At 73.2% G+C, this 56,912-nt stretch carries 49 protein-coding genes (2 of these 49 cut by a window edge); 21 read left to right on the top strand and 28 right to left on the bottom strand.

Annotated features, from left to right (window positions below):
• Both DB32_RS40075 and DB32_RS40070 read right to left on the bottom strand, forming a co-directional pair.
• Window positions 1-1,277, bottom strand: partial view of a DEAD/DEAH box helicase gene (locus DB32_RS40075; RefSeq protein WP_053237934.1) — the 5' portion only. 2,395 nt of this gene lie to the left of the window's left edge; only the first 1,277 of its 3,672 coding nucleotides appear in the window; the start codon lies at window positions 1,275-1,277; the stop codon falls past the left edge of the window.
• A complete protein-coding gene (locus tag DB32_RS40070) occupies window positions 1,274-2,254 on the bottom strand; it encodes a quinone oxidoreductase family protein (protein ID WP_053237933.1) in 981 nt (326 codons plus the stop codon). Before DB32_RS40070 ends, DB32_RS40075 begins: the two co-directional genes overlap by 4 nt.
• 124 nt (window positions 2,255-2,378) lie before the next feature.
• On the opposite strand from DB32_RS40070, the gene DB32_RS40065 reads away from it, so the two are divergent.
• Complete coding sequence (locus tag DB32_RS40065) at window positions 2,379-3,674, top strand: hypothetical protein (protein ID WP_157070166.1); 1,296 nt, start codon at window positions 2,379-2,381, stop codon at window positions 3,672-3,674.
• 549 nt (window positions 3,675-4,223) lie between these two features.
• On the opposite strand, the gene DB32_RS40060 is transcribed toward DB32_RS40065, so the two are convergent.
• Window positions 4,224-5,234: an MBL fold metallo-hydrolase gene (locus DB32_RS40060; RefSeq protein ID WP_053237931.1), complete on the bottom strand. Its 1,011-nt coding sequence runs from the start codon at window positions 5,232-5,234 to the stop codon at window positions 4,224-4,226.
• Window positions 5,231-5,614: a rhodanese-like domain-containing protein gene (locus DB32_RS40055; protein WP_053237930.1), complete on the bottom strand. Its 384-nt coding sequence runs from the start codon at window positions 5,612-5,614 to the stop codon at window positions 5,231-5,233. The genes DB32_RS40060 and DB32_RS40055 overlap by 4 nt, the downstream gene beginning before the upstream one ends.
• Window positions 5,615-5,658: 44 nt before the next feature.
• On the opposite strand from DB32_RS40055, the gene DB32_RS40050 reads away from it, so the two are divergent.
• On the top strand, window positions 5,659-6,345 hold the full coding sequence (locus tag DB32_RS40050) for a hypothetical protein (RefSeq protein WP_053237929.1): 687 nt from the start codon (window positions 5,659-5,661) through the stop codon (window positions 6,343-6,345).
• Here the strand turns inward: DB32_RS40050 and DB32_RS40045 are convergent.
• The 5 genes from DB32_RS40045 to DB32_RS40025 form a co-directional block, all read right to left on the bottom strand.
• Entirely contained in the window at window positions 6,329-7,033 is a 705-nt protein-coding gene (locus DB32_RS40045; RefSeq protein ID WP_053237928.1) for a hypothetical protein, read from the bottom strand. The genes DB32_RS40050 and DB32_RS40045 overlap by 17 nt on opposite strands.
• 99 nt (window positions 7,034-7,132) lie before the next feature.
• Entirely contained in the window at window positions 7,133-8,875 is a 1,743-nt protein-coding gene (locus tag DB32_RS40040) for a hypothetical protein (RefSeq protein ID WP_053237927.1), read from the bottom strand.
• Entirely contained in the window at window positions 8,872-9,828 is a 957-nt protein-coding gene (locus DB32_RS40035; protein WP_053237926.1) for an ABC transporter ATP-binding protein, read from the bottom strand. Before DB32_RS40035 ends, DB32_RS40040 begins: the two co-directional genes overlap by 4 nt.
• A gap of 19 nt (window positions 9,829-9,847) precedes the next feature.
• Entirely contained in the window at window positions 9,848-10,828 is a 981-nt protein-coding gene (locus tag DB32_RS40030) for a hypothetical protein (RefSeq protein WP_053237925.1), read from the bottom strand.
• A 44-nt stretch (window positions 10,829-10,872) separates the two neighbouring features.
• The gene (locus DB32_RS40025; RefSeq protein WP_169791708.1) at window positions 10,873-11,955 is read right to left on the bottom strand and encodes a DegT/DnrJ/EryC1/StrS family aminotransferase; all 1,083 of its coding nucleotides are present in this window, start codon (window positions 11,953-11,955) and stop codon (window positions 10,873-10,875) included.
• A 104-nt stretch (window positions 11,956-12,059) separates the two neighbouring features.
• Between DB32_RS40025 and DB32_RS49270 the strand changes: the two genes are divergently transcribed.
• Entirely contained in the window at window positions 12,060-12,488 is a 429-nt protein-coding gene (locus tag DB32_RS49270) for a hypothetical protein (RefSeq protein WP_053237923.1), read from the top strand.
• 3 nt (window positions 12,489-12,491) lie between these two features.
• Here DB32_RS49270 and DB32_RS40015 read toward each other — a convergent pair whose 3' ends face one another.
• Window positions 12,492-13,796 (bottom strand): hypothetical protein, encoded by a 1,305-nt coding sequence (locus DB32_RS40015; protein WP_053237922.1) that lies wholly within the window; start codon window positions 13,794-13,796, stop codon window positions 12,492-12,494.
• A gap of 71 nt (window positions 13,797-13,867) precedes the next feature.
• On the opposite strand from DB32_RS40015, the gene DB32_RS40010 reads away from it, so the two are divergent.
• Window positions 13,868-15,808 carry a hypothetical protein gene (locus DB32_RS40010; protein WP_053237921.1) on the top strand — a complete coding sequence of 647 codons (1,941 nt, stop codon included), beginning with the start codon at window positions 13,868-13,870 and terminating at the stop codon, window positions 15,806-15,808.
• 19 nt (window positions 15,809-15,827) lie between these two features.
• Here the strand turns inward: DB32_RS40010 and DB32_RS40005 are convergent, their stop codons facing one another.
• The 5 genes from DB32_RS40005 to DB32_RS39985 form a co-directional block, all read right to left on the bottom strand.
• Window positions 15,828-16,910, bottom strand: a complete 1,083-nt coding sequence (locus DB32_RS40005; protein WP_083458363.1) for a hypothetical protein — start codon at window positions 16,908-16,910, stop codon at window positions 15,828-15,830.
• A gap of 11 nt (window positions 16,911-16,921) precedes the next feature.
• Window positions 16,922-17,410 carry a CAP domain-containing protein gene (locus tag DB32_RS40000; protein WP_053237920.1) on the bottom strand — a complete coding sequence of 163 codons (489 nt, stop codon included), beginning with the start codon at window positions 17,408-17,410 and terminating at the stop codon, window positions 16,922-16,924.
• A gap of 52 nt (window positions 17,411-17,462) precedes the next feature.
• The gene (locus DB32_RS39995) at window positions 17,463-17,894 is read right to left on the bottom strand and encodes a GNAT family N-acetyltransferase (protein WP_053237919.1); all 432 of its coding nucleotides are present in this window, start codon (window positions 17,892-17,894) and stop codon (window positions 17,463-17,465) included.
• Complete coding sequence (locus DB32_RS39990; RefSeq protein WP_240481307.1) at window positions 17,891-18,292, bottom strand: PaaI family thioesterase; 402 nt, start codon at window positions 18,290-18,292, stop codon at window positions 17,891-17,893. Before DB32_RS39990 ends, DB32_RS39995 begins: the two co-directional genes overlap by 4 nt.
• A gap of 125 nt (window positions 18,293-18,417) precedes the next feature.
• Window positions 18,418-19,140, bottom strand: coding sequence for a YebC/PmpR family DNA-binding transcriptional regulator (locus DB32_RS39985; protein ID WP_053237917.1), 723 nt, complete (start codon window positions 19,138-19,140; stop codon window positions 18,418-18,420).
• A 60-nt stretch (window positions 19,141-19,200) separates the two neighbouring features.
• Here DB32_RS39985 and DB32_RS39980 point away from each other — a divergent pair, with 60 nt between their 5' ends.
• The 4 genes from DB32_RS39980 (at window position 19,201) to DB32_RS39965 (ending at window position 22,377) form a co-directional block, all read left to right on the top strand.
• On the top strand, window positions 19,201-20,223 hold the full coding sequence (locus tag DB32_RS39980; protein WP_053237916.1) for an aldo/keto reductase: 1,023 nt from the start codon (window positions 19,201-19,203) through the stop codon (window positions 20,221-20,223).
• 58 nt (window positions 20,224-20,281) lie between these two features.
• Entirely contained in the window at window positions 20,282-20,671 is a 390-nt protein-coding gene (locus tag DB32_RS39975; protein ID WP_053237915.1) for a hypothetical protein, read from the top strand.
• A 51-nt stretch (window positions 20,672-20,722) separates the two neighbouring features.
• Entirely contained in the window at window positions 20,723-21,667 is a 945-nt protein-coding gene (locus tag DB32_RS39970) for an AraC family transcriptional regulator (RefSeq protein WP_157070163.1), read from the top strand.
• Between the two features lie 89 nt (window positions 21,668-21,756).
• Window positions 21,757-22,377 carry a glutathione S-transferase family protein gene (locus tag DB32_RS39965; RefSeq protein WP_053237913.1) on the top strand — a complete coding sequence of 207 codons (621 nt, stop codon included), beginning with the start codon at window positions 21,757-21,759 and terminating at the stop codon, window positions 22,375-22,377.
• Between the two features lie 48 nt (window positions 22,378-22,425).
• On the opposite strand, the gene DB32_RS47700 is transcribed toward DB32_RS39965, so the two are convergent.
• The gene (locus DB32_RS47700) at window positions 22,426-22,608 is read right to left on the bottom strand and encodes a hypothetical protein (protein WP_157070160.1); all 183 of its coding nucleotides are present in this window, start codon (window positions 22,606-22,608) and stop codon (window positions 22,426-22,428) included.
• Window positions 22,609-22,750: 142 nt separating this feature from the next.
• Here DB32_RS47700 and DB32_RS39960 point away from each other — a divergent pair, with 142 nt between their 5' ends.
• Window positions 22,751-24,400 carry a serine/threonine-protein kinase gene (locus tag DB32_RS39960; RefSeq protein WP_053237912.1) on the top strand — a complete coding sequence of 550 codons (1,650 nt, stop codon included), beginning with the start codon at window positions 22,751-22,753 and terminating at the stop codon, window positions 24,398-24,400.
• Window positions 24,401-24,471: 71 nt separating this feature from the next.
• Here DB32_RS39960 and DB32_RS39955 read toward each other — a convergent pair whose 3' ends face one another.
• Window positions 24,472-25,785, bottom strand: a complete 1,314-nt coding sequence (locus DB32_RS39955; protein ID WP_053237911.1) for a hypothetical protein — start codon at window positions 25,783-25,785, stop codon at window positions 24,472-24,474.
• A gap of 156 nt (window positions 25,786-25,941) precedes the next feature.
• Between DB32_RS39955 and DB32_RS39950 the strand changes: the two genes are divergently transcribed.
• Window positions 25,942-27,489 carry an N-acetylmuramoyl-L-alanine amidase gene (locus tag DB32_RS39950; RefSeq protein ID WP_157070158.1) on the top strand — a complete coding sequence of 516 codons (1,548 nt, stop codon included), beginning with the start codon at window positions 25,942-25,944 and terminating at the stop codon, window positions 27,487-27,489.
• 7 nt (window positions 27,490-27,496) lie between these two features.
• On the opposite strand, the gene DB32_RS39945 is transcribed toward DB32_RS39950, so the two are convergent.
• Together DB32_RS39945 and DB32_RS39940 are read right to left on the bottom strand one after the other, a co-directional pair.
• Complete coding sequence (locus DB32_RS39945; RefSeq protein WP_053237909.1) at window positions 27,497-30,622, bottom strand: MopE-related protein; 3,126 nt, start codon at window positions 30,620-30,622, stop codon at window positions 27,497-27,499.
• A gap of 65 nt (window positions 30,623-30,687) precedes the next feature.
• On the bottom strand, window positions 30,688-31,572 hold the full coding sequence (locus tag DB32_RS39940) for a LysR family transcriptional regulator (RefSeq protein ID WP_053237908.1): 885 nt from the start codon (window positions 31,570-31,572) through the stop codon (window positions 30,688-30,690).
• 70 nt (window positions 31,573-31,642) lie between these two features.
• Between DB32_RS39940 and DB32_RS39935 the strand changes: the two genes are divergently transcribed.
• Window positions 31,643-32,248 carry an NAD(P)H-dependent oxidoreductase gene (locus DB32_RS39935; RefSeq protein ID WP_053239115.1) on the top strand — a complete coding sequence of 202 codons (606 nt, stop codon included), beginning with the start codon at window positions 31,643-31,645 and terminating at the stop codon, window positions 32,246-32,248.
• A gap of 3 nt (window positions 32,249-32,251) precedes the next feature.
• Here the strand turns inward: DB32_RS39935 and DB32_RS39930 are convergent, their stop codons facing one another.
• The 5 genes from DB32_RS39930 to DB32_RS39910 all read right to left on the bottom strand — a co-directional run bounded on the left by DB32_RS39930 (window position 32,252) and on the right by DB32_RS39910 (window position 39,336).
• Complete coding sequence (locus DB32_RS39930) at window positions 32,252-33,841, bottom strand: serine/threonine-protein kinase (protein ID WP_053237907.1); 1,590 nt, start codon at window positions 33,839-33,841, stop codon at window positions 32,252-32,254.
• Window positions 33,838-34,638, bottom strand: a complete 801-nt coding sequence (locus tag DB32_RS39925) for a tetratricopeptide repeat protein (RefSeq protein WP_053237906.1) — start codon at window positions 34,636-34,638, stop codon at window positions 33,838-33,840. Before DB32_RS39925 ends, DB32_RS39930 begins: the two co-directional genes overlap by 4 nt.
• 107 nt (window positions 34,639-34,745) lie before the next feature.
• Window positions 34,746-36,263 (bottom strand): COG1470 family protein, encoded by a 1,518-nt coding sequence (locus tag DB32_RS39920; protein ID WP_157070155.1) that lies wholly within the window; start codon window positions 36,261-36,263, stop codon window positions 34,746-34,748.
• 264 nt (window positions 36,264-36,527) lie between these two features.
• Window positions 36,528-37,385: a hypothetical protein gene (locus DB32_RS39915; protein WP_053237904.1), complete on the bottom strand. Its 858-nt coding sequence runs from the start codon at window positions 37,383-37,385 to the stop codon at window positions 36,528-36,530.
• Between the two features lie 19 nt (window positions 37,386-37,404).
• Window positions 37,405-39,336: an RCC1 domain-containing protein gene (locus DB32_RS39910; RefSeq protein ID WP_053237903.1), complete on the bottom strand. Its 1,932-nt coding sequence runs from the start codon at window positions 39,334-39,336 to the stop codon at window positions 37,405-37,407.
• Window positions 39,337-39,455: 119 nt separating this feature from the next.
• Here DB32_RS39910 and DB32_RS39905 point away from each other — a divergent pair, with 119 nt between their 5' ends.
• A complete protein-coding gene (locus tag DB32_RS39905; RefSeq protein WP_157070153.1) occupies window positions 39,456-41,405 on the top strand; it encodes an EF-hand domain-containing protein in 1,950 nt (649 codons plus the stop codon).
• A gap of 72 nt (window positions 41,406-41,477) precedes the next feature.
• Here DB32_RS39905 and DB32_RS39900 read toward each other — a convergent pair whose 3' ends face one another.
• On the bottom strand, window positions 41,478-42,164 hold the full coding sequence (locus DB32_RS39900) for an AgmX/PglI C-terminal domain-containing protein (protein WP_157070151.1): 687 nt from the start codon (window positions 42,162-42,164) through the stop codon (window positions 41,478-41,480).
• Between the two features lie 156 nt (window positions 42,165-42,320).
• On the opposite strand from DB32_RS39900, the gene DB32_RS39895 reads away from it, so the two are divergent.
• The 8 genes from DB32_RS39895 (at window position 42,321) to rbbA (ending at window position 54,354) form a co-directional block, all read left to right on the top strand.
• Window positions 42,321-43,781, top strand: a complete 1,461-nt coding sequence (locus DB32_RS39895) for a hypothetical protein (RefSeq protein WP_053237900.1) — start codon at window positions 42,321-42,323, stop codon at window positions 43,779-43,781.
• The gene (locus tag DB32_RS39890) at window positions 43,778-44,464 is read left to right on the top strand and encodes a hypothetical protein (RefSeq protein ID WP_053237899.1); all 687 of its coding nucleotides are present in this window, start codon (window positions 43,778-43,780) and stop codon (window positions 44,462-44,464) included. Before DB32_RS39895 ends, DB32_RS39890 begins: the two co-directional genes overlap by 4 nt.
• Before the next feature lie 11 nt (window positions 44,465-44,475).
• Window positions 44,476-45,807, top strand: coding sequence for a DUF1501 domain-containing protein (locus tag DB32_RS39885; RefSeq protein WP_053237898.1), 1,332 nt, complete (start codon window positions 44,476-44,478; stop codon window positions 45,805-45,807).
• A 16-nt stretch (window positions 45,808-45,823) separates the two neighbouring features.
• Window positions 45,824-47,491, top strand: a complete 1,668-nt coding sequence (locus tag DB32_RS39880) for a hypothetical protein (protein WP_053237897.1) — start codon at window positions 45,824-45,826, stop codon at window positions 47,489-47,491.
• 222 nt (window positions 47,492-47,713) lie between these two features.
• Window positions 47,714-49,270 carry an efflux transporter outer membrane subunit gene (locus DB32_RS39875; RefSeq protein WP_053237896.1) on the top strand — a complete coding sequence of 519 codons (1,557 nt, stop codon included), beginning with the start codon at window positions 47,714-47,716 and terminating at the stop codon, window positions 49,268-49,270.
• 17 nt (window positions 49,271-49,287) lie between these two features.
• On the top strand, window positions 49,288-50,328 hold the full coding sequence (locus DB32_RS39870; protein ID WP_053237895.1) for an HlyD family secretion protein: 1,041 nt from the start codon (window positions 49,288-49,290) through the stop codon (window positions 50,326-50,328).
• Between the two features lie 18 nt (window positions 50,329-50,346).
• Window positions 50,347-51,471 (top strand): ABC transporter permease, encoded by a 1,125-nt coding sequence (locus DB32_RS39865; protein WP_053237894.1) that lies wholly within the window; start codon window positions 50,347-50,349, stop codon window positions 51,469-51,471.
• Window positions 51,472-51,507: 36 nt separating this feature from the next.
• Window positions 51,508-54,354 carry a ribosome-associated ATPase/putative transporter RbbA gene (gene rbbA, locus DB32_RS39860; RefSeq protein ID WP_083458361.1) on the top strand — a complete coding sequence of 949 codons (2,847 nt, stop codon included), beginning with the start codon at window positions 51,508-51,510 and terminating at the stop codon, window positions 54,352-54,354.
• Between the two features lie 30 nt (window positions 54,355-54,384).
• Here rbbA and DB32_RS39855 read toward each other — a convergent pair whose 3' ends face one another.
• The 3 genes from DB32_RS39855 to DB32_RS47690 all read right to left on the bottom strand — a co-directional run bounded on the left by DB32_RS39855 (window position 54,385) and on the right by DB32_RS47690 (window position 56,196).
• Window positions 54,385-54,570: a hypothetical protein gene (locus DB32_RS39855; protein WP_053237893.1), complete on the bottom strand. Its 186-nt coding sequence runs from the start codon at window positions 54,568-54,570 to the stop codon at window positions 54,385-54,387.
• A gap of 34 nt (window positions 54,571-54,604) precedes the next feature.
• Window positions 54,605-54,991 carry a VOC family protein gene (locus DB32_RS47695; RefSeq protein ID WP_053237892.1) on the bottom strand — a complete coding sequence of 129 codons (387 nt, stop codon included), beginning with the start codon at window positions 54,989-54,991 and terminating at the stop codon, window positions 54,605-54,607.
• A gap of 407 nt (window positions 54,992-55,398) precedes the next feature.
• Window positions 55,399-56,196, bottom strand: a complete 798-nt coding sequence (locus DB32_RS47690) for a hypothetical protein (protein ID WP_157070148.1) — start codon at window positions 56,194-56,196, stop codon at window positions 55,399-55,401.
• 45 nt (window positions 56,197-56,241) lie between these two features.
• Here DB32_RS47690 and DB32_RS39840 point away from each other — a divergent pair, with 45 nt between their 5' ends.
• Window positions 56,242-56,912, top strand: partial view of a sigma 54-interacting transcriptional regulator gene (locus tag DB32_RS39840; RefSeq protein WP_053237890.1) — the 5' portion only. 658 nt of this gene lie beyond the right edge of the window; 671 of the gene's 1,329 nt are visible here — the first part of the coding sequence; its start codon is at window positions 56,242-56,244; its stop codon lies beyond the right edge, outside the window.

Here is a 56,912-nt window from a genome sequence, read left to right as displayed (position 1 = left end):
CGCAGCGCGCCTTCGCGCCCGTCGCGCGACACGTGAGGATGCTCGGCGAGCGTCCGCAGCAGCGCGAGGTCCGCGCCCACCAGCTGGGCGCGCATCGTGCGCGTCGCGAGCGTCATCACGTCGAGCACCCGTCGATCGCGATCGGTGCACGCCGCGCTGCGCGTCGCCTCGAGCGGCGAGAGCAGACGCCCCGCGGTCCACCCGCCGTCGGGCTGGGCGCGCTGCGCGACCACCCCGACCAGCACCCGCTCGCCCTCGACGTGCACCCGGAACGCGAGCCGCTCGCTCGCGCTCGACGTGCTCGGGCTCGCGGCGGGCTCCGCGACCGCGTCGAGGAAGCGCCGCCACGACGGCACCGCCACCAGATCGCGCATCGTCGCGTGCAGCCGATCCTGCTCGTCGAGGCACGCATCGAGCAGCCGCGCCGCGAGCGCGCGCACGTGGATGCACCCGCCGCGCGTGCACTGCTCGCACTCGCCCTCGATCGCGCGCTGCTCGTGCCCCGCGAGCCGCAGCTTCACCCCGAACGGCGCCGCCGCGCCCACGATCGATCCCCGCGCGACCCCGCGCTCGTCGTCGACCCGCACCGGGCTCGCCGGCAGGAAGCGCACCGCGTGCAGCGCGACGAGCTCGGTCCCCGCGACGCACCCCCGCAGCCGCTCCGCGAGCGTGCGCAGCGGTCCCTCCGGGAGCACGCGCGCCCACAACGCCGCGCGCGCCGCGAACGCCGCGTGCGCCGCCGCCTCGCGCATCAGGTGCCCGCGCGCCGCGTCCTGCACCCGGTGCGCGGCGAGCAGGCTCTCGCGCTCGCTCTTCACCTGTCCGATCGCGCACGCGAGCAGCGACGCGCGCCGCGGGATCACGTCGTCCTCGTCGACCAGCACCTCGCGCGCCGGTCGGCTCAGCTCCCCGAGCAGCTCGTGCTCGCGCGCCCACACCAGGATGTCGTCGACGTCGCGCGGCAGCGGGCGCACCTGCGCGAGGCGCTCGGGATCGTCGGCGCCTCGCGGTCCCGCGCCGAGCCAGCGGCGGATCTGCGCGCGCAGCAGATCCTCCTCGCGCGACGTCGCGCTCTCCGCGACCCAGCGCTCGAGCCGCGCCTCGTCGAGCAGATCGCGCAGCGAGCTCGCCTCGCCCGACTCGTGGATCGCGCGCAGCAGATCGTGCGCGTCGTCGTCGTCCACCCGCGCGCGCAATCCGTCGAGCGGCGCGTCGAGCAGCGCAGCATCCGCGCACGCGAGGAGCTGCGACGCGAGCTCGGCCAGCGACGAGCTCACGAGACCGTGAGCACCACGCTGCCGGTGGTGGCGCGCGACTCGAGCGCGCGATGCGCCTCCGCCGCGTCCTCGAGCGCGAAGGTCGCGGTCGGCGCGGCGCGGATCACCCCGCGCGCGATGCGATCGAAGAGCGCCTTCGCGCTCGCGAGCAGCTCGGCGCGCGACGCGACGTAGGCGTGCAGCGTGGGCCGCGTCACGTAGAGCGAGCCCTTCGCGCTCAGCACCAGCAGATCGAGCGGGTCGGGCTTGCCCGACGCGTTGCCGAACGTGACGAGCAGCCCGCGCGGCGCGAGGCAGTCGAGCGAGCGCATCAGCGTGGTGCGCCCCACCGAGTCGTAGACCACCGGCACGCCGGCCCCGCCGGTGATCTCGCGGGTGCGCGCGACGAAGTCCTCGCGGGTGTAGACGATCGTGTGGGCGCACCCGTTCGCGCGCGCCTGCTCCGCCTTCTCGTCGCTGCCGACGGTGCCGATCACGATCGCACCGAGATCCGCGAGCCACTGCGACGCGATCGTCCCCACGCCGCCCGCCGCCGCGTGCCACAGCACCGTCTGGCCGCGCTGCACCGCGAACGTGCGCTGCACCAGGTACTCGACGGTCATCCCCTTGAGCATCGAGGCCGCCGCGACTTCGTCGGAGATCGCGTCGGGCAGCGGGATCAGGCGATCCGCGGGCACCAGCCGACGCTCGGCGTACGTGCCCACCGGCCCCGCGGCGAAGCCCACGCGATCGCCCACCCGCACGTCGGTCACGCCGGGCCCGATCGCCTCGACGACGCCCGCCGCCTCGCTCCCGATCGTGGCGGGCAGCGTCAGCGGGTACAGCCCGCTGCGATGATAGGTGTCGATGAAATTGACGCCGATCGCGGTGTGGCGGACGCGCGCCTGACCGGGGCCGGGATCGCCGACGTCGATCGTCTCGAGACGCAGCACCTCGGGCCCGCCGTGGGTGTGGATTCGGATCGTGCGGCTCTGCATCGCGGCGGAATGGTAGAGGATCGCCTCGCTGGCAACCCGCGCTGCGGCGCGCATAGGGATCCGAGTGTCCTTCTCTCGTCACCGCTCTCCCCGCACCGCCTCTCTGCGCACTGCCGCCGTGCTCGTGATCGCGCTCGCTCTCGGGTGCGGCGGGCGCGACGAAGAGGCCGCGGCGCTGCCCACCGCCGATCGCCCGCCCACCGCGTCGACTCCGCCCGAGCGGCGTGATCCCGACGTCGGCCGGGTCGATCCCGAGGCCTCCGAGCCGCTGCTCGACGAGCTCGGCGAGGCGCCGACGCCCGAGGAGGAAGCGGCCGCCGAGGCGATGCCGGGACCGCTCGCGCCGCGCGCCGCGCCGGCACGCGGGTGCGCGCTGCAGTCGCCGGCGCCGATGCGCCTGCTCACGGCCGGCGGGCCGCCCGCGATCGTCGCGCTCGACGACGGAGCGTTCCTCGTCGCGGCGTACGATCAGAGCGCCCTCGTGGTGGTGCGCGCGCGCCCGGGCGCGCTGCCCGAGCCGATCGCGTCGATCCCGATCGACGGCGCGCCTCCGCGCGAGGCCGCGCCCGGCATGGCGCGCACCGCGCCCCAGGAGATCACGCTCGCGTTCGTCGACGGGCACGGGCGCGTGCTCAGCGCGACGCTCGACCCGACGCTGCCCGCGAGCGCGCCGCGCGCGAACGCGCTCGCCGACGCCGGCGCCGACCCCCGCTTCCCGCCCGCGGTGCGCGCGGTGGGCACGCGCCGCGCGGTCGCGTGGACCGACGGATCGAGCACGCCGATGCACCTCAAGCTCGCGCTGCTCGAGGCGGGACGGGTGGTCGCGACCCACGACGTCACGCCGGTGGCGGGCGGCGGCGCGGCGCCGGCGTTCGTCGACGGAGTGGGCGACGTGATGTTGCTCTTCCTCGATCCGCGGGTGGGGATCTCGGTCGCCCACCGCGTGGTGCTGGGGCCCGACGGCGCGCCGAGCCCGACCGAGGTCGCGCGCCCGCTCAACCTCGCGGCCGAGCCGCCCGCGATCGCCGCGGCGCGCTCGAACGTCACGGGGCGCACGTGGCTCGCGTACGCCGCGGTGGGCAACCTCGCGACGCGCGCGGTGGGCCTGGTCGACGCCGCGGGGACCGAGATGCCGTCGCCGCTGGTGCCGGGGGTCGGATACGGCGACCCGCTGACGATCGCCGCGACCTCGAGCGGACGCACGGTGGTGTTCGCGGCCGAGGCCCCGACCGCGGCGGCGCGCGAGGCGCCCCACGAGATCCGGATGCGGGTCGTCGACGATCGCGGCGCCGGGGACCCGATGGTGATCCCGGGCCCCGCGACCGACCCCGCGCTGGCGCGCGGCCAAGACGGCCTGATCGCGGTCGCGTACCGCGGCGGCGGCGCGGTGATGGTGCAGTTCGCGCGATGCGCCGAGTAGGTCCCGCCGAGAGGCGCGAGCGGGTGGGTCCGACGGGCGGAACGCGCGCGGCTCGGGCGCTCGCGGTCGGGCTCTGCTGTCGCATTCGCCCGGATTCGCGAGCGGTCCGGGATGGCGCTCGGGCGACCCGGTGCGGGAGGTGTCGTCGTCGCCGGTGAGCGACCCGCGGGGCGTTCCGGGACCCTGACACGCTCCCTCGAACGCCCACCGGGGGCAGTCCGGATCTCGGTCGAGGCCCCTCGAGCGCTCCGAGGGAGCATTCGTGGTCTCGGACACGGCACCCCGAGCGTTCTCGGGGAGCGTTCGTGGTGCCGGACACGTGTCCCCGAGCGCTCTGGGGGACGTGTCGGGATCCCGGACACGTCCGCCGGAGCGCTCTGGGGGAAGATTCCGGCCTCCGGACAGACCTCCCCGAGCGCTCGGAGGGTCACGGACGTGCTCCGGAATCGCGCGCCAGGACGCTCTGGGGGAAGATTCCGGCTCCCGGCGTATCGATCGTGGGTCACCCAGCGGTCGTGACCGGCTCTCGGACGAGCTCGCCGGCCGCCCTCACCCGCGCTCGTCGCCCCACGGACGCGCCAGCGGGTGCCCGCAGAGCGCCGCCGACGGCACCACCCGGTGCATCGCGGGCGCGTCCTGCCGGCGATCGGCGACCGCGCGCTCGAGCGCCATCGAGATCAGCGCCTCGCCGCGCGACCAGGCGTCGCCGCGCGGGATCGCCTCGACGTCGAGCTCGCGCACCCGCTCCCGCAGCCCGGGCAGCCGCGCGTGGTACGGCGACCAGCAGTCGACCGCGACGCCCTGCGCGCTCCACACGAAGACGCCGCGCGCGTCGTGCACCGCGACGCCGAGCTGGCCCTCGGTGAGCCCCGGCGCGTGCATCACCGCGACGCTGCCGCGGAGCGACACGTCGCGGGTGATCGCCTCGATGCGATCCTCGGCGACCCGCGCGCGCACGTCGCGGACGAGGTGCGCGCGCTCGAGGTCGTCGGGCACCGCGGCGCTCGCGAGCTCGGTCGCGCTCACGATCCAGCGGGCGCGCGGCAGCATGCTCTCGCGCGGTCCCTCGACGCCGTCGCCGTGCGCGGTGCCGATCAGCGCGCGCAGATCCTGGCCGCGCAGGTGGGTGAGGATCGCGACGTCGATGGTGTCGGCCTCGACCCCGATCGACGCGAGCGCGGCGCCGGCGCTGCGGCCCTGCTGGAGCGCGCGACGGGCGCGGCGCGGGTGCGCCTCGGCGAGCCAGGTGCCCCACGGGGTGCGCGACCACGAGCCGGGCTCGACGGGATCGACGACCACGCGCGCGCCGCTCTCGAGCTCGAGGAAGAGCATGCGGCGCTCGAGCTCCATCCACCGCACCGGCGCGCGCAGCGCACCGTCGAGCGCGAGCTCGGCGCGCACCGGCACACGATCGAGCGCGAGCACCTCGACGCGGCGCACCGGCGCGGCGTCGCGCAGCCGCTCGGCGAGCGCTTCTCCCGCGAGGCGCAGCGCGCGCAGGCGTGTGCCCGCGGGCGTGCTCGCGCGCGCCGCGTCGAGCTCGGAGAGCGCCTCGATCATCCGCGCTTCGCCGCGATCTCGCGCCAGCTGCGGCCGGGCTGCGCGGTGGTCTCGCTCGGGAGGCCCGACGCGCCCCAGCCCGCCTCGCTCCCGTTGCCGCCCCAGCCCGCGCGCTGATCGACGACGTTGGTGTAGCCGGCGGCCTCGAGCAGACCGAGCGCGCGGAGCGAGCGCCCACCGGCCTGGCACCCGACGACGATCTTCGCGTCGCGCGCCGGGAAGAGCGACTCGATCGCGCCGACCAGCTCGGGCCCGATCGGCACGTTGTACGCGCCCTCGGGATGGCCCGCGGCGTACTCCTCGGGCGTGCGGACGTCGACGTAGACCCAGCCCTGATCGATCAGGCCCTTGGCTTCCTGCGGGCTCACGCGCTTCGGCATGCGCGCAGTCCTACCACGCCGGCACGCGAGGTACGCTCGCGCGCGTGAACGAGTCCACGCTCGCGATCGCGACGCAGCTCGCGACGGCGCACCCCGAGAGCGCGCTGCCGTGCCCGGCGTGCGGCGCGAGCGTGCACGGGAAGAACCTCGCGCCGCACCTCGCGACGGTGCACCGGGGCCTGGCGATGGTCGGCGGACCGCCGGCGCTCGGCGGCGCCGACGGGCGCGTGGTCGTGGTGGCCGCGATCCCGTTCGCGCTCGCCGCGCTGCTCCTGGGCGCGGCGGTCGTGCTCGCGGACGTGCGCGAGGACGTGGCGGGCGGGACGCTGGCGGGCCTGGTCATCGGGTATCTCGCGGTGGTCGGGCTCGCCTGGCTCGGCGTGCTGCGGGCCCGGCTCGAGCTCGACGGCGACGAGGTCCGGCTGCGCTACGCGCTCGGTCTCCTGGTGCGGCGGGTGAGGCTGCCCGCGACCGTCGAGGTCGGCGCCCGCGTCATGACGCTCGGGGACTCGTCCCCCACGCCCGGCGAGGAAGTGCGGGTGGGCTCGTACCTGCGGCTCGGCGACGCGCTGACCATCGGCGCGCCGAAAGGAACGGGGACGCGGAGCCACTGGACGCGGTGGCGCCAGGGCAGCGCGCGCAGTCGGTGCGACATCACGATCGATCGGCTCGCGACGATCGCGCTCGAGTACCACCTCGCGAGCCGCGGCGCGCTCACGCCGCGCGGGTGAAGGTCCGGGTGATCTCGGCGCAGCGCAGCGCGAAGTCGCGCGGGGTGACGGCGAGCGCACGCAGCAGCGCGCGCTGATCGAACGTGAGCGTCGCGACCCCGGCGCCCACGATCGTGCGGAACGCAGCGTGGATCACGCGCCGCTTGGCGCGGCTGCCCGCGGCGACGCGCTCGAAGTAGAAGCGCTGCATCGCGAGGTGCGCGGTCTCCTCGCGCGCGATCACGCGGCCCAGGTGCGCGACCGCGGGAGCGTGCGGGAAGTGCGACGCGAGCACCTCGTAGAACGCGAGGCCGACGACCTCGGCCGCGGCGAGCGTGAGCATCTTGGTGCGGTGCCCCGCGCTGCGGCGCAGCGCGCGGAAGCCGAGCTCGGAGTGATGCCCGGTGAGCGTGCGCGCGCCGAGCGCGCCGAGGAGCTGCGCGACCTCGCGCGCGTGTCGCCCTTCCTCGGCCACGTAGAGCACGACGGTCTCGCGCAGCGCGGCGTCGAGCGCGGGATCGCGCACCCGGAGGATCTCGACGGCGAGCCGACCTTCACCGGCCTCGCCGAGATGCAAACACTGGAGCGCGCGGACGAGCGCGCGGTGCAGCGCGGGCTCGAGCCCGGTGATCGGCGCGGGGACGGGGAGCGCAGGGCGGTCGCGGTTGTCTCGGAAGTAGCGGAGCCACTCTTCGGTCGACGCGTGCATGCGAGAACGACGCGCCGAGCGTGGACCGTCGTTCCGGCGATCCCGCGAGCGGTCGTGATGGGCGCGCGAGCCGCGTCGATCAGCGATCGAGCGGCGCGCTCACTGGTTCGGACGGAACATCGGCTCGGGGCTCTCGATGCGCGAGGCCGCAGATCGAGCGGCCCGACCGCGGACGCTCTGGCTGGCGGCGAGCGCGCGCAGCGCATCGAGGTGCGCGCGACCGTACTCGCGTGTGGTGCCGAGCGCCTCGATGCAGCGCAGCGCGACCAGGTCGCTGGAGTGACCGCAGCGCGCTGCCCAGATCGGCGCGAGCGCCCGCGCCGCGAGATGGTAGGTGCGATGGAAGGGTGGCAGCGTCTCGGTGCACGCGAGGAACACGGAGGCGAGGCGCACCGCGAGCGCGTCGTCGACGGTGAGCGCGCCGAGCGCGGCGCACGCCGTCGCGCGCAGCGGCGCGCTCGGGGCATCGAGCTCGATCGAGAGCAGCTCGCGAAGCGGCTCGGCCCCGCGCCCCAGCGCCGCGGCGACCTCGAGCACGACGCGGCGATTGGGCTCGGGCAACGACTCGCCCAGGAGCTCCGCGATCGCCGGGACCGCGTCCGCGCCGAGCTGCGCGAGGTGATGACCGAACACGCCGCGTCCGGTGCGCGAGGCGCGCATCAACGCGATGCGCGCCTCGAGCCCGCCGATGCGACCGAGCGCCTGGTACGTGCGATCGTGCGCCCAGCTCTCGGGGTCGTGTGCTGCGTCGATGCGCGCGACGAGCGCCGGCACCGCGGCGCGGGCCCGCGGACCGAGCGCTGCGAGCAGCTCGGTGAGCGCCGGGTCCGCCGCGTGCGCGACGAGCACGGCCACCGCCTCGTCGTCGAGCTCGGGCGCGGCATTCCTCAGTGACTCGATCGCGACGAAGGCTCGGTCGGTCCGCATCTCGCGCGCGGGCACCTCGACGCCGCGACGCGTGGTCCGCGCGGGCGCGATCGTGGTCTCGCGGGCGAACGACCAGAGCCGCGTCCATCGCTCGGGCGCGACGATCCCGAGCGTGGAGATCGCGTCGAGCGACACGTCGCGCGATGGGCTCTCGACGAGCGGCTCGATGCGATCGCGCAGGGCCTCGTCACGACGGCCGAGCCACCGCACGACCTGCAGCGCTTCGCGTTGGGCGAGCTCCGACGCCGCGAGGCTCGGCGCGATGCGACGGATCGCGTCGTCAGCGAGACCGAGGTGCCACGCGGCCCACGCGATGCGCGGCATCACCTCGGGGTCGTCGCGCGTCAGCCCACCGCGAACGGCGTCGCGCAGCGAGTCGTCGTCGTCGCGCTCGGACCAGCGCACGACGGCGAGCCACGCCCAACGACGCACCTCGACCGAGGGATCGTCCAGCACGCTCGCGATCGCGGCGCGGTGCTCCGGCGCATCGCTCTGCCGCTCGAGGATCTCCGCGCACGCGACGATGCGGTCCCAAGCATCGGCGCTGGCGAGGGCTCGCTCGAGCGGGAGCGGCGTCCATCCGCGCGGCGCGCGAATGCCGCTCTCCAGCGTCGCCACGGTCTGCGCGAGGTGGCGGTCGCTCCACTGCTCGGCGCGGCGCTCGGCGGGGTCGCGCTCGAGCAGCGTGAACCGTGCGCCGTTCTCGATGCGCAGCCACTCCGCGACCGGCGTGGGCGAGGTCGCGATCCTGTCGAGTGGAACGGGCGACCGTGCGAGCAGCGGCTCGGCGTTGGTGAGCCGGAGCCGGCGCCACAGGAAGCGGGTGATCGCGTGATGGTCGCCGGTCCGGTCGGCGTCGGCGATGACGCGTTCGAGCTCTGCCAGGTCGCGCTCGATCTCGAGCGGCGAGCTCATCGATCGAGCGGTGCGCCGCCGCTCCGGAGCGCGTCGCGCACGAAGAGGTCCTCGAGCGTCTCGCGCTGCTCCTGCACGCCGACCACGCGCGCGCCGCCCGCGAGCGCGACCTCGAGCACGTCGCGCGCGCCGGTCTCGCCCTCGACGATCGCGACCACGCGCTTCTCGACGACGCTCGTCTTCACGCCCAGCTCGTCGAGGCGCGCGCGGAGCGTCTCGTCGCACCCCTCGAGCTCGATCTCGGTGCGCTGCACCTCGGGCTTGAGCAGCTGCGAGAGCGCGCCGTACGCGGTGACCTTGCCGCGGTGCACGATCGCGACGCGATCACAGAGGCGCTCGACGTCGCTGAGGATGTGGCTCGTGAAGAGGATCGTCTTGCCGCGCTGGCGCTCCTCGACGATCAGGTCGCGCACTTCCTTGCGGCCGATCGGGTCGAGGCCGCTCATCGGCTCGTCGAGGATGAGGAGCTCGGGATCGTGGAGCAGCGCCTGCGCGAGGCCGATGCGCTGCAGCATGCCCTTCGAGAAGCGGCCGATCGGGCGATCGACCGCGTGACCGAGGCCGACGCGCGCGATCATCTCGTCGGCGCGCTCGGCGCGGGTGCGCGCGTCGAGCCCGCAGAGGCGCCCGCAGAGATCGAGGAACTCGTGGGCGCGCAGGTACTGGTAGACGTACGGGCTCTCGGGCAGGTAGCCGAGCCGGCGCAGCGCCTCGGGCGAGGGCGAGAGCGATCCGAACAGCTTGATGGTGCCCGCGGTCGGGAAGATCAGGCGGAGGATCGACTTGATCGACGTCGTCTTGCCCGCGCCGTTGGGGCCGAGGAGCCCGAAGATCTCGCCGCGCCGCACCTCGAAGTCGATGCCGCGCACCGCCTCGACCTTCTTGCGGAAGAACCCGACGCGGAACGTCTTGTGGAGGCCGCGCACCTCGACGACCGGCGCTTCGCTCGCCATCGCGCGCGAAGATACACGATCACTCGATCGCGACGGGCGCGGCGCTCGCGGCCTCCTGCTCGCGGATCTCGAGCGTCGCGTCGATCGGCGACGCGAGCCACTCGAGCTCGCCTTCGAGCGGGAACGTCATGAGCCCGCCGGGCCCGAGCTGCGCCTCGCCCTCGAACTCGGCGCGCGCGCTGCGCGCGAATCCATCGGAGAGCGCGACGACGTAGAACCCGCGGAAGCGCAGCGCGCCGCGCATCGCCTCGGCGGGCAGCTCCGGCTCGCCCGGCATCGCGGGCGCGGGCGGCGCGACGCTCTCGCCCTCGCCCTCGAGCGAGCCCTCGAACGCGATGACGGCGACGCGCTCGTCGCCGCTGCCCTCGAGCCGCTCGAGGCGCTGCACGAGCTGATAGCGCGCTTCGCCCGCGAGCCCGGCATCGACTCCGTCGAGCGGGATGCGGCCCTGCGCGCTCCACGTCGCGCCGGGCGAGATCGCCTCGACCGGGAACTCGAGCGCGCGCACCAGCGGATCCATGACGCGCTCGAAGCCTCCGCCCGGCGTGGCGGGCGCGACGGCGAGCGTCGCGGGCTCGTCGAGGCGCCGCCCGCGATCGCCGAGCACGTAGCGGCGCGGCTCGGCCGGTCCCGCGTGCTCGGGGCCGCTGCGGCTGCGGCCCATCATCGAGAACGCGAAGGTGCTCGCGGTGTCCATCTCCTCGATCGCGAGCGAGCCGTCGGGGCGACGCTCGACGACGCGGCGCACGCCGCGGGTGTCCATGTCGGCGTTGATCGGCTGACCGAGCATCTCGGAGCGCACGGTCACGCGCAGCTGGGTCGCGAACGTCATCGGGCCCGACGGCGCCATGCGGAGCGTCACCTCGGAGCCGCCGGTGTTCGACTGGACGCCGAGCGTGCCCTGCGCCGCGGTCGCGCTCGCCGGCCCTCCCGACCCTCCGCACCCGACGACACAACACGCGAGCGCGCCCGAGAGCGCGAGGAGACGTTCACGACGCATGCTGCTGGACGTAGGGCCGGCGCGCCGTGATCGCCCGCGCGCTCTCAGTCGAGCGCGCGCGCGAGCGTGGCGACGATGCGATCGACGTCGGCCTCGGACATCGCGCCGTGGAGGGGCAGCGCGAGGCCGCGCGCCACGATCGCATCGGCGTGCGGCATCTCGCCCGAACGGCGCGCGGCGTCGAGGCTCGGCAGGCGATGCAGCGCGTACGAGAGACGTCCCGACTCGATGCCCTCGCGCTTCAGCGACTCGATCACACGATCGCGCGCCTCCGCGTCGAAGCGCGGGGGCAGCACCACGCCGAAGGTCTGCTCGTTGCGCGTGGCGCGCGGCGCGAGGCGCTGCGGCGAGACCTCGCGCGGGAGCGTGGCGCGGTAGCGATCGGCGAGCGCGCGGCGGTGGGCGACGATCAGGTCGAGGCGATCGAGCTGCACGCGGCCCATCGCGGCCTGCATCTCGGTGAGCCGCTGGTTGGGGCCCGCGTACGCGAACACGCCGGGCGTGCGCTGGCCGTGGTTGCGCAGCGTGCGCAGCTCGCTCGCGAGCGACGCGTCGTCGGTGAGGCACGCGCCGCCCTCGCCGGTCGTGATGACCTTGCGCGGATGGAACGAGAGGCACGCGACGACGCCGAACGCGCCGCAGGGACGCCCTTCGATCGTGCTCCCGATCGCGCACGCCGCGTCCTCGACGATCGGCGCGTCGCCGGCGGCGCGCGCGATCTCGTCGTGGCGCGCGGGCGCGCCGAACTGATCGATCGCGATCACCGCGCGCGTCGAGCTCGAGCGCGCGCGGGTGATCGCGTCCCCGCGCACGTTCCACTCGTCGGGATCGACGTCGACCAGCACCGGCGTCGCGCCCGCGAGCAGCGTCGCGTGCGCGGGGGAGGGCCAGGTCAGGTCGGGCACGATCACCTCGCCGCCCGCGACACCGAGCGCGCGCAGCGCGAGCTCGAGCGCGGCGGTGCCCGACGAGACCACGACGGCGTGCGCCCGCGCGCAGCGCTCCGCGAGGGCGCGCTCGAACGCCTCGACCTCGCGGCCCTGGACCAGCATCCCGCTCGAGAGCACGCGCGCGATCGCCGCGCTCTCCTCCGCGCCGAGCTCCGGGCTCGCCAGCTTGATCGTCACCGCGCGCAGCATACGCGCGAACGCGCCGCGGGCGACGCGCGGTGTCACTGGCGAGGCGCGGGATGTGGCATGCGTGATGCGTCGCCTCGACGACGGAGGTCACCATGTCTCGTCGTCTGCTGCTGGCAGCCGCGGGCGCGCTCGCGATCGGCACTGCGAGCGCGAGCTGCGTGCCGGCCACCTACGGCTATTACGGCTCGTACGGCTACGGCTATCCGTACGCGCGCTCGGTCTATTACGGCGCCGCGGTGGGCGTCGGGCCGTACTACGGCGGATACCGCTACGGGTATCCGGCTTATCCCGCGGGCTACCACTACGGCGGGCGCTACGGGTACCCGTACTACGGCAACTACGGCTATCGGTCGTACGCGCCGAGCCCGGTCTATCGCGCGCCGGTCGAGGCCTACCGGCCGGGGCAGGTGGCGCCCCCGGTTCACGTCTCGCCGCCGCCCGCGGTGCATGTCGCCCCGGGCGGATACGGCGGTGGCGGCGTGCGCGCGCCGGTGCACGTCACGCCGCCGCGACCGCGCTGAACGTCAGCCGCAGAACCCGAGCCCGAAGCCCGGCAGCGGGAAGGGGAACGGCGTGCCGCCGCCGCTGCACGTCTGCCCGCTCGGGCACGGATGCGACCCGTCGCAGACCTGGGTGCAGCGCCCCGAGCTCCCGGTCTCGATCACGCAGCTGAAGCCGCGCGCGCACTGCGCGTTCGTCGTGCACACCGCGTTGGCGCGACCGGAGCCGACCGCGCTGCACACCATGACCGGGCTCGGCGTCGTGGTGTCGGCCTCGCCGAGGTAGTCGCACTTCGCGCCGGCGGGGCAGCCTGCGTCGGTGAACGCGGTGCACGCGTCGGAGCAGAGGCCCTCCTCGCCCAGGCAGTACGCGCTCGCGACGCACTGCTCGTCGGTGGTGCAGGGCGCGCGGCACACGTCGACGCCCGTGACCTCGTCGCAGGTGAGCCCGACGTCGCAGGTCCCCGCGACGCACGACTCGCCGAGCGCGCCACCGCCGGTCGGCGCGCTGCACTCGCCCGAGGGCTCGAACGTGCACGCGTCGTTGCACGTGAACGGCTGCGTCTCCCCGCCTCCGCACGCGCGCGTGGTCGTCGTGCCGGGCGCGCACTCGCCCGCGCCGGTGCACTCGCCCGACGGGATCCACTCGCAGGTCGCGTTGCAGCGCACCGTCTGCTCGCCGCAGAAGCCGCACGCTTCGGTCTGCGACGTGCCGGGCATGCACCCGCCCTGGCCTTCGCACGGGCCGTACTCCCACTCGCGCGCCGCGGTGCAGAAGCGCTCGCGCGTGCCGCACATCCCGCAGCCGACGGGCTCGGTCGCGCCCGGCGTCTCGCAGGTCTCGACCTCGCACTCCGAGATCGGCTCGAACGTGCACTCGTCGGTGCACCGGAGGTCGCGCTGACCGGCGCTGCATCCGTCGCGGGTGCGCACGATCTCGCCGGGCTCGCACGTGCCCTCGGACTCGCACTCCGACGCCGCCTCCCACACGCACGACGCGGTGCACACCTCGCGGCGCGATCCGCATGCGCCGCACGCGGCGGTGCGCGACGCGCCGGGCTCGCACGCCCCCGACTCGCCCTCGCACGTCGCGTACTCCCAGATGCCGGCCGCGGTGCAGAAGCGCTGGACCGTGCCGCAGAGCCCGCACGCGACGGTCTCGAGCGCGCCCGGCGCGTCGCACGGCTCGTTCATCGGGAGCGCCGCGTCGCGCTGCGCGATGCCGCCGTCGGGGTCGGTGGCGGGACCGTCGTCGTCCCCGCATGCGGTCAGCGGGAGCGAGAGCAGGAGCAGGAGCGCGGCGTCGCGAGCGAGAGCGGTGCGGAGCATGGCAGGGGATTACGGCGCTCCCCGAGGGGAGCTGCCCTGCCACGCGTCGTTCCCTCGTATCCTCGGTCGCGATGGCGTCGCTTCGCACCTTCGTCCTCGCTGCGCTCCTCGTCGCGTGCTCCGACGCGCCGGCGGCCGATCCCGATGCGTCGGTGCCGCTCGATGCGCCGGCTGCGCCGGCCATCACGTGCGTCGCGCCGGCGCACGGCGAGATGGTCCAGGACGCGACGATGGGCTCGGTGCGCTTCGTCGCGGCGGTGCGCGACGTCGCGCCGGGAACGATGGTGCGGGTGAACGACGTCGCGGTGCCGGTCGACGCGTTCGGGCTGGTGACCACCGACGTGCCGCTGCGCTTCGGCGTGATCGACGTGCGCGTCGAGGCGGACGGCGCGACCGAGCTCTGCTCGTTCCTCGCGGCGCCCGAGTACGCGCACGAGCGCGACGATCCCGAGCTCGGCACGACCGCGCTGCTGCAGATCGCGCAGTCGGGCGTGGACGACGGGGACGACGACACGATGCTCGGCAGCGTCGACGACGTGCTCGCGCGCACGTCGCGCTCGGGGTGGCTCGCGGCGGTGCTCGGCGCGGGGCTCGGCTTCTTCGAGTTCGATACGCGGCCCTGCGTCCCGCCGGGCCCGTGCGGGATGGACTCGTACAGCGCGAGCTTCGACGTGCTCGACTTCGACACCAGCATGCTCGGCGGGCCTCAGTCGACCGAGGTCTCGATCATCGACGGCGGTCTGCGCGTGGTCGCGCACGGCGACGACGTGCGCCTCACGACCCACGCGGTCGGCGAGGTGCTCGTGCCGCTGCCCGGCATGTGCACGCCCGAGGGCGGGTGCGTCACGCCCACGCCCGAGTTCGACACGATCGGCACCGTGGAGGTCGACGTCGCGGTGACGCTCACGCTCGACGTGGGCCTCGAGCTCGGCAGGCCGCTCGTGCGGGTGCGCGAGATCGAGGCGGTCGACTTCGACGAGGCCGAGGTGAGCTTCCCCGACCTCGAGGGCGAGAAGCGCTCGGCCGCGGAGCTGGGCCTGCGCGAGCGGCTTCCCGATGCCGAGATCACGCGCACGGTGCGCGGAGACTTCGGCGCGACGTACGGCGACGCGGTCGCGCGCGTGATCGGCGGGCTCGTGTCGGGGATCGGGAGCGGGCTCGGCGCGGCGCCGATCTCGGTGCGCGGGATCGACGGCACGCCGGTCGCGCTGCAGCTCCTGACGACGCCGACGCGCGTCGAGGCGCGCGAGAGCGAGGGGCTCGCGCTCGGGCTCCGCACGTCGTGGGCGCTGATGGGCGCGGCCACCCGCGAGAGCGGACGCGGCGTGCCGATGATGCCGATCGACCTCGACGCGGGCGGGCTCGAGAGCGCGAGCCGCAGCGCGGTCTCCGAGATCGTGATGAACCAGGCGCTGCACGCGCTCTGGCGCGCGGGCGCGCTCGACGGAGTGGTCGCGCCGGACATGGTGGTCGCGCCCGACATGGTGGTCGCGCCCGACATGGTCGTGGCGCCGGACATGGTGGTCGCGCCCGACATGATCCGCGTCGAGGGCGCGATGCCGCCGGTCGCGCAGGCACGCGCCGGCGCGATGGTGGTGAGCGTCGGCGGGATCACCGCGACCGCGTCGGGCACCGGCCCGTGGGCGGGCGGCGTCCGCATGCGCATCTCGGTGGCGGGGCGCGCGAGCACGATCTCGGAGGGCGACGATCCGAGCTACGGCGGGCTCGAGCTCGTCGAGCTCCAGGTCGCGACGGTGCCCGCGCTGAGCGGAGAAGCGCGCGACCAGGTGCGCGCCTATGCCGCGGTGCTCGCGCACCACATCGCGAGCGTGATGATCAACGACGCGATGCCCGCGGTGCCCGCGCCCACGATGCTCGCGCCGAGCGCGCTCGAGGTCGGCGGCGTGGTGCGCGAGACCGGCATCGGCTCCGGCGTCCGCCTCGGGACGTCGCCGCGGTTCACGCTCGCCGAAGGACGGCTCGAGGCGCAGGGCGCGCTGCGCGAGCGCTGACCGATTGCTGACCGGCCGGCTACTGCGTGATCGTCGACTCGCGCACGTCGGGGTCGCCCGAGGCGAGCACGAAGATCCCCGGATATCCGTCGGTCTCGAATCCGTCGCTCGGATTGCGCTCCAGCGTCGAGCGCTCGATCACCAGCGAGCCGCTGCGATCGTTGCTCACGAAGAAGATCGCGCCGCCGCCCTCGTTCGCGTGGTTGTCGCGGATCGCGACGCCGCAGAGGCGCAGCGTGAACGTGTTCCCGTCGTTGTAGATCGCGCCGCCGCTGCCTCCGCCGGGCGTGCCCGGCTGGGCCGGATTGGCACCGTTCCCCAGCGCGCGGTTGTGCGAGAAGAGGCTGTTCACGACGGTGTACGAGACACCGATGCTGCTCAGTCCGCCGCCATTGCTGCACTCGTTGCCGAGCTCTTCGCCGCCACCGAACGTGCTCTCGACGACGTGCACCGGCTGATCCTGGAATTGATCGAGCACGCGAATCGCGCCGCCGCCGACGTCCTGTCCGACCTCGTCGCATCGATTGTGGAAGAAGCGCGAGCGGATCACGCGGAATCGCCCGCCGCGCACGAAGATCGCGCCGCCGCCTTCGTCCATCTCGCCGCTCGCGTCGCCGTCGACGAACGTGAGGTTCTGGACCGTGAGCCGCGGGTGATCCTGATCGTCGCAGTGCGACGTGGTCCATCGCTGCGCGGGATCGCAGGTGTTCATGTAGAGGATGCGGCGTCGTCCGCCGCCGCTCAGCGTCACCAGACCTCCGCCGTCGATCACGATGTCGGGCCCGGTGTCGTTGAACACGCGCGCCGTCTCGTCGAGCACGATGGTGACCGGGTCGGGCCCGCAGTCGAACGTGATGACGCCGCCCTGCGCGACGGCGGCGACGAACGCCTGCGACGTGCAGCTCTCGGGCGTTCCGTCGCCCACGATCTGATCGGGGCTCGATGTGTCGGCGAGCCGACCTTCGTCGGGGATCGCGCAGGTGCCCTCGGGATTTCCCGCCGGTGGACCGTCGCGGAAGTCGGTCGGCGGGTCGACGCCGGGATCGCTGCCGCACGCGAGCGAGAGCGCGAGCACACCACACGTCCAGAGCCGTCGTCGCATCGCCACCTCGATCAGTCGCGGTGCCCGAAGACCTGCACCCAGTGGAAGTCGGACAGGCCGACGCCGATCTCGTTCGAGCCGTCGGAGAGGATGTTCGCGCGGTGTCCGTCCGAGCCCATCCAGCTGTCCATCACCTGCTCGGGCGTGCGCTGTCCCGCGGCGATGTTCTCGCCGGTCGCGAACGCGTCGTAGCCCGCTTGGTCGGCGCGATCCGAGAAGCTGCGACCGTCCTGCGACTCGTGGGAGAAGTAGTCGTTCTCCACCATGTCGACGGCGTGTCGCTGCGCGGCGATCGCGAGCTCCGCGTTCCACTCGTACGCGGGGAGCCCTGCGGACGCGCGCTCCGCGTTCACCAGGCGGAACACCTCGCACACCTCGCTCGCTTCGCCTCCGCCGCACTCGAGCGCGGTGCCTGGCGGCACGTCGTCACCGCCGCACGACGCGAGCCCGAGGAGCGCGATGGACGACACGATCGCGCGCGTGCGAACGAGGTGGAGCATGGCGAGAGCATCGCCGGAACGCGCGCACGAGATCCAGTGGCTCCCGTCTCGCTCACGACGTGATCAGCGACGCGCGCAGCACCTTGCCCGCGCCGTTGCCGCGACGTTCGAGCTGCGCGCCCATGTGCTCGAAGAACCCGAGCGTCCGCTCGTCGGCGGTCACGCGGAGCGCGCTCGCGCCGAGGGCGCGCGCCGCGCCGAGCGCCCACGCGTAGAGCAGGCGCCCGATGCCGCGACCGAGGGACTCCGGTGCGACCACGAGCAGGTCGAGCACCGCTTCTTTGCCTGCGGGCCGCAGCTGCGCGACGCCGAGCGCCTCGCCTCCGCGGTCCACGACGAAGGTGCGATGGGCGGTGACCGCGTCGCGATCGATCGTCGTCTTCGTGCGGTCGCCGTTGCCCGGCGCACAGGCGCGCGCGCACAGCGCGCTCAGCGCGGCGATCTCGTCGAGACGCGCCGGGCGCAGCACGAGACCGACGGTCACGCGCCCTCCTTCCCGTCGACGGAGATCGCCTCGCCCGCGATCGGCACGTCGGGCTCGATCACGAGCAGCCGCACGCGTCCGCTCGCGAGCTCGCGGCCCTCGGCGTCGCGCACCGTCGCTTCCCACACCTGGGTGCGACGACCGCGCACGAGCGGTCGCGCCACGACGCGCAGCACGCCGTCGCGCGCGGCGCGTAGGAACGTCGTGTGGTTCTCGAGACCGACCGCACCGCGCCCGTGCGCGCGCGCGTCGAGCGCGGCGCCGACCGACGTCACCGCCTCGACGATCCCCGCGTACACGCCGCCGTGCACGAGCCCATAGGGCTGGCGGTGCACTTCGCCGATCTCGAGCTCGGCGATCACCTCGTCGCGGCTCGCGCGCACGAAGCGCAGCCCCATCGCGGCGTTCCACCCGGAACGCGTCGCATTCAGCTCGGACGCGAAGTCCTGTGCGGGCGGCCGATCCTCACTCACCCGTCACCCTGTTCCACGACGTGAGTTCCTTCCAGGCGCGTGGCGCAGCGTCATCCGAGGTTGTGGAAGACGCGCTGCACGTCGTCGTCCTGCTCGAGCGCGTCGACGAGCTCGAGCACCTCTTTGGCCTGTGCCTCGTCGAGGTTCGTGAGCGTCTGCGCGACGTACTCGGACTCCGCGGAGATCAGCGGAAGCTTGCGCTCCTCGATCGCCGACTGGAGCCGGCCGAACTCGTGGAATGGCGAGCGCAGCACGTACTGCTTCTCTCCGTCGTCGCCGGTGCTCTCGCCCATCTCCTCGAGGCCGTGATCGATCAGCTCGAGCTCGAGCTCCTCGGGATCGAACGAGCCCGGCGCGATGCGGAACACGCCCATGTGCTGGAAGAGGAACGAGACGCTGCCGGTCTGCCCGAAGCTGCCGCCCCAGTCCTTGAAGATCGAGCGCACGTTCGCGACGGTGCGCTGCGGGTTGTCGGTCGCGGTCTCGATCATCAGCGCGATGCCGTGCGGCGCGTAGCCCTCGTAGATCAGCACCTCGTAGTCGCGCTGATCCTGTCCGCTCGCGCGCTTGATCGCGGCCTCGATCTTCTCGCGCGGCATGTTCGCGCCGCGCGCGTTCGAGAGCGCGCGACGCAGCGCGGGGTTCGTCTCGGGGTGCGGCGTGCCCGACTTGACCGCGATGTGGATGTCGCGCGCGATGCGCGTGAACACCTTCGCCATGCGCGCGTTGCGGGCGAAGATCGTGGTCTTCCGCTTCTCGAAGATCCGTCCCATGAGGACGCCGAGATTAGCGCGTCTTGCGACCCGTCGAGCCCGGCCGCATGCCCGGGGCTCATGAAGACGCCTCTGCCCACGAGACCGCTCGGCACCACGGACATGGCGATCACGCGCGTCGGCTTCGGCGCGTGGGCGATCGGAGGCGCCGGCTGGGCGTACGGGTGGGGCGCGCAGGACGACGCGGACTCGATCGCCGCGATCCATCGCGCGCTCGATCGCGGCATCAACTGGATCGACACCGCGGCGATCTACGGGCTCGGCCACTCCGAGGAGCTCGTCGCGCGCGCGCTGCGCGATCGCCCGGCGAGCGAGCGACCGTACGTCTTCACGAAGTGCGGGCTCACCTGGGATCCGCGCGATCCCGGCGCGCAGCCGATGCACGTGGGCGATCCCGCCAGCCTGCGGCGCGACCTCGAGGGCTCGCTCCGGCGGCTCGGCGTGGAGCGCATCGACCTCTACCAGATGCACTGGCCGCCCGAGGACGGGACGCCGATCGAGGCGTACTGGGCCGAGCTCGCGCGCATGAAACGAGAAGGCAAGGTGCGCGCGATCGGTCTGTCGAACCACGATCGCGACGCGCTCGAGCGCGCGGAGCGCGTCGCGCACGTCGACACGCTGCAGCCGCCGTTCTCCGCGATCCGTCGCGAGGTCGCGCGCGAGGAGCTGCCGTGGTGCGCGCAGCACGGCACCGGCGCGATCGTGTACAGCCCGATGCAGGCGGGCCTGCTCACCGGCGCGTTCACCGCGGAGCGCGCGACGAAGCTGCCGCCCGACGACTGGCGCTCGCGCTCGCCGGATCACACCGGCCAGGGGCTGCGCAAGAACCTCGCGCTCGCCGACGCGATGCGCCCGATCGCGGAGCGACATCGCACGACGGTCGCGAGCGTCGCGGTGGCGTGGACGCTCGCGTGGCCGGGCGTGACCGGCGCGATCGTCGGCGCGCGCACCGCCGAGCAGATCGACGGATGGATCGACGCGGCGCGGCTCACGCTCGACGACTCGGATCTCGACGCGATCGCGCGCGCGATCGCGTCGACGGGCGCCGGCGAGGGACCGGCGCGACCGCGGCCGGCTGCGTAGCGCGGGGCGAGGCGCCTCGTCGCGAGGCTGGATCGTGCGCTGCAGAGGAGCCTCCGCGATGAAGCTCCTCTCGCCCTTCGTCCACGCCGTGATCGACTACGTGCTCGTCGCGCTCTTCGCGCTCGCGCCGACGCTCTTCGGCTTCGCGGGCACCGCGGCGACGCTCTGCGCCACGATCGCGATCGTGTACCTCGCGACGTCGCTGCTCACCGCGTACCCGCTCGGTGTGGCGAAGCTCGTCCCGTTCCCGGTGCACGGCTACCTCGAGCTCGCGCTCGTGCCGCTGGTCGCGGCGTCGCCGTGGCTCTTCGGGTTCGACACGATCGAAGCCGCGCGCAACGCGGTCCTCGCGCTCGCGATCGCCGTCGCGTTGCTGTGGCTCACCACCGACTATCGCGTGATCGAGCGCCATCCCGAGCAGCGCTTCGCGCATCCGCGCACGACGTGATCGCCCGCGATCGCGCGCGCGTCGGTGGTCGTGATCGTACGATGCGCGCCGATGGCGAGCCGACGTGCGACCGACGAGACCGAGAGCGTGCTCGACGACGTGCTGTCGCGCGTCCGACTGCGCGCCTCGATCTCGGCGTCGTTGCGGCTCGCGGGCGCGTGGTCGTTCGATCTCGGCCGCGACGCGCGTGCGCACTTCTACGTCGTGACCGAGGGATCGGCGCGCATCGTCGCGAGCGGGCGGAAGCCGACGCGGCTCGACGCGCACGACGTGGCGCTCGTCGCGGCGGGCACCGACCACGCGCTGCGCGACGGATGGAGCGGCGCGAGCACCGCGGCGCGCGAGGTGCGGTGGCCCGCGAAGGGCGTCGTCGAGCTCGACGGCGGAGGACCGGTCGCGCGGCTGCTCACCGGCTGTCTGCACGTCGACGAGCGCCACGCCGCGCCGCTGTGGTCCGCGCTGCCCGACGTGCTGGTCGTCCGCGCTCGCCGCGCCCGCGCGATCCCCGCGCTCGACGCGGTGCTGCGCCTGCTCGACGGCGACGCGGTGACGCGCGGGCCCGGCGGTCACGCGCTCGCGGCGCGGCTCGCCGACGTGCTGGTGATCGAGATGGTGCGCGAGCACCTGCGGACCTCGACGCGCGAGCTCCACGGCTGGCTCTCCGCGAGCCGAGATCCGCGTCTCGCGCGATCGATCGCGGCGATGCACCGCGCGCCGGGCGAGGCGTGGTCGGTCGACCGTCTCGCGCGCATCGCGGGCATGTCGCGCACGACGTTCGCGACCCAGTTCTCGGCGCAGGTCGGGCGCGCGCCGCTCGAGTACCTGCGCGCGCTCCGGCTGCAGCACGCCGCGATGCTGCTGCGCGACGACGAGCACGCGTCGATCGCGGAGGTCGCGGCGCAGGTCGGCTACGGCTCCGAGCCCGCGTTCCGTCGCGCGTTCAAGCGCTGGGCGAGCACCGCGCCCGCGCGCTTCCGCCGGCTCGCGAGCGAGTGATCGACGCCGAACGCGCGGCGCGGATCTCCGAACGCGCGGTGCGTCTCGCCGTCGCGTGCGCGCCGTAGGTGCTCGGGCGGAGGTCGAGAATGACGAAGCCGTCGATCACGCTCTACACGCACTCGGGCCCGAACCCGCTCAAGGTCGCCATCCTGCTCGAAGAGCTCGAGATCCCGTATCGCCGCGAGATCGTCGACGTGTGGAGCGGAGAAGGGCAGCGCCCCGAATTCCTCGCGCTCAACCCGAACGGGAAGATCCCCGTGCTCCACGATCACGAGACCGACCAGACGATCTTCGAGTCCAACGCGATCCTGCTGCACCTCGCCGAGCGCACGCAGCGTCTCTTCCCGCGCGATGGCGCCGAGCGCTCGCGAGGCATCCAGCTGCTCTTCTTCCAGGCCGCGTCGATCGGTCCGATGTTCGGACAGCGCGTCTGGTTCGACCGCTACGCGCCGGAGCCGATCGCGTACGCGATCGATCGCTACCACCGCGAAGGCGCGCGGCTCGAGCGCGTGACGGAGACGCTGCTCGGCGATCGCGCGCACTTCCTCGACGCGTACTCGATCGTCGACATCGCGTTCTTCGGATGGATCCACTCCGCCGTGAGCCTCGGCTACGCGCTCGACGCGCATCCGCGGCTCGCGGACTGGCACGCTCGCGTACGGGAGCGTCCCGCCGTCGCGCGCGCGCTCGCGGAGCACCGCCGCTGACGCTCGCCGACCGAGGTGCGGCGCTGCGCGGCACCTCGGCGCGCCGGCTCAGAAGGGCAGCGCAGGATCGTCGGGCGGCGCGAGGCCACGATCTTCGGGCTCGATGACGTACATCTCCCCGCCCTCGCTCTCGTCGGGCTTCGCGCTCGGCTCGTCGCCGAGCGCCTCGTCGGTGCCTCCGCAGCCGAAGAGGCACCCCGCAGCGACGGCTGCGATCAACCACGTTCTCATGGACGACGCTCCCTTCACGGGATCGCGTCTAGGCCCACGCTGAACGCGTCCAACGAGGGCGAAACGTCGCGCGGCGTCGAGCCTCGCGCGCGAGTTCGATCACCGCTCGCGCTTGCGCGCCCTGGTACCCTGCTCGGCTCGCATGGGGACGGACAGCGAGCAGGAGACACGCTCGGAGCTGATCGAGCCGGCGCGCTCGTCGCTCGACGTCGATCTCGGCGCGTCCTCCGCGCGCTGGCAGCACACCGCGGACGTCTCGCGTGCGCGCGTCGGGTTCCAGCTCGCGCTCGCGTGCACCGTGATGTTCTCGGTCTGCGACATCGGGCACGTCATCGTGCTCGGCGGCGACCTCGTCGGGATCTGGTCGCTGCGCGCGATGCTGATCGCGTGGCTCGCGAGCGCGATGGTGCGCATGCGTCGCAAGCCACCGGTCTCCGAGCGCGAGCTCGAGTTCTGGGTGATGGGATCGATCTACGCGATCGTCGGGACCATCTCCGCGATGATGCTCTTCACCGGAGGGCTCGACAGCTACTACGGCACCGCGAACCTGATCCTGCTCGGCGGCGCGGGGTACGTGCCGCGTCCGTGGCGTCGCACCGCGCCCGCGGTGTTGCTCGCCGTGCTGCTCTTCCCCGCGATCGTGCTCGGCGGCGTCGCGTTGGTGCCCGAGCTGCGGCCGCAGCTCTCGGACGACGCGCGGCTCTATCGCTTCTTCGTCCTCACGCTGCTCTTCGCGGCGTCGGGCGTGTTCGGCATCGGCGGGGCGCACCTCGTGTACGTGCTGCGTCGCGAGCTCGGTCAGTACCGCAGCATCGGGCGCTATCGACTGCGTCGCCGGCTCGGTCGCGGCGGCATGGGCGAGGTCTGGGCCGCGTGGCACAAGGGGCTCGGCCGCGAGGTCGCGGTGAAGATGCTCCGCTACGGCCACGAGGTGGACCCGATCGCGGTGGAGCGCTTCCGCCGCGAGGTGCGCGCCACCTCGGAGCTCTCGCACCCGAACACGGTGCGCGTCTTCGACTACGGCGCGACCGAGGACGGGATCCTCTACTACGCGATGGAGATCCTCGAGGGCGAGAACCTGCGCACGCTGGTGCGGCGCGAAGGGCCGCTCCCTCCGGCGCGCGCGGTGCACCTGATCTCGCAAGCGGCGCGCGCGCTCGCGGAGGCGCATCGCAAGGGCATCGTGCACCGCGACGTGAAGCCCGAGAACGTGTTCGTGGTCGACGCGGGCGGCGAGCGCGACTTCGTGAAGATCCTCGACTTCGGGATCGCGAAGGTGCTCGGCGCGACGCCCGGCGAGGACGGCCTCACGCGCACCGGCGTGGTGACGGGGACGCCCGCGACGATGAGCCCGGAGGCGATCACCGCGAGCGAGATCGGGCCGCCCGCGGACGTGTACGCGCTCGGCGCGGTGCTCTACTTCGCGCTCGCGGGGCGCTTCCCGTTCGAGGGCGAGCCCGCGAGCCAGCTCGTCGCGCACCTGCACGAGCGCGTGGTCCCGCCGAGCGTGAAGGCGGGCGCCGACGTGCCGCACGACGTCGAAGCGGTCGTGCTGCGCGCGCTCGAGAAGGACCCCGCGCACCGGTATCGCTGCGCGGACGCGCTCGCGAAGGCGCTCGCCGCGACGAGCGTCGCGGGCCGATGGACCCCGCCGAAGTCGGTGCCGCCGCCGCGCAGCTCGGAGCCGCGCATCAGCGTGGTGAGCCAGGAGATGACGGTCGACGAGAGACTGGCTCGGACGGGGTCCGGGTCGGGACTCGGGGCCGATGCGGGGCCGGAGCTGGACGGATAGCGGGAACGGCTGTCGGGCGCGCGGAACGTAGCCGAATCGGCTGCAGAGTCGCGGCTTCTTGGTCGAAGCGGCTACTCGCGGCGCACCAGCGCGAACGCCGTGCGCGTGTCGCCGAGCAGCGTCGCGAAGCCCGGGCCGAAGCGGCCCACGAGGCGCGTTCCGTCGCTCGTCGTGCCGGCGGCCACACCGCGCACGCAGTCGGCGTCGGGCTCGGTGAACCGCACCTCGACCGGCGCGTCGCCCACGGTGCCGGACCACGTGCCGTCGAGGTCGCAGCGCGGGTGCTCCTCGAGCGCGAACCGCACCTGCCAACCCTCGTCCGCGACGACCATCACGCGCTCGTCGAGATCGAAGCGCAGCATCGGATCGCCGTCGGGCCCGGTCGGATTCACGTCGTCCACGCGGACCGGCAGGCCGTCTCGCAGGATCGCGCGCGCGAAGCCGTAGGTGCCATCGCCGTAGATCACCGCGGCGCCGCAGGTCACGCGCACGCGATGATCGAGATCGCCGCCGGCGCCCGGCCGCACGATCACCTCGCAGCGCTCGACGTCGGCGCCGATCGGCGGCTCGCCCCGACGCTCGGTGACGCGCGCCGCCAGGTGCAGCCGCGTGCTCTCCGCCACGACGCGCGTCGGGCCTAGCGCGTCCCCGACCCGCTCGGCGCTGCGATCGTCGATCCCCAGCTGCAGCTCGAAGGCCTCGAGCCCTTCGCGCCAGAGCCGCGCGACGCCCCGCTCGGTGTCGAGCACGATCTGCGGTCGAGGTCCGCTGCGCTGTCCGGACTCGCTCCACGTGACGCGATGCACGAAGTGACCGGGCGCGACCTGCTCTTCGCGCGCCTCTGCCGAGGTCGTCGTCACCCCGACGCCCCCATCCATGCCGCGCTGGTACACGAGCACGTCGCCGCAGCGCACGACGACGTCGTCGACGACGCCGCGGCCCGCGAGCATCGCATCGACGATGCAACCCTCGCCGACTGGCACGTCGGCGCGCCCCGTCGACGCGATCACGATCGCGCCGAAGCGTGCGACGCCCCGCGACGCCGGAGCCCGAGGAACCGCCGCCGGCGCTGCCGCGACGGGCATCGGCGCGGTGTGCCGCGCGCGCCGAACGACGATCGTGAAGACGCTCAGCCCGACCGGGACCAGCAGCGCCGCGACGGCCGCCAGCGCGACGGGCCTCCGCGGGCGGCGCCGCGGCGCGTGCTCGCGTGCATCCGCGCTGCGCGTCAGCGCCTCGACCTCGGCGCGCAGCCGCGCGAGCTCACGCGCGTCCTGCGCGTCCTTGTGCTCGTGCGCCTCGAGCGCTCGCTTCGCCTCTCCGAGCTCGCGCTCGAGCTGCTCCCGATGCGCGCGCTCCGCCTCGCGTTCGTCGCGGTACCCCACGCGCGGAAGGTCCCGTCGCGCGCCCGATCGCGCAAGGGCCGACGGACGAAGCCGCTGCGCATCGCGCGCGCAGTGGACGAATCGTCCCCTGCATCGCCGGGACGTAGACGAATCGGCTGAGTGCTCGCCGTGGCGAGAGCATGCGATGATCGCCGCGTGACTCGCCTGCCGTGCTCGAGGGTCGTGGTCGTGCTCGCGCTGCTCGTCGCGTGCGAGACGCCACGCGCGACGCTGCCACCGACCGACGTCGACGCGATCCCCGAGGCGCGCGCGACCGGGCTCGAGATCGCGCGCGACTGGCGTGTCGAAGACGGCTTCCACGTCGACGCGCTCGACGCGCCGACCGGTGCGACGCGCGTCGGCGCCCTCGTGGTGCTCGACGGGCCCGGAGCAGCGCCGCGCATCGAGGCGCGCGGCGCCGGCGGCGCGTGGGCGCCGCTCGAGACGACGTTCGAGGAGCCCGATCAGCGCGTCGCGCGCGTCGATCTGACGTTCGTCGCGCACCGTGCGGAGCTGCGCATCGCAGCGTCCGACGTCGATCGGATCGCGATGATCACGTGGTCCGCGGTGGTGCCGGTGCCGGTCGCCGACGAAGCGCGCGACGTCGGCGTGGTGAGCGCGCCGCTGCGCAGCGAATTCGCGGCGCTCGGGGTGCGCGATCGCGCGAGCTGGGGCGCGCGCGCGACGCGCTGCACCGACGCCGATCCCGACAAGACGCGCATCGCGATCCACCACACCGCGACGCCGTCGGGCGGCGACATCGGCGCGCGCCTGCGCGGGATCCAGGCGTACCACATGGACACCAACGGCTGGTGCGACATCGGGTACCACTTCCTCGTGTCGCTCGACGGCACGGTGTGGGAAGGGCGCGATCACGATCTGCTCGGCACCCACACCGCGGCGAACAACACGGGCAACGTCGGCATCTGCTTCATCGGGTGCTTCCACTCGAGCAGCTGCAACGACTGGACGCCGTTCATGCCGCCCGACGTGATGATCCAGAGCGCGGGGCGCGTCGCGCGCGAGGTCGCGCGCATCCACGAGATCACGATCACGACCGACACGCTGAAGGGCCATCGCGACCATCCGGATCAGAGCACCGCGTGCCCCGGCGATCACCTGCACGCGCGGCTCGACGAGATCCGCGCGCTCGCGGGCGCGGTGACGACGCCGCGCTTCGGCGCGGAGTGGGTCTCGCAGACCTTCCCGGCCGAGGTCACGCGAGGCGCGATCGCCGACGGCGTGATCGAGATGCGGAACGTCGGCACCGAGACGTGGACGCCGGGCGCGACGTTCCTCGGCACGACGCAGCCGCGCGACGTCGAGAGCGCGCTCGCGACGCCCACGTGGATCGCGCCGAACCGTCCGGCGACGGTCGATCGCGAGGTCGCGCCGGGCGAGGTCGGACGCTTCGTGTTCTCGGTGCGCGCGCCCGTTTCGCTCGGCGAGCACGCGCAGTTCTTCACGCTCGTGCAGGAAGACGTCGCGTGGTTCTCGGATCCCGGCATGGGCGGGCCCGCGGACGACGTGGTGCATGTGCGCGTGACCTCGATCGCGCCGAGCGAGGTCGATGCGGGCATCGATGCCGGCACGTCGGGCTCGATCGAAGGCGGCTGCACGATCGACCACGCGCGTCGCTCGCCCGCGGCAGCGCTCGCGCTCCTCCTCGCGCTCGCGCTGCTGCTCCGTCGTCGCACGACCTGATTCGTCGTCAGGGCACGTTCGCGACCACCGACGTCGGGATGGCCACCCGCCGCGCGCTCGTGGTCCCGTCTCCGTAGATCATCGCGGGCTGGCCCCAGCACGTCACCGCGCCGTTCGTCAGCAGCGCGCACACGAACGAGCGACCCGTCGTCATCTGCGCGACCTCGTCGCTGCGCAGGTGACCGCGCGGTGCGTCCGCCGGCGCGCTGATCACGTCGACCGGCGTCGCGGTGTTCGCCATCGAGTCGTTGCCGAGCTGACCGCTGCCGTTGAGCCCCGAGCACGCGACGCGCGGACCGAACGACTCGTTCGTGTAGCGCACGCAGAGGAAGTCCTGGCCGATCGAGACGCCCTGCGTCTGCGCGAAGAGCAGCGGCTGGAACGGGCGCGGCGCGTTGATCGCGCCGCCGGGCCCGAGCGCCTCGTACGTGTTGAGCCCCCAGCACAGCGGCGCGCCGACCGCGCGCGTGGCGCACATGAAGCCGTCGTAGGAGCCGGCGCCGGCCTCGATCCCGTTGAGCACCGTGCCCGTCGGGATGATCGCGTCGTCGGCGATCGGATAGATGCCGGCCGCGAGCGTCCCGCGACCGAGCTGCCCCGCCGCGCCGCCGCCGCTCCCGTTGCGCCCCGCGCACGAGACGCGCTGACCGCCCGCGTGCAGCACGCACGTGAGCTCGTTCGCGGCCGCGATCGCGATCGCGTCGGGGATCGGGCGCTGCATCCCGCCTTCGTTCTCGACGGCGACGACGCCCGCGCCGCTGCGCACCGGCGTCGTGCTGCCGCTGACGAGCTGACCGCCGGAGTTCGAGCCCCAGCACCGCACCTCGCCGCTGCCGACGATCGCGCACGCGTGCCGCGAGCCCACGGTGACGTGGGTCGCGCCGCCGACGTTGGGGATCGGCACCGCGCGCGACGCGTAGCTCGCGGGTGCGTCGTCGCCGATCTGCAGCTCGTGGTTCTGGCCCCAGCACACGACCTGACCGGTCGCGCGCACCGCGCACGTGAAGTTCGCGTCGGGATGGCTGTCGATGTCGACCACGTCGCCGAGCACCGCGCCGGTGTAGAGCTGCACGAGCTGCGACGCGTCGGTCGGCGGAGCGCCCGAGCTGCCCGTCGTGCCGCGCCCGAGCTGCGCGTAGAGGTTCGAGCCCCAACACGCGACGCGTCCGGTGTCGAGCAGCGCGCACACGTGCGAGTCGCCCGCGGTGATCGACGTGACGCGCGCGCACTCGCCCTCGCGGCAGCGCTCGCCGGGATCACACGCCACGCCGCACGCGCCGCAGCTCGTCGCGTCGGTGCGCAGCGACGTCTCGCATCCGTCGGCGCTGCTCGTGTTGCAGTCGCCGAGGCCCGGCGCGCACATGCCGATCGTGCACGCGCCCGCGCTGCACACCGCGCTCGCGCCCATGATCGTGCAGCTCGCGCTCGCCGCGGGATCTTCGTCGGTCGCGCCGTCGCAGTCCTCGTCGCCGCCGCCGCAGCGCTCGGTGGCCATCGGGTAGATCGCCGCGTCGCCGTCGGCGCAGTCGCCGCCGCGCGTGACGCGGTTCGAGAGCGTCGCGCACGAGAGCTCGGAGCGCAGCGGATCGCCCCAGGTGTCTCCGTCGGCGTCGACGAAGAACACGCGCGCCGCGCCGATCGAGCGGTTCGTGTCGTCGCAGTCGCTCGCGTCGTCGACACGATCGCTCGGGGCCACGCACGCGAGCAGCGCGGTGCCCGCGCCGAGGCCGTCGCCGTCGGCATCGACGTAGTACGCGCCGCGCTCCGAGCCCTCGTCGACGAGCTCGTCGCAGTCGTCGTCCGAGCCGTCGCACACCTCGCGCGCGCCGGGGCGGCGATCGGCGCTCGAGTCGTCGCAGTCGCCGCCGCGCGGGATGCGCCCGCGCACGAACGCGCACGACATCACGGGCGCGGTGTCGTCGTCGCCGTACGTGTCGCCGTCGCGATCGATCCACCACGAGCCCATCGCCGCGCCGTCGTCGATCGCGCCGTTGCAGTCGTTGTCGCGGCCGTCGCAGATCTCCGCGGACTCCGGCGCGCTCGTGGGATCGCGATCGTCGCAGTCGTCGCCGCCGGGGCATGCGAGGTCGGCGTGACCGTCTCCGTCGTCGTCCTCGGTGTCGCGCGCGCCGAGGATGAAGTCGGGGCGGCCGTTGCAGTCGTTGTCGAGCCCGTCGCAGCGCTCGGGCGTCGCCGGGCTCATGCCGGCGCGGGCGTCGTCGCAGTCGGTCGCGCGGAGCGAGTAGCCGGGCAGCGGCGTGCAGCTGATGCGCGCGAGCGTCGGGTCCGAGCTGCCGAACCCGTCGCCGTCGGCGTCCGCGTACCAGGTGACCGCCGCGGGCGCTTCGTCCTGCAGCGCGTCGCAGTCGTTGTCCTTCCCGTCGCAGATCTCGACCTGCGCGGGATGCACCGCGGGATCGTCGTCGTCGCAGTCGTCGCCGACGGTCGCATAGCCGAACGCGCCCGCGCAGCGCATCTCCGCGGTCGCGCCCGAGTCGCCGTGGAGGTCGAAGTCGAGGTCCGGCCACACCGCGACGGTCACGCGCTCGTCGACGAGATCGTCGCAGTCGTTGTCGAGCCCGTCGCACACCTCGCTCGCGTCGGGCGAGGTGCCGCGGCGGAGATCGTCGCAGTCGCGACCGCAGGTCTCTCCGTTGCAGCAGATCGCGTCGGTCTCGCCGTCTCCGTCGACGTCGCGCTCGCCGTAGGTCGTCGGGTCGCAGTCCTCGTCGTGGCCGAGCAGATCGCAGACCTCGGTCGCCTCGGGGAAGCGCGTCGCGTCGGCGTCGTCGCAGTCGTCGCCGCCGCACTCCGTCGCGCGGGCCCCGTCGCCGTCGGCGTCCTCGGTCACGCTGCACTCGGTCGTGCACGAGCGTGCGCTCTCGTCGCAGACCTGTCCGGTCACGCACGGCGCAACCGTCGCGGGCGCGCACCCGCGCGCATCGGCGGAGGGCGATGCGGGCGCGCAGTCCTCGGCGCCGTTGCAGAAGCGATCGTCGTCGCAGTCCTCGTCCTGCGTGCACACGACGGCCGCGTCGGTGCCGCCGCCGTCGACCGCGGGATCGTCTGGATCGTCGCCGCAGCCGGCGAGCCAGAGGACGAGCAGGACGAAGATCGGGCGCAGCGAACGCATGCGCCGGAGGGTATCAGCGCACGGGCTCGTTGTTCCGCGAGACGCCTGTCCCCGGTCGGGAGCGCTCAGCGATCGATCGTCGCGAGGTGCTGCACGAGCGCGTCGATCACCGCCACGATGCGCGGCAGCGTGCGGATCGCGCGGCGCGTCACGACGTGCAGCTCGAGCGTCGGGCCGGCGGGCAGTCCCTCGATCGTCGTGAGCTCGGGGTACGCGTGGCGCAGCGCGAGCGGCGCGAGGCCCACGCCGAGCCCGGCGCGGATCGCCGCGACCTGCACCTCGTAGCTCGAGCAGCGCAGCACCGGCGGCGTGCGCACGTGCTGCGCGAGCCATGCCGCCTCGGGCGTCGCGACACCGTCGATCTCGGTGGCGATCCACGCGAGCGACGAAGGATCGCGACGGCGTGCGCGCTTGGCGAGCGCCTTGGTCGCGAGCACGCCGGTGCGCAGCCGCGCGACCTTGCGGCCGACGAGATCGCCGCGCGTCGTGCGGAAGAAGCGGAGCGCGACGTCGGCCTCGCGCGCCGCGAGATCGACCGCGCGATCGCTGGTGATCAGCTCGAGCTCGAGCTCCGGGTACGCCTCGCGCAGCGCGGGCAGGACGCGCGGCACCACGAAGTGCAGCGCGACGCCCTCGGTGGTCGCGATGCGGACGCGGCCGCGCACCTCGCGCTCGTGCCCGAGCGCCGCGTCGGCGAAGCGATGCACCTCGGCCTCGATGCGCTCCGCGTCCTCGCGCAGCCGCGCGCCGAGCTCGGTGGGGACGGGACCGCGCGGGGTGCGCTCGAACAGCGGCCCACCGAGCTCGTCCTCGAGCGCGGCGATGCGACGGCTGACGGTCGACTGATCGGTCCCGAGCGTGCGCGCCGCGAGCGTGAAGCTGCCCTCGCGCGCGACCGAGAGGAACACGCGCACGTCGTCCCATCGCGAGAGATCGCTGCTGGGCGTCATGCACCCATGCATACCACCGATGCATCGATGCGGCTGCCGATGCATCGCTGCATGGCGCATCGTGGCGCTCATGACCGACGTCCTCGTGCTCCTGGGCCATGCCGAACCGAACAGCTTCAACGGCGCGCTCGCCGATGCGTACCTGCGCGGCGCCGAGCGCGCGGGAGCGCGCACCGAGCGCATCGACCTCGCCTCGCTCGAGCTCGACCTCGTGCTGCGCGCGGGACACCGCGAGGAACAACCGCTCGAGCCCGACCTCGTGCGCCTGCAGCGCGCGATCGAGCGGGCGCGCCACGTCGTGTGGGTGTTCCCGACGTACTGGGCGTCGCCGCCGGCGGTGGTACGCGGGGTGATCGATCGGCTGTTCCTGCCGGGCTGGGCGTTCCGCTACGAGGGCAGCGCGCTGCCGAAGGGGCTGCTCGCGGGGCGCTCGTCGCGCGTGATCACGACGATGGACAGCCCGTCGTGGTGGTACGCGCTCGCGCACCATCGCGCGCTGCACGCGACGATGGGCACCGCGACGCTGACGTTCTGCGGCTTCGCGCCGGTGCGCTTCACGACGCTGTACGCGGTGCGCGAGATGGACGCGGCGCGACGCGCGGCGTGGATCGCGCGGGTGGACGCGATCGGCGCGCGCGACGCGTCGGCGATCGCGCGGCCGATGCTCGCGGCGTGACGATCACTCGAGCGCGATCGACGCCGTCGCATCGCCGCCCGCCGGCACGCGAAGCGCGACGCGACGCCGAGGGGCGCGACCGAAGGGCGCGAGCTCGAGCGTCTGGCGCCCGGCGGGCAGCTCGACGCGCGTGGGAGTGCGCCCGAGGTAGCGGCCGCGATGGTAGATGTCGGCCCAGCCGCCGCGCACCGAGACGTTCGCGAACCCGCGGCCGCGCTCGCGGCGGACGGGATCGGGCTCGACGGCGGGCGCGGTCTCGGCGGCGGGCTCGGGCTCGGGCTCGGGCGGAGCGACGAGGTCGGGCTCGGGCTCGACAGCAGGGATCGGCGTGGGCTCGAGCGCGTCGACGGGGATCGGCGTCGACGGCTCGGCGACCGATGCGAGCGGTGCGGGCGACGAGGCGCGCGCCGCGAGCCATCCGCCGGTCGCGGCGACCACGATCGTGACGACCACGGACAGCGCGTACACCAGCGGACGCGGGCCCCGATGCGCCGCGGGCGCGGTGATCGGCGGCGGCACGGAGAGGTGATCCGGGAGCGCGGGAGGCGGCGCCGGCGGCGAGACGCGCTCGTCCGACGCGATCACGGGCGCTGCGGGCACCGGGACGGCGGCGGGCGCGGTGACGCGCTCGAGCTCGATCGGCGCCGAGGTGCTCGCGCCGACGATCGCGCGCCGCGCTTCGCCGTGTGCGGGGAACGTCTGCGCCATCCACGCGGCGATCTCGCTCGCGTGCGCGAGACCTCCGAACGCACGCGCCGCGTCGTGCAGCGCGAGGCCGAGCGCGCGCGCCGTCGGCGTGCGCTTCTCGCGATCACGGGTGAGCGCGGCGAGGATCGGCGCGTCGACCGCGCGCGGCACGCCCGGTCGCGCCATCGAGGGCGGGCGGACCACGCCCGCGGAGAGCGCGCGCAGCGTGTCCACCTCGCGATCGCGCGCGAACAAGCGCTCTCCCGTGAGCAGCTCCCACGCGAGCACCGCGATCGACCACACGTCGGCGCGCCGATCGATCTCGCGACCCTCGACGTGCTCGGGCGACATCGTCGCGAAGGTGCCCTTCACCACGCCGGTCGCGGTGCGGTGCGTCTTCTCCCGCGCGCGCGCGACGCCGAAGTCGAGCACGCGCGCGCACCCGTCGTCGCCGACGAAGAGGTTCCGCGCCGACACGTCGCGGTGCACAACGCCGAGCTCGTGCGCGGCGTGCAGCCCCTCGCACGCGTCGACCGCGACGCGCAGCACGCGCCGCGCGTGGGCGATCGGATCGTCGGGATACGCGCGCGCGATCGCACCGACGATCGCCTCGACCGTCTCGCCGCGCACCAGCTCCATCACGAGGTAGGGCGCGCCGCCTTCCTCGCCGTAGTCGAGCACCGGGCACACGTTCGGGTGCTGCACGCGCGCCGCGATGCGCGCCTCGTCGAGGAACATCTCGACGAACGCCTTCTCGCGCGCGAGGTGCGGGTGGATGCGCTTGATCGCGACCACACGATCGAGCGGAGGACCGCCGTGCGCGACGTGCACCGTCGCCATGCCGCCCGACGCGATCGAGGGCCCGAGCACGTAGGGCCCGAGCCGCTTGCCCGAGCTCGACGTCACGGCATCTCGACCGGGCGCGGCGGCGACAGGCGCGTGTCGTCGCCCGGCTGGGCGGTGGTCACGAGCACGATCGCGATCACGATCCCCGCGGCCGCGATCACGCCGCTGCCCGCGAGGATCCAGGGCCAGGGATCGCTCGGCTCGCTCGGCGTCACGCCGGGCGCGATCTCGACGTGGCTCGTGACGAGCGCGGGCAGCGGGGCGTCCTCGGCGCCGTGCTCCACGATCAGCGCGCCGCCGATCCCGATGACGCGCGCGTAGTAGTCGACGCGCTCCCCGTCGCGCGCCTCGAGCGAGAGCGCGCCCTCGGTCGACGCGCTCCACGGCCCGTCTCCCGCGCGCGCGAACAGCGTCGCGTCGCGCACCAGGCCGCCGGGATCGTTCACCAGCGCGAGCTCGAGCCGCACCCGATCGCCGTCGCGCCGCACCTGCACCCGCGCCCGGAGGCGATCGGCGCCGCGCTCGCGCAGCACGCGGAACCGATGCGCGATCTCGGGCGGCACGCGCGCCGAGAACGTGTGCTGCGGGCGCAGCGCGGCGAGCCTGAGCAGATCGACCTCGACCTCGTCCTCGCGCCCCAACGCGCGCAGCGCGAGCGCGCGGCCCTCGAGCACGCGCGCCACGTCGGAGACGTCGAGATCGTCGCCCTGCGCCGCGCGATCGAAGAGGGTCAGCGCCGCGCCGAAGCGCGCCTCGTCGAGCTGTCGCTCCGCGTCGTCGACGAGCGGATGCGCGTGCGCACGCGAGGCGAGCGCGAGGACGACGAGCGCAGGGAGCCACGACGCGATCCGAGCCATCCGGAGCGGCGCGATCCTAGCCGATCACGCGCGCCGCCGGGTCGATCTCGAACGCGCGCGGCGCGCCCCCGTGACGAGGAGCGCGCCGCGCGCGTGAACACGGCCGATCAGCGCCAGAGCCGCGCGACGTGCCCGCGCTCTCCGTCGGACGTGCCGACGAGCACGCGTCGATCGCTCGTCATCGCCACCGCGACCGACGCTCGCAGACCGGTCAGCGCCGCGGGCGGTACGAACGTGGGATCGAGCGCGCCGCCGCCCGTGATGTCGGCGATCAGGAGCGCGTTCTCGTCGCGCTCGCCGACCGCGATCGCCTCGCCGGTCGCGCGGTCCACCTCGAGCGCGCGGAACGTGCCCGGGATCGCGTCGTAGCGCATGCGCCCCGCCGCGTCGCCGAACGCCTCGACGAGCTCGCCGGCGTCGTCGAGCCGCGCCGCGAACGGATGAAGGCTCCCGGGCGCGCTCTCGCGACCGACGACCAGGACCGATCCGTCGTGCATCAGCCCGCCCGCCGCGAGCAGCACCGCGCCGTCCGACGTGATCACGCGACGCCCCGCGGCGAACGACTGGTCGATCGATCCGTCGGGGCTCACGCGCACCACGACGCCGCCGTGGAGCACGAGGTCGGACCCGATCACGACGAAGCGTCCCGATGCGTCGATCAGCACGTCGCTCGCCGTCGTCGACGGCAGCTCGCGCGTGAACAGCGGCTCGCCCGCGACGTCCTCGTAGACCTGCAGCACGCCCGTCGAGCCGGCCTCGCCGGTCGTCGAGAGGAGCGCGGCGATCCGATCACCGGCCTGATCGAGGCCCGTCACGCCGTACGCGCCGAGCTCGCGCGTCCCGCCCTCGAGGCGCGCCTCGTCGGGCGCGCCCGAGGCGTCGAGCGCGACGAAGAACGCGTGCGGCGTGCCGCCCATCGACGCGCCGATCAGCAGCGTCACGCGCCCGTCGTCGCCGACGATCATGCCGCCGAGCGAGAGGCCGCTCGCGGCCGGGAGCGGCACGCGCGACGGGGCGCCGCCGTTCCACGTCGCGTCGGGCTGGCCGCGCCGATCGAGGCGCCGCACGAACACCGCGGCCGCATCGCCCTCGGCCGCGCCGTAGATCGCGTAGGTGCGACCGAGCGCGTCGCTCGCGACGCCGACCACCGAGTACGAGGCCTCCTCGTTCACCGCGATGCCGCCCTCGCCGAAGCTCGTGTCGATCGCGCCCGCATCGCCGGGGACCACGACGTAGAGCTCGAGCGCGACCACGTCGTCGCCGTCCGCGACGCGCACCGTGATCGGCGCGTCGCCCGGCTCGGCGCTCGCCTCGGCCGAGAACGTGATCGTCGCGCTCTCGCCCGACACGCCCGCGGGCGCGCTCGCCAGGACGCGCTCGGGCAGCCCGTCGATCGTGATCGCGAGCGTCGTGTCGTGGCCCTCGTCGCGATCGATCGCGAGCTCGAGCGTGGCCGTCTCGTTGCGACGCACGACGACCGCGTGGCTCGCCGCGCTCACGCGGAACGGGACGGCGGGCGAGGGCGCTTCGCCCGCGTCGCCGAGATCGACGGCGCCGCCGTCGGTCTCCACGCCGGCATCGCCCGTCGTGGCGGGCGGAACCGCGCCGGCACGGCATCCTGCCACGGCGAGACACCCTGCGATGGCGAGACAGAGTGCGAGCCACGAAACGATCGACGCGCGATGGATCACGAGAACCTCCTCGGCCTCGCCCCTCATCACGTCCCGCGCCAGCGCGCGGAGCCGAGAAATCCTCGCGATCCACGCGCGCGACGACCGTGCGCGCACGTGCGCCGCGCGTGCGGACGAATCGTCCGTCGCAGGCACGCTGGACGGACGATTCGGCTTCCAAGAAGCGCGAGCGCAGCCGATTCGTCCGTCCGCGCGCGCTCAGCGCGTCAGCCACGCGAGCAGCACGAGCACGCCCACCACCACCGCGACCGCGCCGGTGAGCACGCGGCCGGGATCGGTCGCAGGCCGCTCGGGCACGACCGGGGGCGCGCGCCGCGACGGATGCCGCGCGATCGGCTCGCCCGCGCCCGTCGCGCCGACGCCGCGCACCTCGAGCGTCCCGCCCGAGGGCGCGCGCAGCGCGAGGCAGCTCGCGCGCTCTCGGTACCCGCCCGGGCCGGTGCCCGGCGGCGCGGCCTCGAGCGCGCACTCGCCCTCGATCTCCACCTCGTCGCGCTCCTCGAGCACGACCTCCCACTGCTCGATCACGAGCCGCAGCGTCGACGCGCCGGGCCCGCTCTCCGCGGTCTCGGCGTGCGCGCGGATCCACGCGTCCTGGCCCTGCAGCGAGCCTCCGACGTGCACGCGTCCTCGCGCGTGCGCGCGCATCGCGCAGAGCAGCGTCGCGAGCTCCGCGAGGCGTCGCCGCTCCGCGTGGAGCGCCTTCGCCGTCCCGCCCTCGCCGCGGCGGATCGCGTCCTTCACCGCGCGCTGTCGCCGCGACACGTCGTCGATGTCGCGCGCGACCTGGCCGAGCACCTCCTCGCGTCGCTGCGCGCGCGCCTCCACGCGCATCGACGCCGCGCGGATCAGCACGCGCCCGCTCGCGTCCTCGAGCCAGAAGTCGACCGCGCCGTGCGCGTGGGGCGCGCTCGCGAGCCCCTGTCGCACGTCCCAGTAGACGCACGCGCGCTGCCCGAGCGACGACGTGATCACCTCGTGCGCACGCCGCACGCGCCCGCGCACCCGCGCGACCGAGCCCTCGCGGAGCGACGCGATCGGGACGATCTCCGTCATCGCGACGAGGGTACTCGCGTCACAGACAGACGCGGCCGGGCTCGACCGCGGCGCTCATCGGCGCGCGCCCGCACTCGCCCGTCGTGTTGTCGCCCCAGCAGACGATCTCGCCGCCCATCCCGACCACGCACGTGTGATCGCCGCCCGCGGCGACCGACTTCCAGGTCCGCCCGACGAGCACCGGCATCGGCAGCGACGTGTCCGCGCCCGCCGCGGCGCCGATCTGACCACGCGAGTCGTCACCGAAGCACGAGAGGCGCCCCATCGTGTCGAGCACGCACGTGTGCGCGCTGCCGAGCGCCATCGGGTACGCGCCGTTGGGGAACTCCGCGAGCGGCACCGGACGGTTGCGATCTCCACGATCTCCGAGCCCGAGCTGCCCCGCGTCGTTGCGCCCCCAGCACTCGACGCGCTCGCGCACCGGCGTGCCGGTGAGCCGGCGCGCGCAGGTGTGATCGCCGCCCGCGGCGACCGCGGCGAACGTGCCGGTGATGCGCGTCGGCACCGCGACCGTCGCGTCGGTCGAGCCGGTGCCGACCTGTCCGTGATCGTTGGAGCCCCAACAGAAGAGCGCGCCGTCGCTCGCGAGCACGCACCCGTGCGCGCGCCCGACCGCGACCGCCATGAGATCGGGATCGCCCATCACCGGCACGATCGTCGGGCTGCCGCGATCCGAGGTCGCCATCACGCCGAGGCGGCCCTCGGCGATCGAGCCCCAGCAGAACAAGCGCCCTTCGGTCGGGGTCACCGCCATGTCGCGTCCGATCGCGCACGTGAACGCGTCGCCCGCCGCGACGTCGACCGCCCACAGCATGCTGTCCATCACGCCGAACGGACCGCCCGCGAGCCCCGGGATCGGCGTGCCCGACACCACGCCGCGCCCGAGCTGCAGGTGCTCGTTGCCGCCCCAGCACGCGACGCGATCGCGCCCGCTGCTCGCGCGGATCGCGCACGCGTGCGAGGTGCCGAGCGAGAGGTCGCGCCAGTCCTCGCAGCTCGTCGATCCGTTCGTGCACCGCACGATCGCGGGCGTCTCCTCGATCGTCGTCGCGTCGGTGCCGAGGCGTCCGGCGCGCCCGTCGCCCCAGCACTGCGCGCGCCCCGAGCTCTCGAGCGCGCACGTGTAGTCGGGCCCCGCGGCGATCTCGATCGCGTTGCCGCGCTCGATGCACGCGCCCGCCTCGCAGCCGTCGAGCGAAGGGCACCCGCACGCGACGCACTCGCCGCCCGGCACGCCGCAGAGCCCCGGTGACGTGCCCGGCGCGCACGCGTCGTCGAGCGCGCATCCGTTGCAGCACGCGCCGCGCACGCAGCGACCCGGACCGGCCGCGGTCGTGCACGCGGCCTCGTCCGAGACCGCGATGCAGCGACCGTCGACGCAGCGCTCGCACTCGCCGCATCCGCCCTCTTCGCACGCGCACGCGCTCGTGCCCTGGCAGTCGGCGTCGCCGCAGTCGGTGGTGCGATCGCAGTCGTCGTCGCGGCCGTCGCTGCAGCTCGCGCCCGCCTCGCGCGTCGCGTCGCAGGTCGCGAAGGGGAGAGGATCGTCGTCCTCGGGGCACACGCCCGCGTCGCACATCCCGCAGGCGCTGCCGTCGGCGGGTAGCAGCTCGAGGCGCACGACCTGATCGGGCGCGCGTGGCAGATCGATCGCGCGACACGCCGCAGCGACCGGTCGACAGGTCTCGTCGAGCGCGATCACCACGAGGCCGTAGCTGCCGGGCGGGAGGATCGGAGGCGCGCTGGCGCTCTCGTCGCTGCGCCAGCGCGCGCGCCATCGCACCGTCGCGTCGTCGCAGCCTTCGTCGAGCACGCGCGCTTCGTACGCGACCGCGAGCGCGGCGCGATCGGCGTCGCGGACGACGTACTCCCACTCGAGCGCGCGCTCCGCGGGCGCGCACGCGAGCATCGCCGCGCCGACGAGCGTGCACAGTGGTGCTGCGCGGAACATCCGCCCGCACGATAGCAGGCGCCACCTGGCGACAGTCGTGCGCGATGTTCACCGCGGAGCACGAGTCGACGTATCCTCGTCGATCTGGCGTGCTCCAGACGCGCGCCGCGGAGGGCTGCATGGGACTTCGCTTGCTCCCGCTCGAGGGTCGTGGTGTTCCCTTCGTCGCGCTCGCTGCGCTGTGCCTCGCGACCGCGTGCGACGACCCCACGCCATCGCGTCCGACGCGCGACAGCGGCCCCGGCGTCGTCGACGCGGGCGGCGGCACCGATGCCGGCACCGGTGACGACGCCGGCGCTCCCACCGGCCCGTGCGCCGGCCCCGACGCCGACGGCGACGGCATCCCCGACGCGTTCGAGGGCAGCGCCGACAGCGACGGAGACACGACGCCGAACGCGATGGACGACGACTCCGACGGCGACGGCGCGCCCGACTCCGAGGAGCGCCGCGACGCGTGCCCGCCGCGCGACACCGATCGCGACACGGTGCCCGACTTCCTCGACGCCGACAGCGACAACGACGGCCTCACCGACGCCGAGGAGCGCGAGCTCGGCACCGACGCGACGCGGGTCGACAGCGACGGCGACGGCGTGAGCGATCTCGGCGAAGTGCGCGGCTCGGGCACGAGCCCGACCGACGCGACGAGCACGATCCCCGAGGGCGACTTCTTCGTGGTCCTCCCCTACGAGGGCGATCACGAGATGCGGCCGCTGCGCTTCGGGACCGCGATCGCGCGCGCCGACGTGTACTTCCTGATCGACACCACGGGCTCGATGCAGACCGCGATCGACGACGTGAACTCGTCGCTCATGCGCATCGCGACCGAGGTCGCGCGCCTGGTGCCCGACGCGCAGTTCGGCGTGGGCCACTACGACGACTTCCCGGTCGAGCCCTACGGCAACACCTCGGAAGCGGAGCCGATCTACTACGTCGACTCGTTCGGCGATCCGATCGCGTGCGCGTCGAACGGGACCTGCCGCGCGCTCGCGAGCGGGACGAGCGTCTGCGACACGCGCATCAACCGCTGCGTCGAGCCCTGCACCTCGAGCGCGTTCTGCGGCGCGCTCTCGACCGGCTCGACGTGCCCGGGCACCGCGCCGCGTTACTGCTCGGTCGCGCTGCCGCGCGACGACGCGCCGTACACCCACGACGTCGACATCACCGGCGACCTCGCGCGCGTGAACGCGGCGCTCGCGCTGCGCGTGAACGGCGGCTTCGACATCCCGGAGAGCGGCACCGAGGCGATCTATCTCACCGCGACGGGCATGGGCCTGAGCTATCCGAACGACCGCACCGGCACGAGCACGATCGCCGCCAAGACGTGCGCGCCGGTCGCGGGCGAGACCGACGCGCGGCGCGGCTATCCGTGCTTCCGACCGGGCGCGCTGCCGATCGTCGTGACCGTGACCGATGCGCCGTTCCACAACGGCACCACGACGAGCACGAGCTGGAGCGTGCCGTACGCGGGCCCGGTCGCGAGCGCCGCGCACACCTTCGCGCAAGCGGTCACCGCGCTCAACGATCTCGGGGCGCGCGCGATCGGCGTGAACGTCGGCACCGGCACGGGCGGCACGGCGGCGGGCGCGGATCTGCGCGCGCTCGCGATGCAGACCGGCACCGTGAGCTCGGCGGGCGCGCCGCTCGTCTACACCGGCGCGGCGTCGACGACCGCGAACCAGATCATCGAGGGCATCCGCAGCGTGGTCTCGGGCACGCCGCAGGACGTCTCGACGCGCACCACGAACGTCGCGGGCAACCCCGACGAGTTCGACGCGACGACGTTCATCGAGTCGATCGTGCCGCTCGAGGGATACGGCCCCGGTGGCGTCTCGGGCGCGATGCCCGGCGTCACGTACTCGAGCCGCGACACCACGACGTTCTACGGCGTGATCCCGGGCACCGAGGTCGAGTTCACCGTCGACTTCTGGAACGACGTGCGCCCGCCCGCGGAGACCGCGCAGATCTTCCGCGCGCGGATCATCGTCGTGGGCAACGGCGTCGCGGATCTCGACGAGCGCGAGGTCTACATCGTCGTGCCGCCCGAGGGCGGCGACATCGTGCTCGAGTGATGCTCGAGCGCGCGAAGGGCCGGGCCGAGCGCCCGGCCCTCGCGCCGTCCGCGGCGGGGCGTCGCCGGCCCGTCAGTCGTCGTCCTCGGGGCTCAGCGCGAACGGGTAGTGCACCTCCACCCGTCCGCCCGCCTCCGGCGCCGGGAGCTCGATCGTCCGCAGCGTCTCGACGAAGCACTCCTCGAGCACCGCGTCGCGCAGCGTGCTCGCCTCCATCACCTCGGCTTCTTCGATCACGCCGCCGACGCCGGGCTCGCCACCGATCACGAATCGCGTGACCAGACGTCCCTCGGGATCGTCCTCGCCTTCACGCTGCGCGGCATCGCGCGCGAGCTCGTAACACTCGCCGAGGAGCGGCAGCACCTCACGGACCGCGCTCCGGACGTACTCGGGATCGAGGCGGCCCACCGCGTCGTCCTCGTCGCGCGGCGGCGCGCTCGTGCGCGCGAGCTCGTCGATCCGTGCGCGGCGTGCTTCTTCGATCGCGCGTCGCACCACCTCGACCTCCCGACGTTCGCGCGCTCGCTCCGCCTCGCGCTGCGTCGTCGTCGGCGGCGTCGTCGTCGTCATCGGCGTCGTCGTCGGCGGCGAGGCGGGCTCGGCGACCGACGCCGCTTCGGGGGGCGACGACGCGGGCGCGCTCGCGGCGCTCGTCGACGTCGCGCGCGCTGCGACCGGGAGCCCCTCGCGCACGACCACGCCGAGCGCGCCGACGATCAGCACGATCGCGATCACGACGAGCGCCCCGCGTCGCCTCATGCGCCGAGCATACGACGCCGTCGCCTGCGACCGCTCGGTCGCACCCCTCGCCTGCTGCTCCCGATCGCCTGCGACCACCACGTCGCGCATCGCTTCGGATTGGCTCGAATTCCGCGTATTCCTGCCTGGATCGCGCCTTGCGATGTCGCGCCCCGCATGCGGCACGCGATCGCCCTCGCGCTCCTCACCACCGGCTGCGTCGGTCAGCTCGGCGGTGATCTCCGCGACGATCCACGTCCGATCGATCCCGACCCCGAGCCGATCCGCGTCTCGCTCGCCGCCGCGCCCGCGCTCGAGCCCGACGGCGCGTGCGTCGCGCTGCGCGAGGGCGAGACGCTGCTCGACACGAGCCCCGAGGGCGACGCGTGGCTCGCGAGCGACGAAGCCCTGCGCGTCGTCGCGCGGGACGGCACCGAGTGGGCGCTGCCCTACGCGCCCGCCGCGCGCCCCACGTACCTCGTCGCGCACGACGCGCGCGCCGCGACCTGGATCGCGAGCGGCCTGATCGAGCGCGCCGTGCCCGGCGGTCTGCGCCGCGTGCACGTGCCCGCGGAGACCGGCACGCCGCGCTGGCTGTGCGGCGACCCCGAGGTGCCCGGTCCGTTCTTCGTCGCGACCGAGCACGGCCTGCACGCGCGCGAGGGCGGTCAGTTCTGGCGCTATGCGGTCGAGGGCGACGCGCTCGCGCCGCAGTTCCCGTTCGCGCTCGCGAGCGGCGCGTGCACCACCGCGACCCACGAGCTGTGGTTCGCCGACGATGCGGGCGCGTGGCGCCTCGACCTGAGCGACGCGGCGCCCGCGCTGCGCGCGCTCGAGGCGATCCCGCCGGGCCTCGCGATGGTGCGCGAGGGCGCGCTCGCGGCCGCGGTGAGCGACGAGTCGCTCTTCCTGATCGAAGGCAGCGCGTCGAGCGAGATCGTGTTCGACGAGGGCGCGCCCGCGTCCGTGACGATCGGCGGCGGTCGCGTCTGGGCGCGCCTGCCGACGATGATCGCGCGTCGCGATCGTGACGGCGAGTGGTCGCGCATCGAGCTCGCGAGCGACGATCTCCACGCCGACGCGACCGGCGCCGCATGGTCGATCGCCGCCACCGAGCTGTGCCGCGTCGAGACCGACGCCACGCTCTCGATCAGCGGTCTCGTCCCCGACGACCGCGTGAGCGGCGCGCGCGCGCTCGTGATCACGACCAGCGCGATGGCCGAGTCCACGCGCGTGACGATCGACGGGAGCGTCGTGTTCGAGGCCGACGAGGCGTCGACCACGTTCGACGCGGGCGAGCTCCCGATGGGCGCCGCGGGCTGGCACGAGCTCGTCGCGAGCGCGGAGATCGACGGCGCAGAGGTCACGCGCACGATCGCGTACGAGGTGATCGACACGGCGCCGCTCTCGTTCGAGCGCGACGTCGCGCCCTTCGTCGCGACCCACTGCGTCTCCTGTCACGCCGAGGACGCGCCGAGCCGCGTGCGCCTCGACACCTACGACTCGTTCCGCGCGCGCGCGCCCTCGGCGCTCGCGCGGATGGTGCGCGGCGAGATGCCGCCGAGCCCGATGGATCCCGCGCCCGCCGAGATGGTCCGCACCGTCGAGCGCTGGATCGAGGGAGGGATGATGCCATGAGCAGAACGCATACCTCGGCGCCGACCCATGCGTGGCGCGCATACCTCCTGATCGCGCTCCTGAGCGCGTGTGGCGCGCCGGGGACCGATCCCGGCGACGACGGGCCCGACGATCCCGGCCCCGATCCCGGCGACGTCATCGATCGCGATCCGACCGGCCCCGCCGAGCTCCCGCCGGCGCGCGCGCCCGAGCGGCTCTCGGCGCAGCAGATCCACGCGTCGCTGCAGGTCGCGACGGGGCAGACCTGGGCGGGCTTCGAGGACGCGGCCGCGACGCTCGGGCGTCCCGACTACACCCAGACGACCGAAGAGGGCCGGCAGATGTCGGTCGCGTTCGAGACGCTGGTGGGCGATGCCGCGCGCGCGACGTGCCGCGCCGCGATCACCGCGGATCGCGCGCTCGAGGTGGACGACGAGGCCCGCGCGATCCTGCGCGGCATCGACGTCGACGCGCCCGACGCCGACGCGCGCCGCGCGAACCTGCGCCGCCTGATCCTGCGCTTCCACGGGCACGAGGTGATCGCCGACGACGATCCGCGCGTGACCCCGTGGCTCGAGCTGCTCGACGCGCCGATCGAGCCGACCGACGTGAGCCGCACCGCGACCGCCGCCGACGTCGAGGCGGTGCGCTGGGAAGCGCTCTGCGTCGGCCTCGCGACCCACCCCGACTTCCTCACGTACTGACGGAGACGACGATGCATCTCGGACGACGACATCTCCTCCGCGGCGCGATCGGCATGGGCGCGGTCGCGACGTTCGGTGCGGCGCTCGGCCCGATCGGGCGCCTCGTCGCGCAGCCACGCCCGCTCGGGCGCCGGCTCGTCGCGTGTTACTTCGAGGGCGGCTGGGACGTGCTGCTCGGGCCCGACGCGCGCGATCCCGCGCGCACGTATCCCGGCATCCAGCTCGGCACCGATCTGCTCGACGCCGAGATGCGCGAGCCGGTCGAGGTGAACCTCGGCGGCGCGCGCGTGCTGTGGGGCGCGCCGATGGCGCCTATGCGCGCGCACGCCGACGTCACGACCGTGTTCCGCGGCATCAACATGAACACCGTCGCGCACCCGACCGGGCGCGCGTACGTGAACACGTTCATGTCGCCCGCGGGCAGCGCGCCGCGCGGCAGCTCGCTGGGCACCGTGTTCGCGACCGGCGGCGAGCTCGGGCCCGAGGGGCCGATCCTCCCGTTCGTCTCGGTCGGTCTGCCCGCGTTCAACCACCGCTACGCGCAGGAGGCGAACGCGCTGCAGCTCGATCGCCCGCGCGAGGTGATGCCGATGCTCTCGGGACCCGCGCGTCGTATGCCGACCGCGATCGAGGCGCTGCTCGCGGCGGCGCGCGAGGACTCGCGCGCGTGCATCGGCGCGGCGTACGAAGGGCGCGATCCCGCCGAGGAGCAGCGCCTCTCGATCGCGCGCATGGAGCGGCTCGAGTCCGAGGGCCTCGCGTCGCGCTTCGACTTCGCGGGCGACTCCGCGGAGATGCAGCAGGTGCGCACGCGCTACGGCTTCGCGGCGAACGCGACCGACGGCGCGGGCCTGCAGGCGGCGGTCGCGGCGCAGCTCGTGAAGACGGGCCTGTCGCGCAGCGTGATGGTGCGCCTCTCGCGCGGGCACGACACGCACAACGCGAACTGGGCGACCGATCAGCCCACGCGCCTGTCCGAGGGCTTCACCGCGATGTCCGCGCTGATCGAGGATCTGCGCCAGGACGATCCCGATCTCGCGCGCACGACGGTCATCGCGTTCAGCGAGTTCTCGCGCACCCCGCGCCTCAACGGCACCCGCGGTCGCGATCACTGGTTCGCGGCGTCGATGGTGGTGTGCGGCGGGCTCCGCCCCGGCGTGTTCGGCGCGACGAACCCCGACGATCTCGGCCTGATCCGCGTCGATCCCGAGCGCGGCACCCAGGCCGACGACGGCATGCAGCTGATGCCCGAGCACGTCGCCGCGACGATCGTCGCCGCCGCGGGCCTCGACGCGACCGACTACCGCGTCGATCCGATCACGAGCCTCTTCCCCGCCGCTTGATCGAGAGGGCACGACCATGCGCACCACGATCGTTCTCTCCGTGCTCTTCACCCTCGCGCTCTCGCTCGTGACCGCGGCGCTCGCGCGCGCGCAGTCGCCCGTCGAGTGCGCGCCCACCGAGCGCACCGATCGCCTGCGGCTCTTGCGCCAGCTCTCGCTCGATCTGCGCGGTCGCATCCCGACCGAGGCCGAGTACGAGGCCGTCCGCGCCCACGACGACGTGCCCGACGACGTGCTCGCCGCGATGCTCACCAGCGACGACTTCTTCGCGACGATGCGCGAGTACCACCGCGGCATCCTCTGGTCGTCGCTGATCGAGATCGACGATCTCGTCGACAACCGCCGCGACCTGCGCGCGCAGCGCGTCGGCGCGAACAACGTCTACTACTCGGGCAACGCCGCCGCGACGTTCCGCGGCACCGGCCAGGTGAGCTGCGTCGACGTCGAGCACACGCGCTTCGACACCGCGGGCCACGCGCTGCCGCTCGTCGAGGGTTATCGCAGCGGCACCGTCTCCGGCGCGCCCGCGCCCCGCAACGCCGCGCGCTGCGAAGCCGCGACGAGCGGATGCCGCATCGACGGCTGGGTGCGCGTGCGTCCGTACTGGGCGCCCGACACCGAGATCCGCGTGTGCGCGTTCGACGCCCAGACCGCAGCGACCGGGCTCACGACGACCTCGGGCGCGCCGACCTCGTGCCGCGCCGGCATCGTCCGCGACGCGGGCTGCGGGTGCGGTCCCAACCTCCGCCAGTGCGTGAGCGGTGGCACCGGCGGGAGCGAGCAGACGATCGCGCGCGCGCTCGAGCAGGAGCCGTTGCGGATCTTCGAGCGCGTGATGCGTGACCCCGAAGCGTCGTACTTCGACGCGTTCACCACGACGACGTCGGAGGTGAACGGCCCGATCGCGCACTACTTCCGCTACGCGTCGGCGGGCGTCGTCGAGGACGGCTCGATGGCGACCACGATGCCCGCGGTCGAGTTCGGCGACACCGAGTGGCGCGCGGTCGAGCGCAGCCCCGAGCACGCGGGCGTGCTCACGACGTTCTCGTATCTGCTGCGCTTCGCGAGCCATCGCGCGCGCGCGAACCGCTTCACCACCGCGTTCCTGTGCGAGCCGTTCCAGGCGCCGAGCGGAGGCCTCCCGCCCGCGACCGATCCGTGCTCGAGCGATCCGAACCTCTCGACGCGCTGCGGCTGCGAGTCGTGCCACGAGCGGCTCGAGCCGATGGCCGCGCACTGGGGCCGCTGGCGCTTCAACGGCGACTACGGCTTCGTCAACGTCGCGCAGCTCCCGCGCTGGAGCGAGACCTGCGCGAATTGCCGCGAGGGCGCGTGCTCGGCGTTCTGCGACGAGTTCTACGTCACGCGCGACACCAGCTCGCACCCGATGGAGCGCGAGATGTGGCTCGGCACGCTGCAGGTCGTCGCGTGGCGCAGCGAGACCGAGGCGAACGCGATCGACGTCGGGCCGCGCGCGCTGATCGAGCAGGAGGGCACGATCGAGCGCATGGCGACGTGCAGCGCGCGCACCCTCGCCGAGCACCTCTTGCACCGCGAGCTCACGAGCGACGAGCAGCTCGAGTGGGTGCCCGAGCTCGCGCAGGCGTTCGCGGAGAGCGGGTATCGGTTCCCCGAGCTCGTCAGCGCGATCGTCACCGACACGCGCTATCGCGCGATCCGCTGACCCTCGCGTTCGTCTCGATCACGCGGCACCTGCGGGCGCCCGACCACGAGGTGGTCGCGGCGCCCGCGCCACATCCGCGGATCGGCGCTTCGGTTCGCTGACCTACTCGGCCTCCCTTCACGGTTTAAGTACCGAGGAGAAGCACGCCACGATGCGCGCGAACGACTGACCGTCCACCACACCGGGGCGACTCCACCCGTGCGCGATCATGGGACCAGACCAGTGGCTCCTCCGACGGCGAAGCACGCGGACCGCGACGCGAAACGCGCCGTCCTCGTGGTGTGGATGCTCGTCAGCGGGTGCATGGTCGGGCCCGAGTACGCGCGGCCCGAGGTCCCGCTCGCATCGAGCTGGACCGAGTCGGGCGATCCGAGGCTCTCGACGAACGCGACCGTCGACGTCGCGTGGTGGACGAGCTTCGAGGATCCGGCGCTCGATCGGCTGATCGACCTCGCCTATCGACAGGATCTCTCGCTCCAGATCGCACGCCTGCGCATCGAGGAGTCGCGGGCCCAGGTCGGCGTCGCGATCGCGGAGATGTTCCCCCGCAACCCGAGCCCGGTCGCGAGCGGCTCCGTCGCGGGGATCACGAGGTCCGGAGGGACCAACATCTACGGCCAGTACCTCTTCGGGTTCGACGCGACCTGGGAGCTCGATCTCTGGGGTCGGCAGCGACGCGGCGTGCGCGCGGCGCGCGCCGACTTCCTCGCGCAGGTCGCCGACTACCAAGACGCGATCGTCTCGCTGAACGCGGAGATCGCTCGCTCCTACGTGCTCGTGCGCACGTTCGAGCGGCTGATCGAGCAAGCCGAGGCGAACGCCACGCTGCAGCAACAAGCGCAGGAGATCGCGAGCGCTCGCTTCCGACACGGCGCGACGTCCGAGCTCGACGTCGCCCAGGCGACCACGCTGCTGGAGACTACGCGCGCGACCATCCCGGGGCTACGCGTCGGACACCAGCAGGCTCTGAATGCGCTCAGCACGCTGCTCGGACGCCCGCGTGGATATGTCGAGCCACTCCTCGCAGAGTCCCGCGGCATCCCGAGCGCGCCGCAGAGCGTGGCAGTCGGAGTCCCGGCCGAATTGCTCCGTCGTCGCCCCGACATCCGCGCTGCCGAGCTGCGCGCGATCGCGCAGTGCAATCGGGTCGGAGAGGCGACTGCCGATCTCTATCCGAGCTTCTCGCTCACGGGCTTCCTCGGGACGTCGGCGGTCGTCGGCGCGGGCGCGGAGCCCGCGCTCGGTCGCGTCTTCGGCCCCGGCACGCTGCTCTATTCGTTCGGCGGGAGCCTCTTGTGGCCACTCCTCAACTACCCGCAGATCCTCGAGAACATCGAGGTGCAGGACGCGCGATATGCGCAATCGCTGCTCGAGTACGCGCGCACCGTGCTCGTCGCGGCGCAGGAGGTCGAGGACGGCATCGTGGGATTCCTGCTCTCGGGAGAAGCGGTTCAATTCTCGACGAGCGCCGTCACCGCAGCCGAGCTCGCGGTGAACCTGGCGCTCATCCAATATCGCGAGGGCGCGACGGACTTCATGCGTGTCGTCGACACGACGCGAGTCCTCCTCGAAGCGCAGAATCGACTCACGGAGTCGCTCTCGACGAATACGACGAACGCGATCGCGCTCTACAAAGCGCTGGGCGGAGGGTGGGAGATCGCGCGCGAGGAGGGTGCCACTCCGGAGAGGCCGGCGCGCGACACGGAGCGGGCGCCGGACGCGCGCCCGACCGAACGGCCCGCGCGGAGCCGCGCCGGCGGAGGCGCGGACTGGCCATGACATCCAGGCTCCAGACGATGAAGGCGAAGCTCCGAGAGAAGAAGGCTCGGAGGTGGGCGCTCGCGGTCCTCGCGGTCGTGCTCGTGGGCGGGTTCTTCGCCGTTCGATACTGGCGCTCGCGCGCGGACGCGCTCCCCGAGGGCATCGCGTCGGGCAACGGCCGGATCGAGAGCCGCGAGGTCGACGTCGCGACGCGATTGCCGCTCCGGGTCCGCACGGTCCTCGTCGAAGAGGGCGAGCTCGTGCGGCGCGGTCAGGTGCTCGCGCTGATGGACACCGTCACGCTCGAGCAGGAGCTGGCCGAGGCGCGCGAGAGCCTCGCGGCGGCGCACGAGCAGCAGGCGGTCGCGAGCGCGGAGATCGCAAGGCGGAACAGCGAGATCGAGCTCGCGCGCATCGAGGTCGAGCGCTCCCAGAACCTCGTCGCGGAGCGCGCGGGATCGCAGCGCGAGCTCGACGTCCGCACGACGGCGCTGAGGGTGGCCCGCGCGGGGCTCGCCGAGGCGCACGCGAACCTGCGGGTCGCCGAGCAGCAGGTCCAGGTCGCCGACGCGAACGTCGCAGTCATCCAATCACGCATCGACGACGCGACGCTCACCTCGCCGGTGCTGGGCCGCGTGCTCTACCGCCTCGCGGAGCCCGGCGAGGTGCTCGGCGCAGGCGGCGCGGTGCTGACGCTGGTCAACCTCGAGGACGTCTACATGGAGATCTTCCTGCCGGCGAACCAGGCCGCCGAGGTCCAGATCGGCGCCGAGGCGCGGGTGAGGCTCGACTACGCACCCGACCGCGTCGCGCCCGGCTACGTGAGCTTCGTGTCGCCGGAGGCGCAGTTCACTCCGCGCGAGGTCGAGACCGCGTCGGAGCGAGAGCAGCTGATGTTCCGCGTGAAGATCCAGGTGCCCCGCGAGCTCGTCGTCGACTACACGGAGCAGATCAAGACCGGCGTGCGCGGCGTCGGCTACGTGCGGCTGCGCGACGATGCGGTGTGGCCCGAATTCCTGCAGCGGAATCTGCTGGCCCCGCGCGAGTCGGACACCCGCCCCGCGACCGCGAAATGAGCGACGAACGGGAGATCGTTGCGCTCGCTGCAGAACATCGCCTGGCTCGGGATCAAGGAGCTGCGCAGCCTGCTCGGCGACGCGGTGCTCGTGCTCTTCGTCGTGTACGCGTTCACGTGGACCGTCTATTCGCAGGCGACTGGCACCTCGAACGAGGTCAACAACGCGTCGATCGCGTTCGTCGACGAGGACGACTCCGCGCTGTCGAACGAGCTGCTCAATGCGTTCTATCCGCCCCGGTTCCAGCGTCCCGTCGAGATCCGCGCCGACGAGGTCACCGACGCGATGGACGAAGGGCGGTTCATGTTCGTCGTCACGATCCCGCCGCGCTTCGAGCGGGACCTCCGGGCAGGACGACATCCGGAGATCCAGCTCAACATCGACGCGACGGCGATGCAGCAGGCGGGGATCGGCTCCGGCTACATCCGCAACATCATCGATGATCGCATTTCCAGCTTCATGCTGCGCAGCGAGGGAAGCGCGGAAGAGCCGGTCGAGCTCATCGTTCGGAAGCTCTTCAATCCGAACAGCGAGTCTGCGTGGTTCACGAGCGTCGTCGCGATCATCAATCAATTGACGCTGCTGACGATCGTCCTGACGGGGGCGGCCGTGATCCGCGAGCGAGAGCACGGCACGCTCGAGCACCTGCTCGTCATGCCGCTGAGCGCGTTCGAGATCGCGATGGGAAAGGTGTGGGCCAACGCGCTCGTCATCCTGATCGCGACGGCGATGTCGCTCTTCGTCGTCGTCGAGGCCGTGCTCGACGTGCCGTTCGCGGGGTCGCACCTGCTGTGGTTCGTCGGCGTCGCGCTGTATCTGTTCTTCGCGACGGCGCTCGGCCTCTTCCTCGGCACCATCTCGCGCTCGATGGCGCAATTCGCGCTGCTGATCGTCCTCGTCGTCGTCGTGCTGCAGCTGCTCTCGGGAGGCTCGACTCCGGTGGAGAGCCAGCCGGACTGGCTGCAGGCGATGACCTATCTCCTGCCGACGAGGCACTTCGTCAGCTTCTCGCAGGTGATCGTCTATCGCGGTGGCGGGCTCGGCGCGGTGTGGCCGAACTTCGCAGTCGTCGCGGGCGTCGGGCTCGCGTTCTTCGTGTACAGCGTGCGGCGATTCCGGAAGTCGATCGCCGTCACGAAATAGGCGCTCTTCTCGCCGGCTCACGTTCCTATCTGCTCGATGGAGCCTCGTGGCCAACGGACGAGCGGACGTGTGAGCACGAGCATCGAGACCGCAGGGGCGACCGCCGTCGGGCCAGTCGTGATCGTCGAGGACGTCACGCACCGATACGGCGGAGTCGTCGCGCTCGATCACATCTCGATGGAGATCCCGAGCGGCCTGATGGTCGGCGTCGTGGGGCCGGACGGAGTCGGCAAGTCCACGCTGCTCGCGCTGATCGCCGGCTCCAAGCGCCTCCAGGAGGGCAAGGTGACGGTGCTCGGCGGCGACATCGCCTCGGCCGCCCATCGACGCTCCGCCGGTCCGCGCATCGCGTACATGCCGCAGGGCCTGGGGAAGAACCTCTATCTGGAGCTGAGCGTCTACGACAACGTCGACTTCATGGCGCAGCTGTTCGGGCTCGCCGCCGACGAGCGGAAGGGGCGCATCGCGGAGCTGCTCGAGGCCACGGGGCTCGCGCCGTTCCGTGATCGGCCCGCAGGAAAGCTCTCCGGGGGCATGAAGCAGAAGGTCGGTCTCTGCGGCGCGCTGGTCCACGATCCCGATCTCCTGATCCTCGACGAGCCCACGACGGGCGTCGATCCTCTCTCGAGGCGCCAGTTCTGGACGCTGATCGACGACATCCGCGCCGGCCGACCGCAGATGAGCGTCGTCATCTCGACGGCGTACATGGACGAGGCGCAGAGGTGGGACTGGATCTTCGCGATCGACGCGGGGCGCGTGCTCGCCGCGGGCAGTCCCGGCGAGCTGATGCAGCGGACGGGCACGACCGATCTCGAGCAGTGCTTCATCGCGCTCCTGCCCGAGTCGAAGCGCATGGGGCACACGAAGCTCGTGATCCCGCCGCGCCCCGCCGGCGCGCGAGAGGTCGCGATCGAGGCGAACGGGCTCACGTGCCGCTTCGGGAGCTTCACCGCCGTCGATCACGTCACGCTGACGATCGAGCGCGGCGAGATCTTCGGCTTCCTCGGGTCGAACGGCTGCGGCAAGTCGACGACGATGAAGATGTTGACTGGCCTCCTTCCGCCGACCGAGGGGACTGCGACGGTGTTCGGCAGCTCCGTGGAAGCCGGGAGCATGGAGGTCCGGCACAACCTCGGTTACATGACGCAGGCGTTCTCGCTCTACGAAGAGCTGACCGTCCGGCAGAATCTGATCCTCGACGCGCGCCTCTATCACCTGCCCGACGACGCGGCGAAGGCGCGAATCGACGATCTCGTCGAGCGATTCGGCCTCGCGCCGCACCTCGATGCGCTGACGCGCAATCTCCCGATGGGGCTGCGACAGCGGCTGTCGCTCGCCGTCGCGGTGCTGCACGAGCCGAAGCTGCTGATCCTCGACGAGCCGACGTCCGGCGTCGATCCCGTCGCGCGCGACAGCTTCTGGGAGCTCTTGGTCGAGCTGTCGCGCAAGGACGGAGTCACGATCTTCGTGACGACGCACTTCATGAACGAAGGGATGCACTGCGATCGCATCTCGCTCATGCACGCAGGGCGCGTCCTCGCGTGTGACGCGCCGGAGAAGCTGATCGAGGAGCGCGGCGCGACCGGCCTCGAGGACGCGTTCATCGGGTACATGGAGGACGCGATCGCGGTCACGGCCGACCGCAGCGCGCCGGAAGCGCCCGCAGGGACCGCGGAATCACGCTCCGCGCCGGCCACAGCGCAGTCGGAATCAGCACCGCAGTCGCAATCAGCGCCGGCGCGCAAGTCGTGGGTCCCGCTCCCGGTCCGTCGGATGCTCGCCTACTCTCGCAACGAGACGATCCAGATCCGCCGCGACCCCGTGCGACTGGCATTCGCGTTCGTCGGCTCGGCGCTGCTGATGCTCGTGTTCGGATTCGGCATCACCACCGACGTCGAGGACATTCGTTATTCGACGCTCGATCGCGACCAGACACCCGAGAGCCGCGCGTATCTCGAGGAGCTCGCCGGTGCGAGCGAGTACTTCACGACGACGCCGCCCGTCTCCTCCGAGGACGTCGGCCTCGACCGGCTCGAGTCCGGCGACGTCTCGTTCGTGGTGGAGATCCCTCCGGGGTTCGGCCGAGACGTGCGGCGCGGCGCCGAGCCCGAGGTCCTCGTCCGAGTCGACGGCGCGATGCCCTACCGCGCCGAGACGATCGCCCAGTACGTGCGCGGCGTGCACCGGACGATGTTGCAGCACCAGGCGGGCGTGATGCGCGCTCCTCCGCCGCGGTTCACCGCGTCGATCGAGGGCCGCTACATGTACAACCCGACGTTCGAGAGCATCTACTCGATCGTGCCCAGCGTGCCGGCGCTGCTGCTGATCCTGATCCCGGCGATCCTGATGACCGTCAGCATCGTGCGCGAGAAGGAGCTCGGCTCGATCATCAACTTCTACGTCACGCCGACGAGACGAATCGAGTACCTGCTGGGGAAACAGATTCCCTACGTCGCGATCGGGATGATCAACTACTTCATCCTCGTGGGGCTCGCGGCGATCGTGTTCGGCGTCTCGATCAAAGGCAGCTTCCTCGTCCTCACGCTCTGCACGTTCCTCTACGTCGTGGTGACGACCGGCGTCGGAATGGTCACGTCGACGTTCACGAAGACCCAGGTCGCCGCGGTGTTCATCACCGCGATCCTCACGATCCAGCCCACGATCCAATTCGCCGGCCTGCTCCAGCCGGTCTCGACGCTCGAGGGCGGCGCGCGGCTGATCGGGACGATCTGGCCGACGACGTACTACATGCACTCGAGCGTCGGCGCGTACACGAAGGGGCTCGATCCGCGCCTGATGACGCACGACCTCTTCGTGCTCGCGTGCACCATCCCGATCCTGCTCGCGATCAGCGCGTTCGGGCTGAAGAAGCAGGACCGGTGAAGCGCGCCACGCGCCGAGCGCGCGTGCCCGTCACGGCCACATCCACCACCCGAACGACAGGAACAGCTCGCCGAGGAGGCTCGCGACGCGGACGCGGCGCGCGTCGCGGGCGTCCTCGATGTGGTGCTCGGCGCGGAGGCGGGCGAGCAAGACGGCGATCTCGTCGCGGGGATCCGCCGGCGTCGCGGGCGGGCTCGATGTTCCGTCGGCGCTCATGCGCGTCCTTACGCGCGCTGGGCGCCGCGCTATTTCACGCGCTCGCGAACGTGAGCACCGACCAGACGTGACCGTCGGGATCCGCGAACCCCGCGACGTAGCCCCAGGGCTGCGCGCCGGGCTTGCCGAGCACGCGACCGCCCGCCTTCTCGACGCGCGCGACGAGCTCGTCGACGCCGCCGCGGGTCTCGGTCGAGATGCTCTGGATGATCTCCTGCGCGCGCTTCGCGTCGCAGAGCTCGCCGGGGATCATCGACGCGAAGACCTCGCGCCGGAAGAGACACACCATGCCGCCCGCGGCGTGCACGCTGATGCCCGGCGCGCCGCCCGGCATGTCGCGCACCTCGAAGCCGATGCCGGTGTAGAAGGCGCGCGAGCGCTCCAGGTCCTCGACCGCGAGCGTGTTCCAGAACGTGTTCATCGTCGTCTCTCCTTCGCAGGAACGACGAACGAGGTTGGCGCGTCCCGACACGACGCGCGCAGAATCTTCGGCGACGCCGTGCGCCGCGCGAGCGAGCGGGCGCCGCGACCGCAGAAGGCGTTCGCCGGGCGTGCGAACGGGATCTCCGGCGGGAGAGAGCGTTCGCCGGGCGCGCGAAGGGATCGTGCGCCGGGAGAAGGCGTTCGCCGGGCGTGCGAACGGGATCCCCGGCGGAGAGCAGGCGTTCGCCGAGCGTTCCAGCGGCTTCTCCACGCGGAAGGGGCTGTCGCCGGGCGAGCGAACGGCACTCCCCGCCGCAGAGCCCGTTCGCCGAGCGAGAGAAGGGCTCTTCGCGGTGCGATGTCCCAATCGACGGTCCCTCCATTGGGACTCTCGGCGAAAAAAACTCAATGGAGGGACACCTCGACGGGGACATCGGCCGTGACACCGTCGTCCGGGGGCGCCGGGAGCGATCGCGCCAGCGCGATCATCGCGACCAGGCGGTCGTGGACGAGATCGAGCACCACGCGCGGCTCGGCGCCCATCCCGATCGCGAACGCGACCGTCGACGCCGGCGTCCAGACGTAGAACGCCCAAGGATTGCCGCTGATACACACCCCGCTGCGATCGACGCCGCGCATCCGTGGGTCGTCCCACAGTCCCAGCCACCGCAGCGCGAGCCACACCGCCGCGCGCCCCAGCTCGTCGCGCGAAGGACGGCGCGACGAGCCCTCGGGCCACGTCTCGGGCAGACGCTCGACCGCCGCATGCGAGCGCGGGTCGTCCGCGACCTCGCCCAGCGCGTCGAGCACCGTGACGAAGCCGGCGTCGTCGTGGATCGGATCGAGGGCCTCGAGCCGGCGCCCCAGCGCGACGAGAGTCTCGTCGTGCGCATGGGCGAGCCCGAGCGCGAGCACGCTCGCGACGAGGTCGATCTGCGCGGTGACGAGCGCGATGCGCGGCGCACCGCTCGCGACGTCGGTGCCGCTCGGGTCGAGCGAGGCGATGCGCGGGTCGCGCACGTTCGCCGCGACCCACTCGCTCGCGAGGTCCACGACGAGCTCGTCCTCGCCGCGCGCGAGCTCGACCCATCGCTCGATCAGCGTCGACGCGGGGCCGCCGCGCGCCGGCACCGCGGCGGTCGGCGGAGGCGCGGATGCGCACCCCGCCGCGATCACCAGACACACCACGATCGCGCGCTGCATCGACGCTCCCATCGTAGCGCGCGGCGCTGATACCCTGAGCGCGCAGTGACTCAGATCGTCGAACGGCTCGCGGCGAAGCTCGAGCTCCCCGGCCTGCGCCTCTCGGTGGTGAGCGGCGCCGACCTCGGCAAGGAAGCGGTCGCCGAGAGCGGCGTGCTGCGGGTCGGCGCGGCGCGCGACAACGATCTCGTGCTGAGCGACCCCTCGGTGTCGCGCCGCCACTTCCAGGTGACGCTGCGCCAGCACGAGGTGCGCGTCGACGACCTCGGATCGACCAACGGCACGTTCGTGCAGGGGGTGCGCATCCTCTCCGCGATCCTCGCGCCGGGCTCGCTCGTGCAGGTCGGCAACACCGCGATCCGCGCGATCCCGATCGAGCAGCCGGTGCACATCGCGCTCTCGGAGAAGACGCGCTTCGGCGCGCTGCTCGGCACCAGCGTCGAGATGCGGCGCGTGTTCGCGCTGCTCGAGCGCGTCTCGCCGAGCGACGCGACGGTGCTGATCCAGGGCGAGACCGGCACCGGCAAGGAGCTCGTGGCCGAGGCGATCCACGCGGCGTCGCCGCGCGCGGATCAGCCGTTCGTCACGTTCGACTGCGGCTCGGTCGCGCCGAGCCTCGTCGAGAGCGAGCTCTTCGGGCACGTGCGCGGCGCGTTCTCGGGCGCGGTGCGCGATCGCCTCGGCGTGTTCGAGGCTGCGCACGGAGGGACGCTCTT

It is taken from the genome of Sandaracinus amylolyticus (assembly GCF_000737325.1).
In the GTDB taxonomy this organism is placed as follows: domain Bacteria; phylum Myxococcota_A; class Polyangia; order Polyangiales; family Sandaracinaceae; genus Sandaracinus; species Sandaracinus amylolyticus.
Note: the sequence above shows the minus strand (reverse complement) of the source record. Positions and strands in the feature narration are given on the sequence as shown.

Coding starts and splice junctions, on each gene's coding strand:
- DB32_RS40070 (WP_053237933.1), bottom strand. CDS start 2,254: ATGCAGAGCCGCACGATCCGAATCCACACCCACGGCGGGCCCGAGGTG.
- DB32_RS40035 (WP_053237926.1), bottom strand. CDS start 9,828: ATGGCGAGCGAAGCGCCGGTCGTCGAGGTGCGCGGCCTCCACAAGACG.
- DB32_RS40005 (WP_083458363.1), bottom strand. CDS start 16,910: ATGCGACGACGGCTCTGGACGTGTGGTGTGCTCGCGCTCTCGCTCGCG.
- DB32_RS39960 (WP_053237912.1), top strand. CDS start 22,751: ATGGGGACGGACAGCGAGCAGGAGACACGCTCGGAGCTGATCGAGCCG.
- DB32_RS39980 (WP_053237916.1), top strand. CDS start 19,201: ATGAAGACGCCTCTGCCCACGAGACCGCTCGGCACCACGGACATGGCG.
- DB32_RS47695 (WP_053237892.1), bottom strand. CDS start 54,991: ATGAACACGTTCTGGAACACGCTCGCGGTCGAGGACCTGGAGCGCTCG.
- DB32_RS39910 (WP_053237903.1), bottom strand. CDS start 39,336: ATGTTCCGCGCAGCACCACTGTGCACGCTCGTCGGCGCGGCGATGCTC.
- DB32_RS40055 (WP_053237930.1), bottom strand. CDS start 5,614: ATGCCGAAGCGCGTGAGCCCGCAGGAAGCCAAGGGCCTGATCGATCAG.
- DB32_RS39990 (WP_240481307.1), bottom strand. CDS start 18,292: ATGGGGCTGCGCTTCGTGCGCGCGAGCCGCGACGAGGTGATCGCCGAG.
- DB32_RS39970 (WP_157070163.1), top strand. CDS start 20,723: ATGGCGAGCCGACGTGCGACCGACGAGACCGAGAGCGTGCTCGACGAC.
- DB32_RS39975 (WP_053237915.1), top strand. CDS start 20,282: ATGAAGCTCCTCTCGCCCTTCGTCCACGCCGTGATCGACTACGTGCTC.
- DB32_RS39895 (WP_053237900.1), top strand. CDS start 42,321: ATGCGGCACGCGATCGCCCTCGCGCTCCTCACCACCGGCTGCGTCGGT.
- DB32_RS40060 (WP_053237931.1), bottom strand. CDS start 5,234: ATGATCGAGGCGCTCTCCGAGCTCGACGCGGCGCGCGCGAGCACGCCC.
- DB32_RS47700 (WP_157070160.1), bottom strand. CDS start 22,608: ATGAGAACGTGGTTGATCGCAGCCGTCGCTGCGGGGTGCCTCTTCGGC.
- DB32_RS40010 (WP_053237921.1), top strand. CDS start 13,868: ATGGCGTCGCTTCGCACCTTCGTCCTCGCTGCGCTCCTCGTCGCGTGC.
- DB32_RS49270 (WP_053237923.1), top strand. CDS start 12,060: ATGTCTCGTCGTCTGCTGCTGGCAGCCGCGGGCGCGCTCGCGATCGGC.
- DB32_RS39900 (WP_157070151.1), bottom strand. CDS start 42,164: ATGAGGCGACGCGGGGCGCTCGTCGTGATCGCGATCGTGCTGATCGTC.
- DB32_RS39890 (WP_053237899.1), top strand. CDS start 43,778: ATGAGCAGAACGCATACCTCGGCGCCGACCCATGCGTGGCGCGCATAC.
- DB32_RS39940 (WP_053237908.1), bottom strand. CDS start 31,572: ATGACGCCCAGCAGCGATCTCTCGCGATGGGACGACGTGCGCGTGTTC.
- DB32_RS39925 (WP_053237906.1), bottom strand. CDS start 34,638: ATGGCTCGGATCGCGTCGTGGCTCCCTGCGCTCGTCGTCCTCGCGCTC.
- DB32_RS39935 (WP_053239115.1), top strand. CDS start 31,643: ATGACCGACGTCCTCGTGCTCCTGGGCCATGCCGAACCGAACAGCTTC.
- DB32_RS40040 (WP_053237927.1), bottom strand. CDS start 8,875: ATGAGCTCGCCGCTCGAGATCGAGCGCGACCTGGCAGAGCTCGAACGC.
- DB32_RS39855 (WP_053237893.1), bottom strand. CDS start 54,570: ATGAGCGCCGACGGAACATCGAGCCCGCCCGCGACGCCGGCGGATCCC.
- DB32_RS39915 (WP_053237904.1), bottom strand. CDS start 37,385: ATGACGGAGATCGTCCCGATCGCGTCGCTCCGCGAGGGCTCGGTCGCG.
- DB32_RS39885 (WP_053237898.1), top strand. CDS start 44,476: ATGCATCTCGGACGACGACATCTCCTCCGCGGCGCGATCGGCATGGGC.
- DB32_RS39945 (WP_053237909.1), bottom strand. CDS start 30,622: ATGCGTTCGCTGCGCCCGATCTTCGTCCTGCTCGTCCTCTGGCTCGCC.
- DB32_RS39880 (WP_053237897.1), top strand. CDS start 45,824: ATGCGCACCACGATCGTTCTCTCCGTGCTCTTCACCCTCGCGCTCTCG.
- DB32_RS40015 (WP_053237922.1), bottom strand. CDS start 13,796: ATGCTCCGCACCGCTCTCGCTCGCGACGCCGCGCTCCTGCTCCTGCTC.
- DB32_RS39985 (WP_053237917.1), bottom strand. CDS start 19,140: ATGGGACGGATCTTCGAGAAGCGGAAGACCACGATCTTCGCCCGCAAC.
- DB32_RS39905 (WP_157070153.1), top strand. CDS start 39,456: ATGGGACTTCGCTTGCTCCCGCTCGAGGGTCGTGGTGTTCCCTTCGTC.
- DB32_RS40045 (WP_053237928.1), bottom strand. CDS start 7,033: ATGCACGCGTCGACCGAAGAGTGGCTCCGCTACTTCCGAGACAACCGC.
- DB32_RS39870 (WP_053237895.1), top strand. CDS start 49,288: ATGAAGGCGAAGCTCCGAGAGAAGAAGGCTCGGAGGTGGGCGCTCGCG.
- DB32_RS47690 (WP_157070148.1), bottom strand. CDS start 56,196: ATGCAGCGCGCGATCGTGGTGTGTCTGGTGATCGCGGCGGGGTGCGCA.
- DB32_RS39965 (WP_053237913.1), top strand. CDS start 21,757: ATGACGAAGCCGTCGATCACGCTCTACACGCACTCGGGCCCGAACCCG.
- DB32_RS40000 (WP_053237920.1), bottom strand. CDS start 17,410: ATGCTCCACCTCGTTCGCACGCGCGCGATCGTGTCGTCCATCGCGCTC.
- DB32_RS40030 (WP_053237925.1), bottom strand. CDS start 10,828: ATGCGTCGTGAACGTCTCCTCGCGCTCTCGGGCGCGCTCGCGTGTTGT.
- rbbA (WP_083458361.1), top strand. CDS start 51,508: ATGGAGCCTCGTGGCCAACGGACGAGCGGACGTGTGAGCACGAGCATC.